Origin of the sequence: Amycolatopsis sp. (genome assembly GCF_035546795.1) — a bacterium.
GTDB lineage: Bacteria > Actinomycetota > Actinomycetes > Mycobacteriales > Pseudonocardiaceae > Amycolatopsis_E.
Genome location: NZ_DASZWC010000012.1, coordinates 1 through 55,401 on the forward strand (window position 1 = coordinate 1; position 55,401 = coordinate 55,401).

Genomic DNA, 55,401 nt, shown 5'->3' on the forward strand with positions numbered 1-55,401 from the left:
CGGTCCCGGGGAAGCCGGGGGCGGCAGTGTCATGCAAGCCCACGAAGGGCGACCGCACAAGGCCGTCACCCCGGCTTCCGCCTAGTTCCTACCACAAGCCCCCTTGGCGGGCCTGCACGGAAGAGGGTGCACTAGTGACCGTAGACAGCCAGGAGGGGAAGCCAGGCCGACGCGAAACGCGTCGGCGACAGTTCGCTGCGGAGGACCCGCTCGGGTCTTTTTCGACATCCAGATCGCCGAAGGCGCCGACGCGCAGCTGGAGCAGACACGAGTAGCACGGGAGGTGATCGCGTGGGTAGGCCAGAGCCGATCCGAGAGTGGGCAGGACCACGCCGCGTAGATCGCACAGATCCACTGGCGGGGCCGGTCACCTGTGAAAAGTCGGCGATCATCCGAGTCGCCTTCGCAGGACGAGCCTCCACCTACGATCAACAAGACCCGACGCTGTCGCTGCCGCGGCAACTGCGCACCTGCCAGCTCGCGCTGCCTGAACAGGCGGTGATTGTGGCGCACTTCTACGACATCGAATCCGGGCGCATGGACTTGGCCAAGCGGGGCCGTGGCCATGCCCACGGGATGCTCGAGATTCCCATCCCGCGCGACGGCGGGATTCACGACCTGCTGGAGGAGGCCGAACGCCCGGGTCGCCGGTTCGACGTCGTCATCTGCGAGGACATCTCCGGCATCGGAGGCCGCAGCTACAATTCCGCTGAGGTGGAGCGCCGCTTCGAACGGGCTGGCGTGCTGCTCATCGCGCCACATGAGCCATTCCGGCTCGAACTGAGTGGGCGCCGCACGAAGACCGCCACCCAGGTGCTGAAGCTCCGACTTCCCCCAGGCGCCTACCGTCGCGTGATGGAGATCCTCTTCGAACCTCACGCTGATGACGAGGCAGCCTAAGATAGCCATCATATGGGTGACCCCGGTGGGTGCTACCACTCCGGGCCTGGCCAGTCTTGAGGTGACATGTCGAAGAATCTCATAAGCGCCAGCACAACCGCATGCCGAGCAACAACCACCACCAGGCTTCGTGCCGTCGATTACCTCCGCGTCAGCACCGAGGAGCAGGTCAAGGGCTACGGCATCTCCTACACCGGCAAGCGCACCAAGAAGCACATCGCCAACAAGCAGTGGGACCACGTCGGCACCTACGCCGACGAAGGCTTCAGCGGAAGCCTTGAAGCCCACGAGCGTCCCGACCTCAATCGCCTTATGGAGGACGCGCGCCAAAGGCCCCGCCCCTTCGATGTCGTCTGCGTCCCCGAAGAGCGCGCCATCGGCCGCGCCGGACGAGCATTCTGGCCTTGGGTCTGGGAACTCGAAGACCTCGGCGTCTTCGTGGCCATCGTCAAGGGCGACTACGACAACACAACCGCCGAAGGCCGCTCCCGGATGCGCAAAGAAGCTGACCGCGCCGAAGACGAGCGCGAGACCATCCGCGAGAGGACTCAAGGAGGTCTCCAGGAAAAGGCTGAGGACGGCGGCTACATCGGCGGCAAGATCCCCTACGGCTACCGAGTCGTCAACAAGGGGATCAAGGGCGAGTCACGCCTCGCCATCGACGACTCGAAAGATTGCCATTCAGACTGCACCATAAGGCACGAAGCGGACTGCCTCCGCCAAGGCCGCAAGCACTACGTCGAGCTGCGCGACTGGGAAGAAGTCGCCAAGGCGCTCAACGCCGACGGCTACCGAAAGCGCAACGGCGACCTCTGGAGCTACCACTCGGTGCGGCAGCAGATCCTGAGCGACATCGTCCTGGAAGCTCGCCAGATGTTCCGGGGCTCGCGCTACGTACAGCGCGACGCCGACGGTAACCCCGTTTACGGAGAACCCGTCGTCATCAAGCTCGATCCGATCTTCACCCCAGAAGAAGTCGCAGAACTCAAGAACGCCAACAAGAAGCCTCCCCGTAAGCCGCCGACATCTCGCATCTACACCCTCAGCGGCGCGATTGTCAGCCCGTGTGGAAAGCGCTATGTCGGAGGGGGAAAGGGGCGCCGCGAAAAGCAGTACCGCTGCCAAGGGCGTACCGCTGCATACCCAAGTGCTCCCACATGTGACTGCGCACACCTGCGAGCCGAGCCGATCGAGGACGAGGCGTGGAAGAAGGTTAAAGGCCTTCTCGGGAATCTGGACCAGCTCAAGGCAATGGCCGACGACTGGATCGGTGTTCGCTCAGAAAGCCGAATCAGCTTCGCCGAACGCATCGCGGAACTGGACAAGCAGATCGCCGTTCAGAAGAAGGCGGTCAACATCACCATCAGCATGACTGCCAAGCAGATCGCGCTGGAGGACGAGGAGCTTTCGGAAGAGGAAGCCGAGAAGCGGGTCGCTGCAGTGGTCGCGCCACTCCAGCAAGAGCTGACCAAGCTCCAGAAGGATCGCTCAGACATCGCCTCCTGGCGGGACGAGTCCGACGCTGCCGGGGAACGGATCACGCACCTCATCAACCTTGCCGAGATGGCGAACCGTCGGCTGCACAACATGCCTCTGGAGAAGCAGCGCGAGTTCATGGTCCTGCTCCAATCCGAGGTGACCATTATCGGCGACGCTCCTCAAGGCCGAAAGGGTCAGCCGTGTGCTCTCGCCGCTTGGTTTTCCGAGCGGGGGCTCGAAGTTCCCGTCTTGACTGATGACGGCTGGGAGAAGGTCGCCTCGCTCGTCGACTGGAAGTCGCGAAACCTTTCGCCTCGCACGGTGCTGGAGGGAATCCTCTACAAGGTGCGGACGGACACTCCGTGGCAGAACGTCCCCTCGGTGTTCGGCAGCCCGGCGACGCTCCAGACCTACTGGGCGCGGTGGAGGAAGTCAGGCTTCTTGGAGCGGGCGATGGAAGCCCTGGTTCATGAGCGCAGCACGCCCCTCCCGGCTCCACCGCCCGTGAAGATCAAGCTGCGGTGCCTGATCGAGCCCGAGACACTGCTGGAGTCCGAAAGCCGCTCAGGAGAGTCAGCCGTTCCGGGCTCACCAGCAGCACGTCGACCTCGCCGGCCGCGATGCGTGCCTGCACCTCGTCCCACTCCTGCGGGTTGGCCGAGTTCATGGTGGCCGCGTGGATCCCGGCACGGGCGGCCGCCGTGATCTGGTTGCGCATCAACGCCAGTAGCGGGGAAATGATCACCGTCGGCCCCGCGCCGCGGGCTCGTAACAGCGCGGTGGCGAGGAAGTACACCGCGGACTTGCCCCAGCCGGTGCGTTGCACGACCAGCGCACGCCGGTGCTCGGCGACCAGTGCGGCGATGGCCGCCCACTGGTCCTCGCGCAGCTCGGCGTCCGCACCGGCGAGTGCACGGAGCGACGTTTCGGCTTCTTCTCGTAACTGCTGGAGGTCCACGCGTCCACTTCTACGGCATCCGTCCGACAACCTCAGCCTGGAAAGTGCATGAACGGTCCATTCATGCGTAATGTGACGCGTAACACAGGTCGGAGTGCCGTGTCCGGGGTCGCCCGAAGGCGCCTCACTCAGTGCTCCGGCCCGTGTACGACGGGCCGGACGCCTCCGGAGGCTCCCCTCGGGCCACCGGCGGCAACGGTGCGTGGGCCCTTCGACCGGGGAGCGGGGAAGGGCCCGCGCACGCCCGGTATATACGCTCGAACCCATGTCACCACGGCGTATCGGGGTCATGGGCGGCACCTTCGACCCCATCCACCACGGCCACCTCGTGGCGGCCAGCGAGGTCCAGGCCCGCTTCGGCCTCGACGAGGTGATCTTCGTGCCCACCGGCCAGCCGTGGCAGAAGTCCAGCCGCACGGTGACCAGGGCCGAGGACCGCTACCTCATGACAGTCATCGCCACCGCGTCCAACCCGGTGTTCTCGGTCAGCCGCGTGGACATCGACCGCGGTGGCGAGACGTACACAGTGGACACCCTGCGCGACCTGCACCAGGAGTTCGGCGAGGACGAGCTGTTCTTCATCACCGGCGCCGACGCGCTGGAGCAGATCCTCACCTGGCACAACGCCGACGAGCTGTTCACCTACGCGCATTTCATCGGTGTCACCAGGCCCGGCTACCGGCTCAACGACCACCACCTGCCCAGCGGGAAGGTCAGCCTCGTCGAGGTCACCGCGATGGCGATCTCGTCCACGGCCTGCCGGGAACGCGTCGAGAGCGGCGAGCCGATCTGGTACCTGGTGCCCGACGGTGTCGTGCGGTACGTGGACAAGCGGAAGCTGTACCGCAAACCGGAATGACGGTCACAGTTTCGCCGAACGGCCCCAGCCGCGGCTGATCCGCCAGCCCGCGAGCAACGCCGCGGCGACGGCGAAGCCCAGCAGTACGCCGGATCCCCGCCACGCGGCCGCCGCGTCGCCCTGCACTGCGCCCCGCAATGCCGTGACAGCCCAGTAGCCGGGCGAAATGGGCGCGATGGTGGCGAGCCAGCTGGGCATGGCGGTGATCGGCACGAGCGCACCGCCGAGGCTGCTGAGCAACAGGCCGCCGATGTCGTAGTCGGCGGAGAGCGCGGAATAGCTGCTCGCGAACACGCCGAGCGTCGCGCCGAGCGCGAGCAGTAGCAGCGTCCAAGCCAGTAGCGAAATCACCAGCAAAGCCGGAGCGGCCACCGGCATGCCGAACACGAGAATCCCGAAGACGAGCACCACCGCCTGTTGCGCGAGCAACGCGCCCAGGACGGGGATCCCTTTCCCGGCAAGGAGTTCCGCGGGGCGCAGGGCGGTGGCGCGCAGCCGGTTCCAGGTGTGCCAGACACGTTCGTTGAGCACCGAGGCGCCGACGATGCTCATCGCCAGCAGGGAGAAGGTGATCAGCGCGCCGAGTACGGCCTGCGTCGTTCCGCCGGCCGTGCCCTGTGCCGCGGTGTAGAGCGGGCGCAGGGTCAGCAGGAATGCCAGCGGCAGGATCATCCGCGACAGCAACGGCCCCGGCTCGCGCAGCAGGAGCGTGGTGTTGTGCCGGATCAGGGCGGTCACTTCAGGCATCGACGGTCTCCAGGGAACGGTAGAGGTCATCCAGGTCGGGCCGTCGCACGTCGACCGCGACCGGCATCAGGCCGGCGGCAAGCAGCGCGCCGAGGTCGGACGGGGCGTCGGCGGTGGTGATCCGGATTTCGCCGTCCACCGTTCGCGCCCGCTCGCGCAGGGGCGCGGGCAGCTCCCGTGTCTCGTCGAAGGCGACGCGCAGTTCGCCGGGAAGGTCGCGGGTCAGCTCGTCGCGAGTGCCGCGGGCGACGATGCGACCTGCGCGGGCGACGGCGAGCGTGGCATCCAGATCGACCAGCTCCGGCAGGTAATGCGTTGTGTATACAACCGCGGCACCGGCGTCCGCGCGGGATCGGACGGCGTCGAGCAGCGCTGCGCGGGTCTGCGGATCCGCGCCCGCGGTCGGCTCGTCGAGCAGCAGCAGGGGAGGGGCGCCGATCATCGCTGTGGCGGCCTGCGCACGTCGCCGTTGTCCGCCCGAAAGCAGTCCGGTGGGCTTGTCGAGGCAGTCCGACAGATGTAGTTCCCTTGCCAGGCCTTCGATCCGGGCCTCCCGTGCCTTGCGCAATCCCGCGAGAGCGCCGAAAAGCCGCATGTTCTCGCGCACGGTCAAGCTCGGGTACAGCGCGGTTTCCTGCGGGGCGTAGCCGATCTTCCGGCGAACCGGCCGTGCGGCTGGCCGCCCGCCGACGAGCACCTGTCCGGCGTCGGGGCGGACCAGCCCGGTCACCACTTCGACGAAGGTGGTCTTGCCCGCGCCGTTGTGCCCGATGAGGCCGGCGATTTCACCCGGCTCGACGGTGAGGTCGAAACCGTCGAGCGCGTGCTGGGCGCCATAGCGTTTGCGGAGCCCTTCGACGCGAAGCATGACCGCCTCCCAAAGATGATCTACGCCGTATAGATCTACACTGTATACCCATGAGTGGCAGGCGGGAAGAGATCCTGGACGCGGCGGTGGCCATCGCCGACGATCGCGGGCTCGAAGCGGTGTCCATGCGCGCCGTGGCCGAGCGCGTCGGCGTCACGCCGATGGCGCTGTATCCGCACGTCGGCGGCAAGACCGGGCTGCTCGACGCGATGGTGGGCAGACTGCTCGCGGATCTCCCGGCCGGCAAGGCCCGTCGCTCCTTGCGCGACCTAGCCCACGCCGCGCGCAAGCTCGTGCACCGCCATCCCTGGGCCGCGACGCTGCTGTTCGCCCGCCCGGCCATCTCGTCCGACGCGGTCGGCAGCGTCGACCGGATCTATCTCGCACTGCTGGACTCCGGGGTGCCCGAGGCGGAGATCCCGCGGCTGGAACGCATGGTCAGCACGTTCGTCATCGGCTTCGCGGTCTCCGAGACCGCGGGGCGCTTCCAGGAGCTCAACCCGCGAGGCCGCCGCGACGAGGCGGCGGGCCGCGCGCTGCCCGGCCACGCCGCACTTGGGGAGTGGCTCGCGCGGCCGGTCGACTGGGACGCGGAATTCGAGGCCGACCTGGACGATCTCGAGGCGATGATCCAAGCCGTCGTGCGCCGGGCGCCGGGGGTGCCAGGTACCCTCGACGAACCGACAGACGCCGATCCGTGAGGGAGCAGGAGTGGCAGCGACGTCCCAGGCCCGTGAGATGGCCAGCGTGGCCGCGCACGCGGCGGCCGACAAGAAGGCCACTGACGTGGTGGTGCTGGACGTCTCCGATCAGCTCGTCATCACGGACGCGTTCGTGATCGCCTCCGCGCCGAACGAGCGCCAGGTGGGCGCCATCGTCGACAGCGTGGAGGAGAAGCTGCGCTTCGCCGGCCACAAACCGGTGCGCCGTGAAGGTGCCCGCGAGGGCCGCTGGGTGCTGCTGGACTACGTCGATGTCGTGGTGCACGTCCAGCACGACGAGGAGCGCTCCTTCTACGGGCTCGAACGGCTGTGGAAGGACTGCCCCCGGATCGACGTGCCAGGCCTCGCCGCCGCCGGCGAGGACGCCACGTGAGTCTGCAGCGCCTCGTGCTGTGGCGGCACGGGGAGACCGATTACAACGCCGCCGGACGGATGCAGGGGCACCTCGACTCGGCGCTGACCGAGGTCGGCTGGAACCAGGCGCGCTTCGCCGTGCCGGGGCTGGCCCGGTTCGAGCCCGACCTCGTGATCGCGTCCGACCTGCACCGCGCCACCGACACCGCGACGGTGCTGACCGAAGCGATCGGGGTCCCGCTGCGTATCGACAAACGCTTGCGGGAGACCCATCTCGGCGAGTGGCAGGGGATGACCGGCGCCGAAGTGGACGCCGAGTACCCCGGCGAGCGGGCTCGCTGGCGCGTGGACGCGACGTGGGCCCCGCCGGGCGGTGAATCGCGCGTCGAGGTGGCCGAACGGGCCGCCGAGGTGGTCAACGACCAGCTGGCTTCCACTGATGAGCTGGAGACGGTGCTCCTCGCCGCGCACGGCGGGCTCATCACGGCGCTCACGGCGCGGCTGCTGGACCTGCCGGTGGCGATCTGGCCGCAGCTGGGCGGCATCCGCAACTGTCACTGGGTGGAGCTGACGCGCCGCGACGGGAACTGGCGGCTCAGCGCCTACAACGCAGGTATGCCGGGGTGAAGCCGCGGCTGCTCGTCCTGGCCGATTCGCTGAGTTTCCACGGCCCGGACGGTCCGTGCGCCGCCGACGAGCCGCGGCTGTGGCCCAACATCGCGGCTGCCGCCCTCGGAGGACAGGCGGACCTGGTCGCGGGCATCGGCTGGACGGCACGCGACGCGTGGTGGTCCCTGATCGGCGACCCCCGGGTGTGGGCCGATCTCCACCACGTCGACGCGGTCGTGCTGGCCGTGGGAAGCATGGACACGCTGCCCTCGCCGCTGCCGACGTATCTGCGCACAGGGTTGCGGTATCTGCGTCCCGACGGGCTGCGCCGGGTGGTGCGCAACGCCTATCTGGCCGCGCAGCCCCGGCTGGCCGTGGCGCTGCGAGGCCGGCCGACGGTGCTACCGACGAAGCTGACAGTGCACTACCTGGACACGGCGGTGGGGGCGTTGCGCGTGTTGCGCCCGGAGCTGCCGATCATCGGGATCCTGCCGAGTGTGCACCGTGCCGCGTCCTACGGCGGCGTGCACACGGCACGCGCGGCCACCGCGGCCGCGCTCGCGTCATGGGCCGAGCGGGTGAACGTGCCGTTGCTCGACCTGGCCGCGGTGGTGGGTGAGCACGTCCTGAGCGGACGCGGCAATCCCGACGGTATTCACTGGGGCTGGGAGGGGCACGCGTCCGTCGGCAAGGCGATGGCCACCCTGATCGGGCCGCTGCTGACCCCCGACGATCCACCCGGCGCCCCGTAGGCTGGCGGTCGTGCCGGTCGCCGTCATCACCGACTCCACCGCCCATCTCCCGGAAGGCTTCGCCGAGCGGTTCGCCGTCCGGGTGGTTCCGCTGCATGTATTGATCGACGGCGCGGCCGCGCTGGACGGCATCGACGTCGGCCCGGTCGCGCTCGCCGAGGCGCTCGGCCGGCGGCGGATCGTCACGACATCCAGGCCGACGCCGGGGGCATTCGCCGCCGCGTACCGCGAGGCGCTGGCCGAGGGCGCGGATTCGGTCGTGTCGGTGCATCTTTCGAGCGAGATCTCGGGCACCTGGGAGTCCGCCGTGCTGGCCGCGCAGGAGGTCGGGCCGGACATCGTGCGCGTGGTCGATTCGCGGACAACGGCGATGGGGCTGGGCTTCGCGGTGCTGCACGCCGCGCAGGCCGCAGGCGCCGGAGCGGCGCCGGAGGACGTCGAGCGAGCGGCTGTCTCGGCCGCCGGGTCGTCCAGGACGTTGTTCGTGGTCGAGACCTTGGAGTACCTCCGGCGGGGCGGGCGGATCGGGGCTGCGGCCGCGCTGCTGGGTACGGCGCTGGCGGTGAAACCGTTGCTGCACATCGACGACGGGCGGATCGCGCCGTTGGAGAAGGTCAGGACCATGAACCGCGCGATAGCCCGGCTGGTCGAACTCGCGTGCCAGGCGGCCGAGGACGGGCCGGTGGAAGTCGCGGTGCACCACCTCTCCTCGCCGGACCGTGCGGCGTTGCTGGCGAATTCACTCGAAGAGCGGCTGACCGTTTCCGGTGGCTGCCTGGTTTCGGAACTCGGCGCGGTGATCGGCGCGCACACCGGCCCTGGCGTCGTCGGCGTCGTCGTGCAACGAAAGCCGGACTTCTCGGGTTGATCTCCTTGTGGGAAAAGGAATCGCGCTCATGGAAGCTGCTGAAACGCGGCGTGGCCACGTCGCCGTCCGCGGTTTATCCACATACCCCCACTTATCCACAGCGGCGCCGATTCCCCCTTTCCTCACCCGGGCCGTCCTCGTAGCGTCGAAAGCGTGTTCGAACAAACCATTCCCGAAACCCCAGCCCGTACCCGACTCGACCAGCTTGCCGACAAGGCGCGCGCCGGTCAGCGTGAGCCGCCCGTCGTGGGCAGGCTCGTCGAACGCTGGGTGCCTGCCGCGCTCTCCCGAAGTCCCGTACGCCGGAGATCCGCCGCGGTCGCCGCCGCCCTGATCGCGGTGGTGGCCGTCGTCGTCGGCTCGATCCTGCTCCTCGGCGGCAGCCCACAGCCGGAACGAGCCCCGGTGCTCCCAGCTGCGCAGAACACGCCTTCGGTGCTCGCCGCGACGCCGTCCAAGGCTGCGGACAGTTCGTTGGTCGTCAGCGTGGTCGGGAAAGTGCGGAACCCGGGGCTGGTCACAGTCCCCGGCGGCGCACGCGTCGCGGATGCCTTGCGCGCGGCCGGCGGCGCCGTCGACGGCACCGACGTCACCGCGTTGAACCTCGCCCGCAAACTCGCCGACGGCGAGCAGCTCTACGTCGGCATCCCAGCCCCGCCGGCGGCGGTTGCCGCGCAATCGGCCAATCCGGCGGATCCTGCCGCTCCTGGCGGAAAAATCGATCTGAACACGGCCTCGGCCGAGCAATTGGATTCCCTCCCCGGGATCGGTGAGGTAACCGCGAAACGCATCGTCGACTGGCGCACGCAACACGGGTCCTTCGCCAGCGTCGATCAGTTGCAGGAAGTCGACGGCATCGGTGCCACCAGGTTTTCCCGCCTCCGTGACCAAGTGACGGTCTCATGATCGCCTCCTTCGCACACCGCGATTTCCGTTCCGTACCGAGCAATGCCGGCCACTTGCCTCGGCTCGGTGCCGATGCTGCCGGGCACCTCATGGCGGCTTGCTCCGCCACATCGAACGGTTTCGCCGGGCAGCTGAGCCCGGTCCGGCTTACCGCTGCCAACCCGGTGGTGTCATGATCGACCAGCTCGAAACGGCGCCCCGGCAGGATTTCCGCCTCGTGCCCGCGGCGATCACGCTCTGGATCGGCGTCCTACTCGGGCTCCTCTGGGGCTGGTGGGCCGCGCTCGTCGGCGCGATAGCAGCAGTAGCGATCGCGTCAGGCCTGTTGTGGCGCTGGCGCAGAACCAGACCACGCTGGTTCGCCGGGGCCGCAGCGCTGTTCGTTGCCGGGCTGCTCCTCGCGGGCCCCTTGACGATCCGGCTTGTGCATGCCCAGCAAGACCCGCTACGTGCGCTCGCCGCTCGTGGAGCGCAGGTCACGTTGCGAGTCACCGTGGACGCACGGCCGAAGCCGGTGCATTCGGCCGGCTATGCCGGTCAGCAGGCAGGCACTCGGACGGTCGTCGTGGCAGCGACGGTCGTGCGTGGCGAGTCGGCTGGGCATCCGGTCGCTTCGGCGAGCAGGGTCGTGCTGCTCGCGCCCTACCCGCAGTGGGCGAAAGTGTTGCCAGGGCAGGAAGTCACGGCGAAGGGCTCGCTCGCGCCGGCGCGGGGTGCGGACCTGACAGTCAGTGCGGTGTACGTGCGAGGTCCGCCGCCCGACGCGGGGCAGGCGCCGTGGTGGCAGCGTGCGGCCGAGTCTGTCCGGATGGCTCTTCGCGAGGCGGCTTCGGTGTTGTCGCCGGACGCTGCGGCTCTCGTGCCGGGGTTGGTGGTCGGCGACACCAGCGGAGTTTCCGAGCAGGTCGAGCGCGAGTTCACCGATGCCGGCCTGTCGCACCTGATGGCCGTCAGCGGTAGCAATCTCGCGGTGATCGCGGGTGCGGTTCTCTTGCTCCTGCGAGCGTTCCGTGTCGGGCCGCGTGCGTCGGCCTCGGTCGCTGGTCTGGCGTTGATCGGGTTCGTCGTGCTCACCGGTGGAGAGCCGAGTGTGCTGCGGGCCGGGGTGATGGGCGCCGTCGGTCTGCTCGCGCTTGCCTTGGGGCGGCAGCGATCCGTCCTGCCGGCCTTGGCGGCGGCAGTGTGCGTGCTTGTCGTGTACGACCCCGCGATGGCGGTGAGTTTCGGTTTCGCGTTGTCAGTGCTGGCGACCGCCGGGCTGGTGTTGCTTGCCCCACGATGGGTCCAGGCGATGACACGTCGTGGTGTCCCGCCGGGGATCGCCGAAGGGATCGCAGTCCCGCTCGCGGCGTTCTTGGTGACGGCGCCGGTGATCGCGGGCATGGCGGGCACCGTCAGCGTCGTCTCCATCGCGGCCAACGTGCTCGCGGCGCCGGTGGTGGCGCCGGCGACCGTGATCGGAGTCGTGACCGCGGTGTTCGCGACGTTCTGGCCGGCGGCGGCCAGGGTGATCGCGCACGCGGCGGGGCCGGAGGCCGACTGGCTATTGCTCGTGGCGAAGCACGCCGCACGTATTCCGGGCGCGGTTCTGCCGTGGCCCGGCGGTTGGTCCGGCGGGGCGTTGGCGCTCGTCGCCCTCGTCGTGCTCGCGCTCGCCGTGCGAAGGCCGCGTCTGCGGATCGGGTTGGCGCTGATCCTGGTCTGCGTACTGCTGATTGTGGTGCCGGTGAGGGTGATCGCGCCGGGCTGGCCGCCGGCGAGCTGGTCCTTCGTGGCATGCGATGTCGGGCAGGGGGACGCCGAGGTGCTGTCCACGACCGAAGCTGGGCGGGCCATCCTCGTCGACACCGGGCCCGAGGCAGGGCCTGCCGACGAATGCCTTGGCAGGCTCGGCGTCGACCGGATACCGCTGGTGGTCCTCAGCCACCTGCACGCCGACCACATCGGCGGTCTGGACTCGGTCTTCGCCGGGCGCTCGATCGGCGCGATCGCGGTCGGGCCTGGCCGCACGCCGGCCTGGGCGTGGCGGCAGGTATCGGATGTGGCGGCGCGTCATGGCGTCCCGCTGGTGGAACTGGAACTCGGTACACGCCTGGATTTTCCGGGCCTGACCCTGGAGGTACTCGGACCGCGATACATCAACCCGAACCCGGACGACAGCGACTCCGACGGCACGAACATCAACAACACCTCGGTCGTGCTGCGGGCCACCACCCCGGCCGGCAAGGTACTGCTCACCGGTGATGTCGAACTGCTCGCACAAGGCGATTTGCTCGCCGACGGTGTCGATCTGCGTGCGGACGTGCTGAAAGTGCCGCACCACGGATCCCGCTATTCGCTTCCACCGTTCCTGGCGGCGGTGGCACCGCGACTAGCGCTGATCAGTGTCGGAGCGGGCAATCCCTACGGCCACCCGAGTAAGTCCACTGTGGACACATTGACCGCGGACGGGGCGCTCGTCACGCGGACGGACACCGATGGGGACACGGCCGTCATCCCCGACAACGGAGAACCGGCGGTGGTGCGACGGGGAAAATGAACCTCTCGCCACAGCGCACGGCGAACACGCTGCCGGCAAAGCACAACGGGGCCCGGCCGAAAACGCTGCGGCGCTCTCGGCCGGACCCGGTTGCGGAAACTGCGAAACAGAAAGGAGTGATACTCAGCCTTCGAGAACCTTGCGCACTGCCTCGGCCGACGGCGGGACGGTCGCCTTCGGGCCGACGCGGCCTTCGATAGCGTCCAGCGTCTTGAGCCCGTCGCCGGTGATGAGCAGGACGGTCTCGGCCTCGGGGTCGATCTTGCCGGCTTCGATCAGCTTCTTCGCCGTCGCGACGGTGACGCCACCGGCGGTCTCGGTGAAGATGCCTTCGGTGCGGGCCAGCAGCCGGATGCCTTCGACGATCTCCTCGTCGGTCACGTCCTCGATCGCGCCGCCGGTGCGGTTCACGGTGTCGAGCACGTACGGGCCGTCGGCCGGGTTCCCGATCGCCAGCGAGCGGGCGATGGTGTCCGGCTTGACCGGCTGCACCACGTCGTGGCCGTTGCGGAAGGCGGCGGACACCGGCGAGCAGCCGGTGGCCTGGGCGCCGAACACCTTGTACGGCGTCTCCTCGACGAGGCCGAGCTTGCCGAACTCGCGGAAACCCTTGTCCACCTTGGTCAGCTGCGAGCCCGAGGCGATCGGGATGACGATCTGTTCCGGCAGCCGCCAGCCGAGCTGCTCGGCGACCTCGAAGCCGAGGGTCTTCGAGCCCTCGGAGTAGTACGGCCGGACGTTGACGTTCACGAACGCCCAGGTCTCGTGCTCGGCGGCGAGCTGGGTGGCGAGCCGGTTGACGTCGTCGTAGTTGCCGTCGACGGCGATCAGGTTGCCGTCGTACACGGCGGTGGTCAGCACCTTGGCGCGTTCGAGATTGGAGGGGATCAGCACCACCGACTGCCAGCCGGCGCGGGCGGCCGCGGCGGCCACCGCGTTCGCCAGGTTCCCGGTGGAGGGGCAGGCCAGGGTGTCGAAACCGAATTCGCGGGCAGCGGCCAACGCGACGGCGACCACGCGGTCCTTGAACGAGTGCGTGGGGTTGCCGGTGTCGTCCTTGACCCACAGGCTCTTCAGTCCGAGCGCCTTGGCGAGCCGGTCGGCCTTCACCAGCCTGGTACAGCCGGGCTCGGTGTTGGGGATCTCCTCGACGTTCGACGGCACGGGGAGGAGCTTCTTGTAGCGCCAGATGTTCTTCGGGCCCGCCTCGATGTCCGCACGGCGGACGGTGCCGAAGTCGTAGGCGACCTCGAGCGGCGAGAAGTCCTCGGCGGAGACGAACTCCGGCGCCAGCGGCTGGCGGTGGCCCTCTTCCTTGGACACGAGCTCCACGGCCGGGCCCAGGTCCAGGGCGCGCTTGGTGGTGTTGAGGGCTGCAGTCATCGCGAGGTCCTTCCTCATCTGTCCCGCGTGCGCGGGCCGGAATTGGCACCGTGATCGTCAGCTACCTCGCGGAATCGAGATGACAGGCTGACGCCGGTTGCCGGGGCTTCATCGGGCCGTTCCCTCTGCCCCTCTGGATGAGCTGTATTCGGTTGTCCGCTTACACCGTGTGCAATGCGTCGGTAACAAAGGTACGTCACGGGGGTCGGCTCACGCCATGCCCCTGCGGCGTTTGTCACCGTGGCAGGATCGTGGGGTGACCGCCTCCACCACGATGTCGCCGCTGCAGCTCGTCCTCGGCGAGGAGGAACTGCTCATCGAGCGTGCCGTGCGCGCGGCGCTCGATTCCGCGCGCCAGCTGGACTCCACCGCCGAGCTCACGCGGACGAAGGTGTCCGAACTCACCGCACCGGCGCTGGCCGAACTCGTCAGCCCGTCGCTGTTCAGCGAGGGCCGCGTCATCGTGCTCGAAGCCGCGCAGGACATTTCGCAGGAGCTGGCCGACGCGGTGATGTCGTATCTCAAGCAGCCGGCCGACGGCGTCGTGCTGGTGGTCGTGCACACCGGCGGTGGCCGGAGCAAGGCCGCCAAGGCGCTGCCTGCCGCGCTCAAGAAGGCCGGGGCGCTGATCACCGAATGTCCCAAGATCACCAAGGCCACCGAGCGGGAAGCCTTCGTGCGCAACGAGGTGCGGCAGGCCGGCGGGCGGATCGAGCCGAGCGCGGTCGCCGCGCTGATCGACTCGGTCGGTTCGGATCTGCGTGAGCTGGCGTCGGCCTCGGCCCAGCTCGTCGCCGACGCCGGGGGGAAGGTCGACGAGCAGGCAGTTCGCCGCTACCACCGCGGCCGGGCCGACGTCACTGGGTTCGCGGTCGCCGAGCAGGCCGTCTCGGGTGACAGGGCGGCGGCGCTGGAGGCGATGCGCTGGGCGGAGCAAATCGGCGTCCCACATGTCCTGGTCGCCGACGCGCTCGCCGACGCGGTGCGCACCATCGCGCGGGTGTCCGCGGCGGGACGGGGCAACCCGAACCAGATGGCGGGGGAGCTGGGGATGCCGCCGTGGAAGATCCGCAAGGCACAGGGGCAGGCGCGCGGTTGGCACGCGGAGGGCCTGAACCGTGCGATGGCCGTCGTGGCCAGGGTGAACGCCGAGGTCAAGGGCGCCGCCGCGGATCCCTCTTATGCACTGGAGAAGGCGATCCTCGACCTGGCCAGCGCCCGCGACCTTCGCTGAGCTGCCCGCGCTTCGGCTGAGCTGCCCGCGCTTCGGCTGAGCTGCCCGCGCTTCGGCTGAGCTGCCCGCGCTTCGGCTGAGCTGCCCGCGCTTCGGCTGAGCTGCCCGCGCTTCGGCTGAGCCGCCCTCGACCTGGCCAGCGCCCGCGACCTTCGCTGAGCCGCCCGCGCTTCGGCTGAGCCGCCCGCGGAGCCGTCCGTGACCTCTGCTGAGCCGCCCGCGCCTCTGCCGAGCCGCCTGCGGAGCTGCCCGTGACCTCCACCGAGCCGCCCGCGGAGCCGCCCGCGACCTCTGCTGGGCGACCTGCGCTTCTGCCGAGTCGCCCTCGGCCTGGCCAGCGCCCGCGACCTCCGCGGAGCTGCCCCGCGCTTCAGCCGAGCCGCCCGCGCTTGCGCCGAGCCGCCTGCGGAGCCGCCCGCGACCTCCGCCCGAGCAGCCCACGGAGCGGCCTGCCGGAGAGCGTCGAAGGCCTCCGGCATCCTCCGCTGAGCATCGTCGCCGGAACGCACGAAGGCCCGCCGCGAAACGCGGCGGGCCTTCGGGGAAAAAGCGTCAGAGCGAGTTGGCGCGCTTGGCCATCGCCGACTTCTTGTTCGCGGCCTGGTTCGGGTGCAGCACACCCTTGCTGGCGGCCTTGTCCAGTTTCTTCGCGGCCTCCCGCTGCAGCTCGTCAGCCTTGGCCTTGTCACCGGCGTCGGCGGCCTCGCGGAACTTGCGGATCGCGGTCTTCACCGAGGACTTGATCGCCTGGTTGCGCTGGCGGGCCTTCTCGTTGGTGTTGATGCGCTTGATCTGGGACTTGATGTTGGCCACGCGGGCGCTCCTTCGATCTCTCCGGTTTGGTCGCTGCCGCGTCTCGGGTGGCCCCGGACGACCGGGTTTCCTCCTGGGCGGAATGCCACACGGCAACGATCGACAAGGTTACCAGCCAGGGTAGGGTGGGCCGCGTAGTGCCTAGGGTTCCGTCGCCACCCCGCCCGGTGCGCCCACAATCAGGGGCGGCGAGTCCGGTCCGAGCGGCACCCGCCGGGGGAGTGGGATCCCACCGGTACACCTGACAGGACAAAAGCCTAGAGGGCCTGGACCTTTCGCGCCCGCGAAAGGCCGGAAGGCTCGCAGATGAACGGCACCGCCCTGTCCTTCGTCCTCGTCGCCGCGTTCGTGCACGCGGGCTGGAACCTCGCCGCCAAGCGGGTGCACGGCGGCGGAAGTGGCTTCGTTTTCCTTTACTACACAGCGAGTGCGGTGCTGTGCGTGCCGGTGTCGGTCGGCTGTCTCCTGTTCGAACCCGTCCGTCCACAATGGACCTGGCTGCTCGCGGCGGTGCTCACCGCGGTGTTCCACATCCTGTACGGCCTTGTCCTGCAACGGGGTTACCAGGTGGGCGATCTGTCCGTCGTGTACCCGCTGGCCCGGGGCAGCGGCCCGCTGCTGTCGGTGTGCGTGGCCGTGCTCTTCCTGGGGGAGCGGCCCGGCGTGGCCGGGCTGATCGGGGCGGTGCTGGTGGTCGGCGGTGTGCTGGTCATCGGCAGCGGTTCCGGTGGGCACGACCGCGCGGCACGCCGCGCTGGAGTCGTGTACGGCCTGCTCACCGGCGCCACCATCGCGGCTTACACGATCTGGGACGACCACTCCGTCAACGCGCTGGCCGTGCCGCCGCTGATCTACTTCACCACCGGCGCGGTGCTGCAGAGCGCCTTCCTCGCACCTGTCGCGCTACGCAGGAGCGACCTCGGCGAACTCTGGCGGCGGTATTGGCGCGAGGTGCTCATCGTGGGGCTCTTCTCGCCGGTCGCCTACCTGCTGGTGCTCTACGCGATGCGGTTGGCGCCGGTCAGCCTCGTCGCCCCGGCCCGCGAGGTCAGCATCGTGCTCGGCGGCCTCGCGGCGTGGAAACTGCTGGGCGAGGCGAACCCCGGCCGGCGGCTCGCGGGCTCGCTGGTCGTGCTCGCCGGAATCGCCGCGATTGCCGCATCCTGAAGTGCGGGGTAGGCATGCAGGCATGCAGGTGTTGAGCAGCCGGCTCCTGGTGCGGCCCGGCGATGTGGAGAAGTCGACGGCGTTCTACCGCGATGTGCTGGGCCTGGCCATCTACCGGACCTACCCCGGCGGCACCGTCTTCTTCCTCGGGCAGGGTTTCCTCGAGGTGTCCGGGCACGGCGAGGGCGGCGGGCAGCCCGACGGGATGGCGATCTGGATGCAGGTGCGGGACCTCGCCGCGGCGGTCGCCGAACTGTCCGCGCACGGTGTTTCCCCGGACCGTGAGCCGCGGCTGGAACCGTGGGGGCTGCGGGAGGCCTGGATCTCCGATCCGGACGGCCTGCGCATCGTGCTCGTGGAGATTCCCGCCGACCATCCGCTGAGGACGGACGTGCGGTCGAACTGACCGTCGTTCAGGACCGGCCTGCGTCCGAGCGCCACGCGCGCAGCTGGGCGGCCGTGCCACTGAAGCGGGGCGGCTCCCAGGTCCAGCTCTGCAGATCGGTGAATCCGGCGGCCTCGGCTTCGGCGGCGAGCCGGTGGCGGGGCACGGGCAGCGCTTTCTCGTGCGTGGAAAGCACTATCCGCCCGCCGGGCCGCAGCACCCGGTACAGCTCGGCGAAGCCCGCGGCCCGGTCCTCCCACAGTTGCACGTTGTTCACGCTCAACACGACGTCCACGGATTCGGCTTCCTGCCCGGTGTCGGCGGCCGAGCCGTTCCGCAGCAACGCGTTCGCGGCCCGTTCCCGGCAGCGGGCCAGCATCTCCTCGGACGGGTCGACCCCGATCACCACTCCGGCGCGGCTCGCGGCCGCGGCCAGGCCGACGCCCGGTCCCGGCCCCACGACCAGCACGGTTTCCGTACGCGTGAGCCTGGCCACCGCCACCACGTGTTCCTCTTCCGGGCCGTTGGCGAAGGCCATCAGCGCGCCCCCGATCCGGCCCAGCAGACCGTGTGGATGCCCGAAGGCCCGGTCCAGCATCGTCGTACTCATACCTCCAGGTCAGCACGGAAGCCGTGATCCGGCATCGGGGATGACCCGGAAAACGGGCATGGGACACTGGGGGTGAACCGACGAAGAGCCGAAGGAACCGAGTGACGACGTTCGCTGACACCACGTTCACACCGCCGGAGCTGATCCGGAACTTCTGCATCATCGCGCACATCGACCACGGGAAGTCCACCCTGGCCGACCGGATGCTGCAGCTGACCGGTGTGGTCGAGGAGCGGGCCATGCGCGCCCAGTATCTCGACCGGATGGACATCGAGCGCGAGCGCGGGATCACCATCAAGGCACAGAACGTCCGGCTGCCGTGGCAGCACGAGGGCCAGGACCACGTCCTGCACCTGATCGACACCCCCGGCCACGTCGACTTCACCTACGAGGTCTCGCGTGCGCTGGAGGCCTGCGAGGGCGCGATCCTGCTGGTCGACGCCGCGCAGGGGATCGAGGCGCAGACGCTGGCGAACCTCTACCTGGCCCTGGACAAGGACCTGCACATCATCCCGGTGCTGAACAAGATCGACCTGCCGGCGGCGGACCCTGACAAGTACTCCGCCGAGCTGGCGCACATCATCGGCTGCGAGCCGACCGACGTGCTGCGCGTATCGGCGAAGACCGGCGAGGGCGTCCGCGAGCTGCTCGACGAGGTCGTGCGCCAGGTGCCCGCGCCGCAGGGCGAGGACGACGCCCCGGCCAGGGCGATGATCTTCGACTCGGTCTACGACACCTACCGCGGCGTGGTCACCTACATCCGGGTGGTGGACGGCAGGATCACCCCGCGCGAGCGGATCCGGATGATGTCCACCGGCGCCACGCACGAGCTGCTGGAGGTCGGCATCATCTCGCCGGAACCCAAGCCCAGCAAGGGGCTCGGGGTTGGCGAGGTCGGCTACCTCATCACCGGGGTGAAGGATGTCCGGCAGTCCCGCGTCGGTGACACCGTGACCAGTGAGAAGCGCGGCGCCGAGGTCCCGCTGACCGGCTACCGCGAGCCGAAGCCGATGGTCTATTCCGGGCTGTACCCGATGGACGGCTCGGACTACCCCGAGCTACGCGAGGCGCTGGAGAAGCTGCAGCTCAACGACGCCGCGCTGACGTTCGAGCCGGAGACCTCGGTCGCGCTGGGCTTCGGTTTCCGGTGCGGGTTCCTCGGGCTGCTGCACCTGGAGATCACCCGGGACAGGCTGGAGCGCGAGTTCGGCCTGGACCTGATCTCCACCGCGCCGAACGTGGTGTACCGGGTGGTGCTGGAGGACGGCAGCGAGCACACCGTCACCAACCCCTCGGACTGGCCGACCGGCTACAAGATCTCCGAGGTGCACGAGCCGCTGTCCAAGGTCACCGTGATCGCCCCGTCGGAGTTCATCGGCGCGATCATGGAGCTGTGCCAGAGCAAGCGCGGTCAGCTCTTGGGCATGGACTACCTGTCCGAGGAGCGCGTCGAGCTGCGCTACCACCTGCCGCTGGCGGAGATCATCTTCGATTTCTTCGACTCGCTGAAGTCGCGCACCCGCGGCTACGCCTCGCTCGACTACGAGGATGCGGGCGAGCAGAACGCGGACCTGGTGAAGGTCGACATCCTGTTGCAGGGCGAGCCGGTGGACGCGTTCTCCGCGATCGTGCACAAGGACGCGGCGTTCGGCTACGGCAACAAGATGGCCACCCGGTTGCGTGAGCTGATCCCGCGGCAGCAGTTCGAGGTGCCGATCCAGGCCGCGATCGGCTCGCGGATCATCGCCCGCGAGACGATCCGCGCGATCCGCAAGGACGTGCTGGCCAAGTGCTACGGCGGTGACATTTCGCGGAAGCGGAAGCTGCTGGAGAAGCAGAAGGAAGGCAAGAAGCGGATGAAGACCGTGGGGCGGGTCGAGGTCCCGCAGGAGGCCTTCGTCGCCGCGCTGTCCACCAGCGAGCCCGCCGAGAAGGGCAAAGGCAAGAAGTAGCGCTCAGCCCCGCGCGTTGCCGGTGAGCTTCGCCGCTTCGACGAACACGCAGCAGCGGCGCTCGGCGGCCATCACGCGGTCGTACTCCGCCCAGTCGTCGTGCGTGCCCGTCGCGGCGCGGAACACGGTCCGGAGCAGTTCGGGCAGCCCGGCGGGGTCGAAGGCCGCGTCGGGGTCGTCCGGCCCGATCAGCCGCACCGGCCCCTGCACGGCGGCCCATTCCCAGCCGCGGCGGAACACGACGGTCGCGTTGCCGCGCTCGCGGAACAGCTCCAGCTTCCGCGTGCCGCCGCGGGCGACGAAACCGATGCTCGTCCGCCCGCTCACCGGGTCGTCGAGCAGGCCGGCGTTGACGATCGACGCGTGCACCGTGCCGTCGGCCCTGGCCACGGCGATGGTGGCCAGGCCGTGTTCGGCGACGGCGAGTTTCCTCACCAGATCCAGATCAGCCATGGGCTCAACCCTAAGCTGGATTCCATGTTCGAGGAGCTGCGTTTCCCGGTGTTCGTCGCGCCGATGGCGGGCGGGCCGACCACGCCGGAGCTGGTGGCCGCGGTGGCCGAGGCCGGGGGCTCCGGTTTTCTCGCGGCGGGCTATCTCGACGCCGCTGCGCTCGCGGAGCGCATCGCCCGCACGCGTGAGCTGACGGCGAAGCCCTTCGGGGTGAACCTGTTCGTGCCCGGCGAGCGCTCCACCACCGATCTCGCCGGCTACGTCCGGCGTGTCGAGGCCGAAGCGCAGCGGTACGGGACCGAGCCTGGCGAGCCGCACTGGGATGACGATCGTTACCCGGAGAAGCTGGATCTCGTTGTCGCGCAACGGATTCCGCTCGTTTCCTTTACCTTCGGCCTGCCCTCGGCCGAGGACGTGCGGAGGCTGCACCGCGCGGGCAGCACGGTGATCGCCACGGTGACGGGCCCGGAAGAAGCGGTCCGTGCGGCGGAAGCCGGCGCCGATGCCTTGTGCGTGCAGGGTTTCGAGGCAGGTGGGCATCGGGGTCTGTTCGCCGATGACCCGGCGCTTCCCGCGGGCGGTGAGACGTACGGCCTACTGGCCGCGCTCCGGCTGATCGGCAGGCGGGTGGATCTGCCGCTGATCGCCGCAGGCGGGCTCACGCACGGCGCGGACATCGCCGCTGTGCTCACCGCGGGCGCCGTCGCGGCGCAATTGGGCACGGCCTTTCTGCGCGCCGACGAGGCGGGCACTCAGCAGCCGCAACGGCGTGCGCTGACCGAAAGCGCCCGCGGCACGGCATTCACGCGCGCGTTCAGCGGGCGCCCGGCCCGTGGCCTGGTCAACAGGTTCCTCACCGAGAACTCCGCTGCGCCCGCCGCCTATCCGCAGGTGCATCACCTGACCCGCCCGGTTCGGGCCGCGGCGGGCAGAGCCGGGGATCCCGAAGCGATGAGCCTGTGGGCGGGCCAGACCTACGAGCTGAGCACCGAAGGCCCGGCCGCGCGGATTTTCGCGCGCCTGCTGACCGAGGCCGAGGCCGCGATCGAGAAAGTCCACATCGGACGCTAACCGGCCGCGGCGTCCAGCGTGGTGGCGACCCGCACCCGCGACTTGCGCTTGTGTGTCACGCCCGCGGCGAAGTAGGCGAACAGTTCGGCCAGCCCGGCCGGGTCGTCGAGCTGCGGGCAGTGCCCCCAGTCGTCGCGCACGACGAGCCTGCTTTGGGGGACAAGGGAATGCAGCCGACGCCCCGACGCGGCGCTGACGAGCCGGTCCTTCCCGCAGGCGACGACGAGCAGCGGGATCTGGATCCTGTCGAGCCCTTCGTACGCTTCGGCCAGCTCCTCCACCAGATGCCGCGCTTGGTCCAGCCGGGTGGTGGCGGACCGGTAGTCGGGGAACAGGCTGGTGAACCGCCCGACGTGCTCGGCCTCGGCGATCGCCCGGTCGGCATAGAGCAGCCGTGGGACGACGTAACCGGCGATGGTCCGGACCAGGAAACCCGGTACCGGCAACGGAAGCGACGCGGCCAGCCGCAGCGGCAACGGGTACCGGCCGACCGCCCGCACCAGCCAGGTGTCGGCGAAACCCGGTGCCGCCACGGAAATCACGCCCGCGATGGGATGCCGCGAACTGTAGGCGGCGCGCAGGCTCATGGTGCCGCCCAGCGAGTTGCCGGCCAGGATCACCTTGCCGAATCTGGCCTGTTCGGCCAGCAGTGCGTCGACGAACCTGTCCAGCTGGGGCAGCATCGCGCCGGAATTCAGCGGCTCGGCCTCGCCGAAGCCGGGCAGGTCCACGGCGATCGCGGAGAAGCCCGCCTCGGCCAGTTCGGACAGCGCCGGCCGCCAGGTGTCGGCGCTGTCGCAATAGCCGTGCAGCAGGACGAGTCTGGTGACGCCGCGCTTGGACTTGCGAGGGCCGACTTCCAGGACACGAGTGCGGACGCCGGCGTAGCTCCGCTGGCCGACCCGGACGAGGTCCGGGTCGGCGGCTGGAGCGCCCGGGTCTGCCGCCTTCTCCCGCTGCATTGCGGTCATATACCCAGATTAGCGAGGAAATCTCGCTTTTTCCGGGCATTGGGTGGATCACAAACCTGTCTCGGACCGGTGTCAGGTCTGCGTCCCCGCAGGTAGGGGGCTGTTTCCGGCAGGTTAACGAGTGAAAACAATTTTTCCGGCGGTTTCTCCGTCCAGCATGGACTGGAACCCCTGTTCCGCCTCGGCCAACGGCAGTTCGGCCCCGATCTGCGGCCGGATCCCGGCCAGGTCGAGGTAGCTGAGCAGATCCGCCAGCTCGTCGCGGGTGCCCATGGTGGACCCGACCACGCGCAGCTGCAGGAAGAAGACCCGCTGCAGGTCGGCGCTGGGATCGGGGCCGCTCGTCGAGCCGGAGACAACGACCACCCCGCCCGGTTTGAGCGATTTGAGGGAATGTCCCCAGGTGGCCTTTCCGACGGTCTCGAAGACCCCGTCGACCCGTTCCGGCAGCCGTGCCCCGGACTCGAAGGTCTGGTGCGCACCCAGCTGCTCGGCGAGCGCCCGCTTCTCCTCGCTACGGCCGGTCACCCAGACCCGCAGCCCGGCCGCGCGGCCCAGCTGCACCAGCGCTGTCGACACACCGCCCGAGGCGCCCTGTACGAGCATCGTCTGGCCCGGCTTGAGCCCGGACTTGACGAACAGCATCCGGTACGCCGTCAGCCAGGCGGTACCCATCGTGGCGGCTTCGGCGAAGGACAGCCCCGCGGGCTTGGGCACGGCGTTGCGGGCGGGCACGATCACGTAGTCGGCGAAGCTGCCCTGGTGCTTCTCGGTGAGCAGGGTCCGCTTCGGGTCGAGCGTGTCGTCGCCCTGCCAGCCGGGCGCGTTGATCACCGAGTGCAGCACCACCTCGGTGCCGTCCTCGAGTACCCCGGCGCCGTCGCAGCCGAGGATCATCGGGAACTGGTCGGGCTTGATCCCGACGCCACGCAGGGTCCAGATGTCGTGCATGTTCAGGCTGGCGGCCTTGACGGCGACCTTCACCCAGCCCGCCGGCACGTCCGGGTCCGGGCGCTCGCCGACGACGAGCGAGTCCAGCGGCTTTTCCTGGTTGGGTTCTTTGGCGTAGACGGCGAACATGCCAGCAACGTACCTTCCGGCGGGCCCGCGTAGGCTGTGAGCTGTGTTCGATGGAGTGGCCGGCTGGTGGGACAACGCCGAGCTGTGGCTGGCACAGCTGTGGTTCCCGCTGCAGTTCGTGCTGGTCATCGCGGTGCTGGGGCCGCTGTGTCTCGGGGTGGCCTGGCTGATCGACCGGATCGTGGACAGGGTGGGCGCGTGGTTCGGCCCGTCCCGTGACGAGGACTGTCCGCCCCGGTCCTAAGGTTGCCTGGTGTCAAGCAGAAGGCGCATTACCGTCGCGCTGGTCGGGCTCATCGTGCTCGTCGTGGGCGGCTGGCTGGTCAAGGACCTCGGCGGTGGTGATTCCGGCAGCGGTACCGGGATGCGCACCGAGTCGCTGTCCCAGCTGCCGGCCGAGGCGGGGCAGACCTGGCGGCTGATCCAGCGCGGTGGGCCGTTCCCGTATCCCCGCAACGACGGGGTGGTGTTCGACAACCGCGAGAAACTGCTGCCGCAGCAGCGGAGCGGTTACTACCATGAGTACACCGTGCCCACCCCGGGCAGCGCGGACCGCGGTGCGCGCCGGCTCATCACCGGTGGGTCGAAGGAGCTGTACTACACCGGTGACCATTACGCGTCTTTCGTCGTCGTAGATCCCACGAAGTAGCAAGTTGAAGGCCATGACCACGAACTCGAAGACCATCGCGGACCAGGCGCGTGCGCGTGGCGCGCACTCGCACCTGATGGCGGGCCAGCCGGTCGACAAGCTGTCCACAATGGACGCCATCGCGGCGGCGCTGTCGTTCCCCGGCTACTTCGGCCGGAATCTGGACGCGCTCTACGACTGCCTGACCGATCTGTCCTGGTTGCCGACCGGGGAGCACGTGCTCATCTGGACCGGCTCGGATGCCTTGAAGGCGGCTGATCCCAAGGCGTACCTGGCGATCCGCAGCGTGCTGTCGGACGCCGAGCGCGCGCTGGCGCCGGGCGGCGACCGGGCGGACAGCCGCCGCCTGACGGTGGCGCTCAGCGACGAATAGCTAGCCGGCCGGGACCCAGTTCGGCTTGCGTTTCTCGGCGAACGCCGTGATGCCCTCTTGCCCTTCTTCGCCGGCGAAGAAACGCGCGGAAAGCGCATTCATCGCGGCGAATCCGGCCGATGGGGTGGGCTGGCGGGGGCTCGCGAGCAGTTCCTTCGTGGCGGCCAATGCCGCCGGGCCGCCGAGGGTGAGCGCATGCACGTAGCGCTGCACCTCGTCGTCGAGTTTCTCCGCCTCGACCGCCGCGGTGATCAGCCCGATTCCGGCCGCCCGGTCGGCGCCGAACACCTCGCCGGTGAGCAGCAGCTCCTGCGCGGCGCGCGGCGCGATGCGGGGGAGCACCACCAGCGAGATGATCGCGGGCACGACACCGATGCGGACCTCGCTGAACGCGAAGGTGGCTTCCTTGGCGGCGACCACGATGTCCGAGGCGGCGACCATGCCGACCCCGCCGGCGCGGGCGGGCCCGGTCAGCCGGGTGACCACCGGTTTCGGGCTGTTCCAGATCTGGTCGAGGATCTCGGGGAACTCGTTGACCCCCTGGTCCTCGGAGCCGGCGCCGCGGGCTTCCTTGAGGTCCATGCCCGCGCAGAACACCGGTCCGGTGTGGGTGAGCACGATGACGCGGACGGCTTCGTCGCCCTTGGCCTTGGCGAGCGCGGCGCGCAGCTCGCGGCGCAGCTGGGCGGACAGCGCGTTGCGGTTGTGCGGCGAGTCGAGCGTGATCGTCGCGGCGCCACTCGCCACTGAGTAGTGCACCAGTTCGTCGGTCATGGTCACCGACTTTGCCATATTCGCCGGGGAGCGCACGCGTGAGATTGGCTGCACCCCGGCTGGGGTGTCCGATGTGGACGGTTCAGGCGGTCAGCCGGGTGAGGTCGAGCTCGGCGGGGAAGGGTTCGCGGGTGGTGAATCTGCCGGTCGCCGCGGGGGCGTCCTGGTAGCCGAACTCGCCGGCGAGGTGACAGGCGACGAGCGAGACGGGCGCATCGAGGTCGACGATCCAGTAGCGCGGGATTCCGGCGTCGGCGTAGTCGTCGTGCTTGACGACGGTGTCCATCCTTTTCGAGCTCGGCGACACTACCTCGACGACGATCAGCACCTCGCTCGCCCGGAGCATGTCCCCGTCGCGCTGCACGCGTTCCAGATCGATATCGATGTCCTGAACGACGGCATGCTCACGTGACAGCTGGGCATCAAGCTGGAAGGCCAGCCGCATCGAGGCGATATTGTGCAGCGGTCGCGGGCTCGGCGACATCAACAGGCGGCCTTCCTGAAGCTCCGTGTAACCAGGCTCGGTTTCACCGAGCGCCGCATACTCTCCGCGACCGTCAGCAGACGGGGCTCGCCAGCTACCTGGGTTGTGGAGCGCGTCACAACGTCTCCTCACGTCGCCGCAACGTCTGGCAGGTCCGCGTTTATCCGCGTCACCAGGCCAAACGTTCACCTTCGTCATCGCGGAAGAGACCGGCACCTGCCAGGTCAGTTCTGCCTCGGGAGCAGTTCCGCCGCGAACCGGTCCGCGAACTGGTCGAAGGAACCGGGCCCGCGGTGGTACACGACGAACTTCGTCAGCCCCGCGTCGATGTACCCGTCCAGCAGGCGGTGCAGCTCCGCCCAGCTGCCGGCCACCAGCTCCGCCGGGTCGACGTCCGGGCGGCGTTCGCGCACCACCTCGGCCAGGCGCGGTGGGACACCGCCGTCGGTGAGCGTCAGGCTGACCCCGTAGTGGTCCGCCTCGATCTCGCGCCCCGCTTCGGCCGCGGCGGCTTCGATCGTCTCGCGGGCTTGGGCCGCTTCGCTTGCGGTCAGGAAACTGCCGAGCCACCCGTCGGCATACCGGCCGATCCGCCGTAACGCCGCCGGGGCCTGACCGCCGAGCCAGATGTCCAGCGGCGCGGCCGGACGCGGGCCGACGCGCACGCTGTCCAGTTTGTAGAACTCGCCCGCGAACTCCGCACCCTCCTGCGTGAGCGCCGAACGCAGCAGCCGCAGGGACTCGTCGAACACATCCGCGCGGCGGCCGTCCGGCACCTCGAACAGATCCCGCTCCGGGCGTTGCGCGGGCCGCAGGCCGAAAACCGGCAGCACCCGCTTCGGCGACAGCGCGGCCAGTGACGCCAGCTGTTTCGCCACCAGTACCGGATGCCTGCCCGGCAGCACAGCCACCGAGGTGCCCACCTTGAGCCGCTTCGTCCGGGAGAGCGCGTGCGCCATCCCGATGAACGGGTCCACCGCGCCCGAGTACACGTGCTCGGAAAGCCACAGCGAATCGATCCCGGAGGCTTCGAGCCGGTCGGCGATCGCCGACAGTGCCGAAGGTCTGGTCTCCGCCCCGAGACCCACGCCGATGCGGATTTTCATACTGTGCCTTTCGTGACCAATCCGACCACAATCACGGCTGGCCGGCTTGTGTAGCAAGGGTTACGGGTTGCTCGGGGTCTGCCTACTTCTGGTCGGATTGCTAACACCAAGCTACGCCGCCGCGGCCGGCGCGGAAGCGTATCGGCACAAAATCAGTTCTCCCACACGGGAATCCGGCGCGAGCGGGTCCGCGAGCAGCACGCCGGGCGCGGCTTCTCGTGCCAGCGAAGCGATCCTGTCCGGCAATAGGCCCGGTGCGAGGAACCAGGACGCCACCGCGAAGCGCCGCGCGCCGCGTGCGCGCAGCTTCGCGATCGCGGCCGGCACATCGGGTTTCGTGGCGCTCGCGAACGCCGGTGCGACCGACATCGGGAACCGTTTGTCCCACCGCCGCGCAAGCTCCTTCACCGCTTCGTTGGCGGGCTCCCGTGACGAACCCACCGCCGCGAGCACCACGCCCAGCTCGGGATCCGCCGAATCCGCGCCTGTCTCGGCCAGCCTGTCCAGTGCCACCTCTTCCAGCACCGGATCGACGCCGAGCACATCCGCGACGGATACGCGAAGTCCTGGCACCGCACGCACCACCGCGGGCAGGTCGACGCGAGCGTGATAGGCGCGGCCCAGCAACAACGGGACCACGACAGCTTCGGGATGACCCTGCTCCCGGAGCCCGCGCAGCACGTCGGTCAGCAGTGGCTCCGAAAGGTCCAAAAAGGAGGGTAACGCGCCGATTTCCGCCACCTGGGCCCGAATCGTCGCGGCAGACCGGGGATCCCGGCTGCCGTGTGCGACGACGACGAGTGGCGCGGTCAACCTACAGTGCCCCGGTCAGCCCACGTGTCCGCAGTACGGATCGTTCCAGCGGCCGGAAGACCAGCAGCTCGATTCCGACGCCCACGAGCAGGATCAGCACGATCGCCGAGATCACCGTCGGCATGTCCGACAGGGTGCGCCCATCGTCGAGGTACGCGCCGAGTCCCTTGCCCAGCAAGGGAGAAGTCGCGATGATCTCCGCCGCCATCAGCGACCGCCACGAGAACGCCCAGCCCTGCTTCAGGCCGGCGAGATAACCGGGCAGCGCGGCGGGCAGCAGGATGTGCCACGACGCCTTCAACCGCCCCGCGCCGAGCACCTTGCCCACCCGCGGCAGGATCGGCGGGATCTGGTCGATCCCCGCCACCAGGCCGTTGGCGATCGACGGCACACTGCCCAGCAGCAGCACCGCGTACATCGTCGTGGGGGTGACGCCGAACCACAGCACCGCGGCCGGCACCCAGGCCACCGAGGGCAGGCTCTGCAGCCCGGACAGGAACGGCCCGATCGCCGAGCGCACCACCCGGACCTTGGCCACCAGCAACCCCAGCGGCGTGGCGATCACGATCGCGATCAGGAAACCCAGCACCGCCCGGTGCACCGACGTCCAGATGAACCCGAACGCCTGCCCGTGGCTGATCTGGCCCCACAGCTCGTCCCACACCGCCAGCGGCGCCGGCAGCTGGTACTCCGGCCAGAACGCGGCCGCCCACAGGCACTGCCAGACGACGATCGCGACCACGAGGAACAGCACCGGCGGCATGACGGCCCACAGCACCCGGCGCGTCCTGCTCCGGCCCTGGTCGAGATCCGGCGGGGTGTCCAGCGCGTCGAGACCCGCCTCGACCTTCGCGTCGAGGTCGTCAAGCTGCGGCATGGCTGGAAATCACCTCGCGCAGCCGTTGGTTGATCACGTCCACCGTGGTCACCTCGTCCGCGCCGGACAGGCCGTCCACATCCCATTCCTGCACGACCCGCCCCGGCCGCGAGGACAGCAGCACCACGCGCTGGCCCAGCCGGACTGCTTCGCGCACATCGTGTGTCACGAACACGACGGCGGCCCCGGTCGACTCCCACACCCGCAGCAGCTCGCCCTGCAGCACGTCACGGGTGATCGCGTCGAGCGCGGAGAACGGCTCGTCCATCAGCAGCAGCGGCGGAAGGTCGCCGTCGGAGGTGTGCAGCGCCGAGGCCAGCGCGCGAGCCAGCGCGACGCGCTGCCGCATCCCGCCGGAAAGCTCGTGCGGGCGTTTGCCGCCGACTCCGTTGAGCCGCACCAGTTCCAGAAGTTCGCCGGTGTGCTGCTTGCGCGCCGACCGGGACACCCCGGCCAGCCGCAGCGGCAGTTCCACGTTCGCCGCCGCGGTCAGCCACGGCATCAGCGCGGCCTCCTGGAACATCACCGCCGGGCGCGAGCTGCGCAGCTCGATCTCGCCCGCCGACGGCCTGTCCAGGCCGGCGACCAGGTTCAGCAGCGTGGTCTTGCCGCACCCGGACGCACCGAGCAGGCAGACGAACTCGCCGGGCGCCACGTCGAGGTCGACGCCGCCGAGCGCGACGACGCCACGCCCGCCCTGGCCGAAGCTCTTGTGCACCCCGGTCAGCCGGACAGCGTGCTCGATCGCGGGCTGCACCGTCGGATCCTCCAGCGTGGCGGTCATCGCGCTCGCCTGCCTTTCTCGGTCGTCGGGGTGGTTACTTCTTGTCCAGGCCGTCGGCGCTCACCGTCGGCTTGCCGGCCTGGGTGAGTACCGCGTTGAGCGCGGTGAGATCGAAGAACCCGTTCACCTTGGCCGCGCTCTTGGCTATCCCGGCCGTCACCTGGTCCTGCGCCAGCTGCGGGAAGCGCGAGGCCAGCGGGTCGGTGGTCAGCTCGATGTTCTTGAACGAGCTGTCCAGCACCGGCTGGGACAACGCCGAACCGGTCAGGGACTTGAGCTGCCGGTTGATCGCGGCCTTGGCCTCGGCCGGGTCGCCGGCGGCGAGGTTGTTCGCGTCCAGCACGGCCTTGAGCACGGCCTGCACGGTCTGCGGGTGCTCGTCGAGGAACTGCTTGCGCACCACGATCACCGTGGTCGGGAACTGACCGTTGGGCCACAACGTCTTCTCGTCCACCAGCACCTTCGCGCCGGCCTCGTTGACCAGCCGCGAGGACCACGGCTCGGGCAGCCAGGCACCCGCGATCGCGCCCTTCTTGAACTGGTCGAGGGTGACCGAGTTGTCCTCGCTCTGCACGTTGACCCCGGTCAGCTTCTGGTCGGAGATCCACTTCTTGAGCGAGACGTCCTGGGTGTTGCCCGCCTGCGGGTCGGCGACGATCTTGCCCTGCAGGTCCTGCGGGGTGTTGATCTCAGGCTTCACCACCAGCTGCGCGCCGCCCGAGGTGGCGCCCGCGATCAGCCGCACCGCGTCGCCGTCGGACTTGGCGAAGGCGTTGATCGCCGGGCCGGAGCCGATGAACCCGATGTCGACGGAACCGCCCAGCAGCGCCGAAACCTCGTCCGGGCCGGCGTTGAACTTGGTCGGCGTGAGCTTGGTGCCGCTGCCCAGCTCCTGGGTGAAGTAGCCCTTGTCCAGCCCGATCAGCGCCGACGCGTGCGTGACGTTCGGGAAGTACGCCAGCCGCACCTCGGTGGCCGGGGTGCCGGCGCCGGTCGTGGCTGCCGAGGAGGAGTTGCTGCCGCTGTCCGCCCGGGAACATCCGGTGACCACAGCCAATAACGACAGAGTTACAGCCACGACACGGGTGCTGCGTCGCACAGTTCTCACGGGCGGGACCTTTCGGGGGAGGGGTTTTCTGTCAGGGGCCGGGGGAAACGACGTCACGGTCGGAGCGGAGCACCGGCAGGGGTGCGCCGACCAGACCGGCCGCCAGGGTGGTGCCATCGGACGGGTCGATCACCAGGAACGCGCCGCTGCGGCGGGAAACGGTGTAGTCGTCGACCGGGAGCTGCTCCGCGGTACGGATCTTCGCCAGGCCAATCTCGTTGAGCTGCAACGTTTCCGGTGCATCCACAGTGGACAGTTTCTGCTCGTCGAAGCGTGCGGTGATCTCCTCGACGAGCGCCTGCACGGTGCGCGCGCCATGCTTGACCAGCACCCGGGCACCGGGCTTGAGCGGCTTTTCCGACAGCCAGGCCAGCGTCGCGGCCAGCTCGTCGGTGGCCACCGGAGGCTCGGCCGCGGCGGCGATCACGTCGCCGCGGGAGATGTCGAGGTCGTCGGCCAGCACCAGGGTGATCGAACGGCCGGCCGCCGCCTCCGTCAGCTCGCCGTCGGCGGTGTCGATCCGCTCGACCGTGGTGCGCAACCCGGCGGGCAGCACCACCACCTCGTCGCCCTGGCGGACGGTGCCCGCCGCGACCTGGCCCGCGTAGCCGCGGTAATCCGGGTACTCCGGCGTGCGCGGGCGGATCACGTACTGCACCGGGAACCGGAACGGCGCGTCGTGCGGATCCGGCGCCGCCGGCACCGTCTCCAGGTGGTCCAGCAGCGTCGGACCGGTGTACCACGGGGTCTTGGCCGAGCGGTCCACCACGTTGTCGCCGACGAGCGCCGACACCGGGATGGTGAGCACCGAACCGGCCGGGTAGCCCAGCGACGCGGCGTGGTCGCTGAACTCCTTGGCGATGACGGTGAACGTCTCCTCGTCGTAGTCGACCAGGTCGATCTTGTTCACCGCCAGCACCAGCCGCGGCACGCCCAGCAACGCCAGCACAGCCGCGTGGCGGCGGGTCTGCTCGATCACGCCCTTGCGCGCGTCCACCAGCAGGATGGCCAGCTGCGCGGTGGACGCGCCGGTGACCGTGTTGCGGGTGTACTGCACGTGCCCCGGGGTGTCGGCCAGCACGAAGGACCGCTTGGGGGTGGCGAAGTAGCGGTACGCGACGTCGATCGTGATGCCCTGCTCACGCTCCGAGCGCAGCCCGTCCACGAGCAGCGAAAGGTCCGGAGTGGACAGTCCGCGGTCGACGCTGGCGCGGGTGACCGCGTCCAGCTGGTCGGCCAGCACGGACTTGGTGTCGTAGAGCAGCCTGCCGACGAGCGTGGACTTGCCGTCGTCCACGCTGCCCGCGGTGGCCAGCCTCAGCAAACTCGACATCAGAAGTAGCCTTCCCGCTTGCGGTCTTCCATCGCGGCCTCCGAGAGCCGGTCGTCGGCGCGGGTCGCGCCGCGCTCGGTGAGCCTGCTCGCCAGCACTTCCGCGATGACCTCGTCCACCGTGGTGGCGGTGGATTCGACGGCGCCGGTGCAGGATCCGTCGCCGACGGTGCGATAGCGCACCGACAGCTCCTGCACCTGTTCGCCCTCACGCGGGCCGCCCCACGGACCTTCGGTGAGCCACATCCCGTCGCGGCGGTAGACCGCGCGCCGGTGCGCGTAGTAGATCGAGGGCAGCTCGACCTGTTCGCGCGCGATGTAGTTCCACACGTCGGCTTCGGTCCAGTTGGACAGCGGGAACACGCGCACATGCTCTCCCGGACGGTGCCTTCCGTTGTACAAGTTCCACAATTCGGGACGCTGCCGCCGTGGGTCCCACTGCCCGAACGCGTTGCGGAGGCTGAAAATCCGCTCCTTCGCGCGGGCGCGCTCCTCGTCGCGGCGGCCGCCGCCGAACACGGCGTCGAACTTGTGCTCGGTGATGCTGTCCAGCAGCGGCTGGGTCTGCAGCGGGTTGCGGGTGCCGTCGGGACGCTCGGTCAGCCGCCCGTCGTCGATCCAGTCCTGCACGTTCGCCACGATCAGCCGCAGGCCGTACTTCTCGACGACGTGGTCGCGGAAGGAGATGACCTCGTCGAAGTTGTGCCCGGTGTCCACGTGCAGCAGCGGGAACGGCACCGGCGCGGGCCAGAACGCCTTGATCGCCAGGTGCAGCAGCAGGGTGGAGTCCTTGCCGCCGGAGAACAGGATCACCGGCCGGTCGAACTCGCCCGCCACCTCCCGGAAGATGTGGATGGCCTCGGATTCCAGAGCCGCCAGGTTGTCGGTGGCCGCGTCGGTCGCGGGGGCTTCCAGAGTGGTCATCCCTGCCTCCATGCTCGTGTGGCCAGCAGCTTGCGCCGCTGCGGGTTCTGAGGTGGCCTCTCGCGAGGACAGCGCCGACGTGGTGACGGCGCTGTCGCGCGGAGCGCGTCCGTCAGGGGTGGTGGTTGGGCTGGCGGGCGGGAATTCATGAGGAGGCGATCCCACAGTGAGAGATCGCCTCAGGTTCCGCTACACGCACTGCTTCGCAGGCCACGATTCGAATCTCCTTCTCAGCCGTGCAGGCCGCACTCGGTCTTGTTCTGTCCGGCCCAGCGGCCGCTGCGCGGGTCTGCGCCCGGCGCGACCTTCGCCGTGCACGGGGCGCAGCCGATCGACAGGTAGCCCTCGGACACCAGCGGGTTCTCCAGTACGCCGTGCTCGGCGATGTAGCTGTGGAACTCCTCGTCGGTCCACGGTGCGATCGGGTTGATCTTCACCAGGCCGTTGCGGTCGTCCCAGGTGACGATCGGGGTGTTCGCCCTGGTCGGCGCGTCCACCCGGCGCACGCCGGTGACCCACGCCGAGTAGCCCGACAGCGTCTTGCGCAGCGGGATCACCTTGCGCAGGTGACAGCACTGGTTGGGGTCGCGGTCGTGCAGCTTCGGGCCGTACTCCGCGTCCTGCTGGGCCACTGTCTGCTCGGCCTGGGCGTTGACCACGCGGATGTCCGGGTACACCGTCGCCACCGCGTCACGGGTGCCGATCGTCTCGGCGAAGTGGTAACCGGTCTCCAGGAACAGAACGTCCACATCGGACTTCACCTGGGTCGCCAGGTCGATCAGCACCGCGTCCTGCATGTTCGAGGCAACGATGAAGTCGTCACCGAAAGTTCCCACGGTCCAGTTCAGCGCCTCGAGCGCGGTTGCGTCGGCGAGTTCCTCGGATGCCTTGTCCGCCAACGCTTTCAGGTCTTCTTTGGTGGTGGCCGTGGTCATTTCGCTCCCTCGGGTAACCGGATTCCCAGGAAATTCACAGTGAAGACTCGTCTACAGGCGCAACAAAGCCACGAGTCGTTCTCTTCCGGCCGCAGGTCTTCGTCACCGCAGAACGGGCAGTAGAACGGCGTGGTGCGTCCGCTCATCGGAGGTCGGCCTCCTCGGCCCGCGCCACCCACTGCGCGAACCGCTCGCCGTTCTCCCGTTGCGTGTGGTAGTTGCGCACGATGCGCTCGACGTAGCCGACGAGCTCGTCACCGGTCACCTTGTGGCCGCGCAGTTTCCGGCCGAACCCGGCGTCCAGGCCGAGCCCGCCGCCGAGGTGCACCTGGAAGCCCTCGACCTGCTCGCCGGCGTCGTTGGTGACGATCTGGCCCTTGAGCCCGATGTCGGCGGTCTGGATACGGGCGCAGGAGTTCGGGCAGCCGTTGAGGTGCACCGAAACGGGATTGTCCACATCGGACTGGATGTCGGCGAGCCGCTTGTCCAGCTCGGCCACCAGGTCCTTGGCGCGGGCCTTGGTCTCCACGATGGCGAGCTTGCAGAACTCGATCCCGGTGCAGGCCATCACGCCGCGGCGCCACGGGGTGGGCTGCGTCGGCAGGCCCAGCTCGGCCAGTTCCGCCTGCAGACCGGGAAGTTCGGCCTCGGGCACGTCCAGCACGACCAGCTTCTGCTGCGGGGTCAGCCGGACCCGGCCGGAACCCGCGCGCTCGGCGGCCTTCGCCACCGCGATCAGCGTGGAGCCGGACACCCGGCCCGCGATCGGCGCCGCGCCGACGTAGAACTTGCCGTCCTTCTGCTTGTGCACGCCGACGTGGTCGCGCTGCACCTCGGGCGCCTCCGGCGCGGGGCCGTCGATGAGCTTCCGGTCGAGGTACTTGGTCTCCAGGATCTCCCGGAACTTCTGCGCGCCCCAGTCCTTGACCAGGAACTTGATCCGGGCGCGGGAGCGCAGCCGGCGGTAGCCGTAGTCGCGGAAGACGGAGATGACGCCTTCCCATACCTCGGGCACCTCGTCGCGCGGGACCCAGGCGCCGAGGCGCTGGCCGATCATCGGGTTGGTGGAGAGCCCGCCGCCGACCCAGACGTCGAAACCGGGGCCGTGCTCGGGATGTTCGACGCCGACGAAGGCGACGTCGTGGATCTCGTGCGCCACGTCCTGCAGGCCGGACACCGCGGTCTTGAACTTGCGCGGCAGGTTGGCGTACTCGGGCTTGCCGAGGTAGCGGCGCTTGATCTCGTCGATCGCCGGGGTGCCGTCGATCACCTCGTCCTCGGCGATCCCGGCCAGCGGCGAGCCGAGGATGACGCGCGGGCTGTCCCCGCAGGCGGTCATCGTGGTGAGGCCGGCGCCTTCCAGCTTCTCCCAGATCGTGGGCATGTCCTCGACCCGGATCCAGTGGTACTGCACGTTCTGGCGGTCGGTGATGTCCGCGGTATCGCGAGCGTAGGTCTGGGAGACCTCGCCGATCACGGCCAGCTGCTCGGTGGTCAGGTCGCCGCCGTCGATCCGGACGCGCAGCATGAAGTACTCGTCGTCCAGCTCTTCGGGCTCGAGCGTGGCGGTGCGGCCGCCGTCGATCCCCGGCTTGCGCTGGGTGTACAGGCCGTACCAGCGGAACCGGCCGCGCAGGTCACCAGGGTCGATGGAGTCGAAACCGCCGTGCGCGTAGATGTTCTCGATCCGCTCACGCACGTTGAGCGGGTGGTCGTCCTTCTTCGAGCGTTCGTTGGGGTTGAGCGGTTCGCGATAGCCGAGAGCCCACTGGCCCTCGCCACGGCGCTGCTTGACGCGCGGGGCGCGGGGTGTGGAGCTGTCGCGCGTCGGCGGTGCCATGTGGTGTCCTCCGGAGTTTCGCGAGGACGTCGGCGCGCATCGGTGCCCGGGTCACAACTGTGGTGGGGAGGCAGTCCGCGGCGTCCGGCGCCCGCTGTCGGCAATTCGTGGTGGCGGGGTGGCGGCGTCAGTGGGACGTGCGGCACAGTGCGCTGGCGACACGACGGAGGTCGACGTGGCGTCGGGCCACGAGGAGCACTCCGGCATAAGTCACGTTCCCAGCGTGCCACGTGCCCACAATGTGGTCCAGCAATGCCCAGGTGCTGGGACGAGCATCACCCTCTTTGGGACGCCGGGCGGTAGTGGACAATCGAAGACGTGTTCGGTGTGTACGTGCATGTGCCGTTTTGTGCCACTCGCTGTGGGTATTGCGATTTCAACACCTACACGGCGGGTGAGCTCGGCAGTGCCGCGTCACCCGCGTCATGGCAGGAGGGGTTGCGCCGCGAGCTGGAACTGGGTGTCCGCCAAGTGGGTCAGCGACCCGCCGAGACGGTGTTCGTCGGCGGCGGGACGCCTTCGCTGCTCGGCGCGAAGGGGCTCGCGGAGGTGCTCGACGCCGTGCGCGGCACCTTCGGGCTGGCCGAGGGGGCCGAGGTCACCACGGAATCCAACCCCGAGTCCACGTCGCCGGAGTTCTTCGCGGGCATCAGGGAAGCCGGGTTCACCCGGATCTCGCTGGGCATGCAGTCCGTGGCGACGCATGTACTGAAAGTGCTGGACCGGGTGCACACGCCGGGGCGGCCGGTGGACGCGGCGCGGGAAGCGCGCGCGGCCGGCTTCGAGCACGTGAATCTCGACCTCATCTACGGCACCCCGGGCGAGCGGGTGGACGACCTGCGCGCCTCGCTCGAGGCGGTGCTGTCGGCGGGCGTCGACCACGTGTCCGCGTACTCGCTGATCGTCGAGGACGGCACGGCGATGGCGCGGCGGGTGCGCCGCGGTGAGCTGCCGATGCCGGACGAGGACGTGCTCGCCGCGTACTACGAGCTGATCGACTCGACGCTGTCGGCGGCGGGGCTGACCTGGTACGAGGTGTCGAACTGGGCCTCGTCGGACGAGGCGCGCTGCCGGCACAACCTCGGCTACTGGCGCGGCGGCGATTGGTGGGGAGCCGGGCCGGGGGCGCACAGCCACGTCGACGGTGTGCGCTGGTGGAACGTCAAGCACCCGGCTCGCTACGCGGCGCTGCTCGCCGAGGGCAAGTCCCCGGAGGCGGGGCGCGAGGTGCTCACCGACGACGACCGGCACCTGGAACGGATCATGCTCGAACTCCGCCTCGCCGAAGGGCTTCCGCTGGAGGCGCTGGACAGTGCGGGTGCGGGGGAGGCCCGCACGGCGGCCAGCGAGGGTTTGCTCGAACCGGTCGCGCTGGGGTCCGGCCGCGCCGTACTCACCGATCGCGGGCGGCTGCTCGCGGACGCGGTGGTGCGGAGGCTGGCCGCCTGAGGATTTCCCGCCGGCGCGGTGGTCGCGCCGACCGCCCGGAAATTTCTGCCGGGTTACTGCAACCGGGTGGCGACGAGCGGCATTTGAAGTATGTGCACTTCGACGAGTTCGCCCGGGAACAGCTGCCCGGGCTCGTTCGGTTCGCGGCCGTCCTGACCGGAGACCGCGAGCTGGCGCAGGACATCGTCCAGGATGCGCTGGTCCGCGCCCACCTGCGCTGGGCCAGGGTGGCCGGGACGGAGCGTCCTGATCTGTACCTGCGGCGGATGGTGGTGAACGGCTACCTGTCCTGGCGGCGGCGCTGGTACCAGCGCACGGTCCAGGCGGTGGCCGACATCGGCCGGTTCGGCGAGCAGCACACGCCGGATCCGGCGAAGCGGCTGGCCGACAGCGACCAGCTGGCCGGCCTGCTCACCAGGCTGAGCCGTCCGCAGCAGGCCGCGATCGTGCTCCGGTTCTACGAGGACCGGGCCGACGAGGAGATCGCCGAGGTACTCGGTTGTGCGGTCGGCACCGTGCGCAGCCATATTTCCCGTGGGCTGGCCGTCCTGCGGGCTCGTATGCGCAATGAGGAACTGGAGGTGGCGTGAGATGGACGAACTGCGTGAAGCCCTGCTGGCCCGTGAACCGCTCGCGCCGGACCCGGACGAGATGCTCGCCGCGGCCGGGCGGCGGGTCGAACGTCATCGCGCCCGGCGGCGGGTGGCCGGTGCGGTGGCGGCCGTCGCGGTCGTCGTCGCCGGGGTCACCACCGGGATGAGCCTGTTGCGTTCTCCGGCACCGGAAGCGCCGGGGCTCACGGTGGCGGCGCCGGGCGCGGTTTCGGCACCGGAGCTGCCCTTCACGCTCTCCGGTGAGCTGACGGGGTACCAGGTGACGAACTGGACGCAGAGCGGCACCGGGTTCTCCGCGGAGCTGACCGGGATTTCGGTACTGGGAAGTGTGGAGATCTGGCTGGGCACCGAAGATCCCGAGATCGGGCAGACCAGCCCGGTGACGGCGGTCGAGGTCAACGGCGGGCCTGCCACCGTGCGCACGGTCGGTTCGCATGGGCAGCTCCGGATCTCGTGGCAGCCTGCGCCGGGCAGGTGGGCCACGATCCTGGCCGGCGTCAGTGGTGCCACGGCCGAGGCGCTGGAGCTCGCGGCGGAAGGGCTGAGTATCAAGCCGGTGCCGGCAGAGGCGCTGCTGCAGTCGTTGACGGTGCCGGGTTCGCTGAGTGTGGCGTCGTGGACCGGGTACAGCGGGGCTCTCGACACCGTGGTGCTGTGTCCCGTTGACGTCCCGTCGAAGAATCCGCCGACGTTTCCGGGAGGTCTGAGCAACACGTCGTGCGTGACGGTCCAGGCCGGGAAGGGCGATGCGCCCTACGCGCCGTTGCCTGCCGGGAACACCTCTTTCAAGGAGGTGGAACGCACTCGCAACGGGGATGTGTACCTCTCCGACGACCACCGGATGGCGCTGCGGCGGGTCGGTGCGGACGGATGGGTGCTGGCCCAGACGGAACACGGGGATGCCTCGGTGCTGCCGGAGCTGGTCATTTCGGCGAAAGTGGGGTGAGGCCAAGCCTTGGGCGTGTCACGATGAACTGGCCAGCGCTGTCGCGGGGAGGGGACGAAGATGTCCGAGCGAGCAGAGAGCATCGCGAACGATCCGTTCGGTGGCCGGCGCCCGACGAGTCATGAACGGATGACCGGACGTCCCTGGGACGCGTCCTACCACGACGGACCCGCGCCGTGGGATGTCGGACCGCAGCCGGCGATCGTGCGCGTGGCGGCCGCGGGCGGGTTCACCGGCACGGTGCTCGACGCGGGTTGCGGAACGGGGGAGAACGCGCTGCACGTCGCCTCGCTGGGGTTGCCGGTGCTGGGAGTCGACGTGGCGGAGACGGCGATCGGGCTCGCCCGGGAGAAGGCCGCCGAGCGTGGGATCGAGGCCGAGTTCACGGTGGCCGACGTGTTCGGCCTCGATCGGCTGGGCCGGACGTTCGACAGGGTGCTGGACTCCGGGATGTTCCACACCTGCGATGCCGACGAACGCGGGACATACGTGGCAAGCCTGGCGTCGGTGACCAAGCCCGGCAGCATCGCGTATGTGTTGTGTTTCAGCGATATCGGCACCGGCACCGGCCCGCATCCGGTCAGCGAGGCAGACCTGCGGTCGGCGTTCAACCCCGGCGCGGGCTGGAAGGTCGCCGCGATCGAGCCGGAACGCGTGCACACCACGTTCCATGGCGCGAACGGCGCTCCGGGCTGGCTCGCGACTCTGCACCGGGTCTGACCGGAGTCAGCTCCAGATCGTCACGTAGACCGGCGGCCGGAAGCGGGACGGTGGTACGCCGGCGCCGGGCGAGCGCATCACCTGCATTGCCGCCGGAGTGCTGACGAAATGCCGCAACGACGCGGCAGCGGTGGAGAGCCGGTCGCGCGGCAGGGTCGTCAGATGCCAGCACACCGTGGCGGGTGTGGCCGGGGTCGGCACCACCACTAGTTCCCGTCGGCGCAGCTGGGGTGCCGCCAGATGCTCGAAGGCGAACGAAACCCCGTGCCCGCTCGCGGCTGCCGACCAGGCCGCGGTCTGGTTGGGGAACACCTGGATGTCGTCCTCGCGAATTCCCATGCTTCGCAACAGTTTCGCGGTTTCGCTGTCCGGGTCCGCGCCCGTCGGGTCCACCAGCCACGGCCATTTCGCCGGGTTCCCGCGGGGCCGGAAACCGGGCGCTGCCAAGGCGATCAGCGCGCACCGGAAGACCGGGGTGCTGTCCAGCCCGCCGTCCAGCTGGGGCCCGAGCGCCGCGTCGGCGAGGCGGTTGCCCAGCAGCACCGGCATTTCCGCGGTTCTGGCCAGGCCGGCGGTGGCGTCGATCGGCAGTCCGGATTTCGCGGTGAAGGCTTCCAGTAAGGGATTCGCCACGAATTCCGCCAGTGTGCTGGTCACCGCCACCTGCAGTCGTTCGGCCATGCCGTTCGCCTCGCGTACCGCGGCGTCGGCGTCCGCGCCGAGCGCCACCATCTGCGAAGCGATGGGCAAGAGCCTGCTACCACCGGGCGTCAGCGTCATCCCGCCGGTACCGCGCACGATGAGTTTGTCCCCGTGATGCTGGCGCAGCGCCGCGAGCGCCTGCGAGACGGCGGGTTCGCTCACCCCCAGCGCCCTGGCCGCGTCCGTCACCGAACCGAGCCGTGCGACGAGTACGAAAGCACTCAGCTGACCTAGGGTCACGAACGGGAAGTCTAGGCCGGACGACGTCGATGGACAGCTCCCATAACGGAACCCTTATCCAGCTGTTGTCAGCCCGGCGGACGCGGACCACGCTCCCCGTATGCAGGTACCCGCACAGTTCCAGTACGAGAAGGCGACCAGCGTGGCGCATGCCCTGAGCCTGCTCGGCAAATACGGTCCCGAAAGCAGGGTGGTCGCCGGTGGGCACAGCCTGATCCCGATGATGAAACTGCGGCTGGCGCAGCCGCAGGCGCTGATCGACATCAACGATCTCACCGAACTCGCCCGAATCAGCGTCGAGAACGGCGCGCTGTGCATCGGCGCCATGGTGCGGCATGCCGAGCTGCTCGCCTCCGCGGTGGCCGGCGAGCATTTCCCGATCTTCCACGACGCCGAGCACCTCATCGCCGATCCGGTGGTGCGCAACCGTGGCACCATCGGCGGATCGCTGTGCCAGGCTGATCCTTCCGAAGACCTCTCGGCCGTTTTCGCCGCCGTGCGAGCGGAAGCGGTGATCGAGGGCCGGGACGGGCAGCGCGTGGTCCCGGTGCGGGAACTGTTCGTCGGGCCCTACGAAACCGTGGTCGGCGACGACGAAATGCTCATCCAAATCCGGGTGCCGATCCGTTCCTCGGCTTCGGCGTATCAGAAGGTCGAGCGGCGCGCGGGGGACTGGGCGGTCGCCGCGGCGGGTGCGGAACTGCGGTTGGACGGGGAGAACGTGGCCGAAGTCGGCATCGGGATCACCGCCGTGGGCGCGCCCAGGTTCCACGCTCCGGAGGCCGAGGAGTTCCTCACCGGTGGCCCGGCCACCGACGAACGTTTCGCCCACGCCGGCCGGATCGCCGCCGAACACTGCAACCCGGTGCCGGACCAGCGCGGCCCGGCCGGCTACAAGCGCCATCTCGCCGCGGCGCTCACCACCCGCGCACTGCGGAAGGCTCGCGCCCGCTGGAACACGGAGGCCTGACATGGAGATCAACGTGACCGTCAACGGCACGGCCTACCAGCGGGATGTCGAACCCCGGCTGCTGCTCGTGCATTTCCTCCGTGACGAACTCGGCCTGACCGGGACGCACTGGGGTTGCGACACCTCCAACTGCGGCACCTGCGTCGTCTGGCTGGACGAGGTGCCGGTGAAATCCTGCACGGTGCTCGCCGTGATGGCCGACGGGCACCGGGTGCGCACGGTCGAAGGGCTCGCCAACGGGGTCGGGCTGGACACCGTGCAGCAGGGGTTCACCGAATGCCACGGGCTGCAGTGCGGGTTCTGCACGCCGGGGATGATGATGACCGCCCGCTGGCTCATCGACAACAACCCGCGACCGTCCGAAGAGGACATTCGCGAGGCGATTTCCGGGCAGCTGTGCCGGTGCACCGGTTACGAGAACATCGTGCGCTCGATCCGCTGGGCCGCCGACGCCGAGGCCGGGGTGGCCGGGGCCGAACCCGCGCCTGCCGAGGCCGCCACCACCGCGAAGGAGGTGCAGGCATGACGACCACCCCGATGGGCTATGGCTCGATGCATCGCAAGGAGGACGCGCGGTTCATCCGCGGCCACGGCAACTACGTCGACGACATTTCCCTGCCCGGGATGTTGCACGGCGCGGTGCTGCGCAGCCCGCTCGCCCACGCGAAGATCGTCTCGGTGGACACCAGCGCCGCCGAAGCGCATCCGAAGGTGCGCGCGGTCATCACCGGCGAGACGCTCGCCGGGCTCGATCTCGCGTGGATGCCGACCCTCTCCCACGACGTGCAGGCGGTCCTGGCCACCGACAAGGTCCGCTTCCAGGGCCAGGAAGTCGCCTTCGTCGTCGCCGAGGACAGGTACTCCGCCCGTGACGCGCTGGAACTGATCGACGTCGAATACGAGGCCCTGCCGCCGGTGGTCGACGCCCGCCGGGCGCTCGAGCCGGATGCGCCGGTGATCCGTGACGACGTGGAAGGCCGCACGGACAACCACATCTTCGACTGGGAGACCGGCGACAAACAGGCCACCGACGACGTGTTCGCCCGCGCCGACGTGGTGGCGGTGCAGGACATGCTCTACCCCCGCGTGCATCCGGCGCCGATGGAGACCTGCGGGGCCGTCGCCGACCTGGATCCGGTGACCGGCAAGCTCACCATGTACACCACCACCCAGGCGCCGCACGCGCACCGCACCATCTACGCCCTGGTCGCGGGCCTGCCCGAGCACAAGATCCGCGTGGTGTCCCCGGATATCGGCGGCGGGTTCGGCAACAAGGTGGGCATCTACCCCGGGTACGTGTGCGCGGTGGTCGGCTCGATCGTCACCGGTAAACCGGTGAAGTGGATGGAGGACCGCTCGGAGAACCTGATGAGCACGTCCTTCGCCCGGGACTACCATATGCACGGCGAGGTGGCGTCCACAAAGGACGGTAAGCTGCTGGGTATCCGGGTCAAGGTGCTGGCCGACCACGGCGCGTTCAACGGCACCGCGCAGCCGACGAAGTTCCCCGCCGGGTTCTTCGGGGTGTTCACCGGCTCCTACGACATCGAGGCCGCGCACTGCGAGGTCACCGGCGTCTACACGAACAAGGCGCCCGGCGGCGTCGCCTACGCCTGTTCGTTCCGCATCACCGAGGCCGTGTACCTGGTGGAGCGGATGATCGACGTGCTCGCGTTCGACCTCGGCCTGGACCCCGCCGAGCTGCGGATGAAGAACCTGCTGCGGCCCGAGCAGTTCCCGTACGAGAGCAAGACCGGCTGGGAGTACGACTCCGGCGACTATCCGCGTGCGCTGCGCAAGGCGCTCGAACTGGTGCGGTACGACGAACTTCGCGCGGAGCAGGCGAAGCGGCGTGAATCCGGCGGTGACAACCTGATGGGCATCGGCGTCTCGTTCTTCACCGAGGCGGTCGGTGCCGGGCCGCGCAAGCACATGGACATCCTCGGCCTCGGCATGGCCGACGGCGCCGAACTTCGGGTGCATCCGACGGGCAAGGCGGTGCTGCGGCTGTCCTGCCAGAGCCAGGGGCAGGGCCACGAGACGACGTTCGCCCAGATCGTGGCCGAGGAGCTGGGCATCTCCCCGGACGACATCGACGTGGTGCACGGCGACACCGACCAGACCCCGTTCGGGCTCGGCACCTACGGTTCGCGCTCCACCCCGGTGTCCGGCGCGGCGACGGCGGTGGTGGCGCGCCGGGTGCGGGACCGGGCGAAGATCGTCGCCTCCGCGATGCTGGAGGTGAGCCCGGACGACCTGGAATGGGAGAAGGGCCGCTGGTTCGTCAAGGGCGACCCGGAGGCCGGGAAGTCCATTCAGGACATCGCGATGGCCGCGCACTCCAGTCTCGAACTGCCCGACGGCGTCGAGGGGCACCTGGACGCGAGCTGCGTGTACAACCCGCCCAACCTGACCTATCCCTTCGGCGCCTACGTCTGCGTGGCCGACGTGGACGCCGGGACCGGGCAGGTGAAGGTGCGCGAGTTCGTCGCGGTGGACGACTGCGGGGTGCGGATCAACCCGATGATCGTCGAGGGCCAGGTGCACGGTGGCCTCGCCGACGGGGTCGGGATGGCGCTGATGCAGGTGATGGCGTTCGACGAGGACGGCAACCACCTCGGCGGCTCGTTCATGGACTACCTGCTGCCCACGTCGATGGAATGCCCGTCGTGGCGGCTCGGCGAGACGGTCACCCCCTCGCCGCACCACCCGATCGGCGCGAAGGGCGTCGGCGAGTCGGCGACCGTTGGCTCGCCGGCCGCGGTCGTCAACGCCGTGCTGGACGCGCTGAAGCCGTACGGTGTGCGGCACGCGGACATGCCGCTCACCCCGGCCGCGGTGTGGTGCGCGCTGCAGGGGAGTCCACTTCGGACAGATCTGGCGATAACCTGATGCCCAGCCACGAACTGCTCGCGCAGGCGGATTCGTTACGGGCCAGGAGAAGCCCGTTCGTGCTCGCGACGGTGGTCCGCGTGCAGCGGCCGACCAGCGCCAAGCCGGGGGACTGCGCGCTGGTGCTGCCCGACGGGACCATCGAGGGTTTCGTCGGTGGCAGCTGCGCGGAGTCCACGGTCCGCACCGAGGGCATCCGGTTGCTGGGCACCGGCGAGGCCACTCTGCTGCGGATCACGCCGGACGTCGCAGGCACGGGCACGATCGAGGAGGGCGTGGTCACGGTGGGCAATCCGTGTCTGTCCGGCGGAACGCTGGAAATCTTCCTGGAGGCGCAGCTGCCGCCGACGCTCGTGGTGGTGTTCGGGGACGCGCCGGTCGCCCGCGCGCTGATCTCGGTCGGCCGGGCGATCGGCTATGACGTGCGGGTCCTGGACAGTCCGGCCGCGCTCCCGGCGGACGCGGACGCGGTGCTCGTCGCCTCGCACGGGCGGGACGAGGAGGACGTACTGCAGGAGGCGATCGCCGCGGACGTCGGCTACATCGGGCTGATCGCGAGCAGCAGGCGCGGAAGCGCGGTGGTGAGGACGCTCGGGGAGCGATCGGAACTCGTGCACACCCCGGCGGGACTGGACATCGGCGCCCGCACCCCGGCGGAGATCGCGGTGTCGGTGTACGCGGAGCTGATCACCTGCCGTCCCCGGGCCCGGCTGCGCGATCAGCCCGCGCCGGCGGAGGCGCCCGATCCGGTGTGCGGGATGACGGTGACCGTGGTGGGTGATTCGCTGCAGTTGCCCTACGAAGGCAAGCGGTACTACTTCTGTGGTCCCGGCTGCCGTCAGGCGTTCGCGGACGAGCCGTCCCGGTACGTGGCCGATGCCTGAAAACGTGGCCGAACTCTCGGAAAGCCTTGCCACGGCGGGTTATCTGACCGACGAGCAGCTGGCGACCGCGCTGTTCCTCGCGGTACGGATGGCCCAGCCGATCCTGCTCGAAGGCGAGCCCGGCGTGGGCAAGACCGAGGCCGCGAAAGCGCTTTCCCGTGCGCTGGACACCCCGCTGATCCGGCTGCAATGCTACGAAGGGCTCTCGCTGGCGGACGCGCTGTACGAGTGGAACTACCCGCGGCAGCTGCTCGGTATCCGGCTCGCCGAAGCGCGCGGCGAGCAACTGTCCGAAACGGACCTGTTCAGCGAGGACTACCTGCTGGCGCGGCCGTTGCTGGCGGCGATCGAGCATCCGGGCCCGCGCCCGGCGGTGCTGCTGATCGACGAGGTGGACCGCGCCGACGACGAGTTCGAGGCCTTCCTGCTGGAACTGCTCGCCGAGTCCACGGTGACCATTCCGGAGCTGGGCACCCGGCGCGCGGTGCTGCCGCCGATCGCGGTGCTGACCTCCAACCGCACTCGTGAGCTGCACGACGCGCTCAAACGTCGTTGCCTGTACCAGTGGATCGCGCATCCGGACTCCGAGCGGGTCGCGGCGATCATCCGGTTGCGGGTGCCCGGGATCGAGGGCTGGCTGGCCGAGCGGGTGGCCGCCGCGGTGCGCCGGTTCCGGTCGCTGGAGCTGTACAAACCACCCGGGGTGGCGGAGGCGATCAACTGGGCTTCGGCGCTGCACGTGCTGGGCGTCGAGGTGCTGGACGAAACCGCGCTGCGGCGGACGATGAGCGCGGTGCTCAAATACGAAGAGGACCGGGCGGCGGTGGAGGCCGCGGGGCTCGCGTACGTGGCAGGCGATGGCTGATCTCGCCGACTTCGCCGCCCGGTTTTGTGCTTTGCTGCGGGCACAAGGGGTTTCGGTCGGCGCGGACCGTGCGGCACGGTTCGCCGACGCGCTCGTGCAGGTTTCGCCGCGAAGGCCGGAGGAGCTGTACTGGTGTGCGGTCGCGACGCTGGCGGCGGCTCCTGGTGACGTGGACTTGCTCGGCCAGGTGTTTGAAGAGGTGTTCGGCGACGCCGTGCATGCGGCTTTCCGGGATGAGCGAACCGCTCCGGGTGCCGGTGCGCCGTCGATCTCGCCGGGCGCGGGAACGGGGCAGGTGCGCGAGGTGCCGACGGCGGGCAGTGCGCTGGAAGTGCTCGCCTCACGGGATTTCGGCGAACTGGAACCCGGCGAACTGGCGCTGCTGCGGGAAATGATGCGCCGCTTCCGGTTCGCCCCGCCCGTGCGGAAGTCCCGGCGCAGGCGTCCCGCGTCGGGAGGTCGACGTGTCGACATGCGCGAGACCTTGCGCGGGGCGCGGCGCAGCGGGGGAGAAGCAGTGACGCTGCATCGGTGGGCGCCACGGGAGAAACCTCGGAAACTCGTTGTGCTGTGCGATATCTCGGGCTCCATGCAGGCATATGCGCGGGCCATGCTGCAGCTGCTGATGTGCGCGCACGGCGGTGCGCGAGCGGAGGTGTTCACCTTCGCGACGAGGCTGACCAGGCTCAGCAAAACGCTGGCCGCAGACTCGGTGGCGGCGATGCGGCGAGCGGGGGAGGTGGTGCCGGACTGGTCGGGCGGCACTCGGATCGGCGCCGCGCTGCGGGAGTTCCTCGACAGTCACGGGGCACGCGGAATGGCGCGCGGCGCGGTGGTGGTGATCATTTCCGACGGCTGGGAGACCGGCGAGCCCGGTGAGCTCGGCGCGCAGATGGCGCGGCTTTCCCGGCTGGCGCACCGGATCGTATGGGCGAACCCGCGTACCGCGCGGCCCGGTTACCGGCCACTGGCCGGCGGGATGGCCGCCGCCTGGCCGTATTGCGACGCGGTCGTCAGCGCACACCGGCTGGACGCGATCGGAGAGCTGCTGGCCGCGATCGGGGGTGAGGACAGCCCTACCCCGGATCCGGGGGCGCGCGCGGGTGTGCCGGGAGCTTCGCGCTGGTGAGCTTGAGCCATGACGACAGCGATCGACACCGGCCGCGCCACCGCGGTGGATCTTCGTGCGGTGACCAGGGAGTATGGCGGGAAACAGGCGCGGGTGCGGGCGCTGGACGGCGTGAGCCTGAGCTTCCCCGCCGGCTCGTGGACGGCCGTGATGGGGCCGTCCGGTTCGGGCAAGTCCACCCTGCTGCACTGCGCGGCCGGGCTGGAAAGGTGCACCAGCGGGCAGGTCGTGCTGGCGGGCACGGACATCACGGCCGCGTCGGACAGCACGCTCACCGCCTTGCGCCGCCGGGAGATCGGTTTCGTCTTCCAGAGCTTCAACCTGATCGGCTCGCTGACCGCCGAGCAGAACGTGGCGCTGCCGCTGCGGCTGGCCGGGCAGCGGGTGTCCAAAAAGGACGTCCACGCGGTGCTGGCGAGCGTCGGCCTGCAGAACCGGCTCAAGCACCGGCCGCGGGAGCTTTCCGGCGGCCAGCAGCAACGGGTGGCGATCGCGCGGGCGATGGTGACCCGGCCCGCGGTGCTGTTCGCCGACGAGCCGACCGGCGCGCTGGACTCGAAGTCCGCCCGCTCGGTGCTGGCCCTGCTGCGGCAGATGGTCGACCGGTCGGGGCAGACCATCGTGATGGTCACCCACGATCCGGGCGCCGCCGCGAGCGCCGACTCCGTGGTCTTCCTCTCCGACGGCCGGATCGTCGACCGGCTGCGGCGCCCGGACGCGCGGCAGGTGGCCGACCGCCTGGCCGGGCTGGAGGGCTGAGCGATGTTCGGGCTTTCCCTGTCGACCTTCCGTGAGCGCTGGCAGCTGTTCCTCGGGGCGATCCTGACCGTCCTGATCGGCGTCGCGCTCGTGCAGTCTTCCTTGCTCATCCTGATTTCCGCTGCCGCTCCCGACATTCCCGCCGGGCTTTCCGAGGCCGCGGCCGACGAGCTGCGCGACAGCTACGTCGGCGCGATCACGTTGCTCGCGATGACGTTGGGCATCGCGACCTTCCTGGCGGTGTTCATCGTCAGCTCGACGTTCGCCTTCACCATCGCGCAGCGGCGCCGGGATCTGGCGCTGCTGCGGCTTTCCGGTGGCAGCCGCGGCCAGTTGCGGCGGCTCCTGCTCTCCGAAGCGTTGCTGCTCGGGGTGCTCGGCACCGGGCTCGGGGTGCCGCTCGGGCTGTGGGTGATGAAGCTGCAATCCCGGCTGTTGATCGAACTCGGGTTCGTGCCGGATGGGTTCGTTCCGCGGTGGCAGGGCTGGATTCTCGGTGTCTCGGCCGGTGTCGGGATCGGTGTGGCGCTGCTCGGCGTGCTGTCGGCCTCGCGCCGCGCGTCGAAGGTGCGGCCGCTGGAGGCGCTGCGCGAAAGCGGCGAAGCCGCCCGGGTGATGACGTTTTCCCGTTGGTTCTTCGGCATCCTGTTCGTCTCCGGTGCCGTGGCGCTGGCGATCGTTTCCCGGTTCGCCGGGCCGAGCGGCGCGGTGCCGCTGTCCATCAACGTGGCCATCACCGGCGCCATCGGCCTGAGCGCGCTGAGCCCGCTGGTCGTGCCGCTGACGGGGCGCGTGTTCGGCTTCGTCCTGCGGTTCACCACGCTCGGCTCGCTGGCACAGGCGAACCTGCGTGACGGAGTCCGCCGCAGCGCTTCGACGGCCGCGCCGCTGCTGGTGCTGGTCGCTCTGATACTCGGGCTGTCGAGCACGCTGGCCACGCTTTCGGTCGCGGACAAGGAAGACCAGCTGCGCACGATCTCCGCGGACGTCGTCGTCCCCTCGGCCGACGTGCCCCGCTCGGCGGACATCGCGGTCGCCGACACCGAGGTCTCCACCCGGGTCGACGTCACGTTCGACAAGCACGACAAGGACAAGAACGACACCGCGGACGCGTTGATCGTGGACGCCGACGCCTACCGGCAGACCCATGCCCGCGGCCCGCTCAGCGGCAGCCTGGCCGATCTGCACGGGCCGACGGTCGCGGCCACGGATTTCGCGGTGGGGGACACGATCGTGGTCCGGATCGGCGGCCAGGAGGAGCAGCGCCGGGTGGTCGCCGTGCTGCCGCAGGCGGTCAACGGCGGGGTGGACTACCTGCTGCCCCGTGACTCGGTGCCGGCGGCCGCGCTCGCCGGGGCACCGGCGCAGACGCTGGTCAAGGCCGCGACCGGGGTGGATCCGGCGGCGCTGCTCGCGGCCGCGCCGGGTGCCGTGACCTTGCCCGACTGGGTGGATTCCCGTTCGACGAAACAGGATTCGATGAACTCCGGGATCATGACCGTGCTCATGGGACTGGCCGGGCTGTACGCGCTGATGGCCGTGGTCAACGCCGTGGTGATCGCGGCGGCTGCGCGGAAGGCGGAGTTCGCCGTGGCACGGGTGACCGGGCTGACCCGGCGCCAGGTGGTGGGCGCGGCGCTCGTCGAGTCCTGGGCCGTGGCCGCCATCGGCGTGCTGCTCGGTCTGCTCGCCGCCGCCGGCACCCTGGCCGGGATCGGTTCGGCGCTCGGCGAGCTCACCGGGGTGGCGACCTACGTGGTGCCGTGGTCCGTGCTCGGCCTGGTGGTGCTCGGCGCGTTCGTGGTGGTCGGGGTGGCGAGCGTGGGCACGAGCCTGGCCGCCACCAGGACCGCTCCGGTGTCTCTGGTCGGTGCGCGGGAGTAACGCTCAGCTTGCCCACAAGCTCACCCGGCCGTCTTAGGGTAGCCTAAGTACAACTACCCGGGACTGAATGAGGAGTTTCCTATGGCGGAAAGGCCCGAACGGAAGGCCCGGCCGGCGGTCAGGCTGCGGGTGTTGCGGACCCAGCAGCTCACCCCGCACATGATCAGGATCGTGGCCGGGGGCGAAGGGCTCGCCCTGTTCCAGCCGAACGAGTTCACCGACGCCTACGTCAAGGTACTCTTCCCGGTCCCTGGCGTGAGCTATCCCGAGCCGTTCGACATGGGCGTCATCCGTGCCGAGCTGCCGCGGGAACACTGGCCGGTGATGCGCAGCTACACGGTGCGTCACTACGACGCCGACGCGGGTGAGCTGACGATCGACTTCGTGCACCACGGTGACGAGGGCGTGGCCGGGCCGTGGGCCCGGCGTGTCCAGCCGGGCGACGACCTGCTGCTCAACGGGCCGGGCGGGGCGTACGCGCCGGGCGCGGAGGCGGACTGGCACTTGCTGGTGGGCGACGAGAGCGCACTGCCCGCGATCGCGCTTTCGCTCGAGCACATGCCCGAAGGGGCGCCGGTGCGGGTGTTCGTCGAGATCGAGGGCCCCGGCGAGCGGCAGCCGCTGACGACCAAGGGTGACGCGCAGGTCCACTGGGTGCATCGGTCGGCGGGGGAGAGTCTGGTCGACGCCGTGCGCGGACTGGAGTTTCCCGCGGGCACGGTGCAGGCGTTCGTACACGGCGAAGCGGGTTTCGTGCGTGAGCTCCGGCGGTATCTGCTCGACGAGCGCGGGGTGCGCAAGGACCTGCTGTCGATCTCCGGTTACTGGCGCCGCGGCGCCACGGACGAGCAGTGGCGGGCGGAGAAAGCCGCGGAGCGCGCCGCGCAGAAGTAGCACGGACCTTGACGTTCCCGGCCGGCGGCGTGAAGGTACCGAACATGGTTCCTCTGCGTTGTTCATCATCGATCCGGTTCCGGTTGTGCGGTTTGCCTGCTTGTGGCCGGATCGATGAAAACTGAGCTGGAGCCCGCCGAGGTCGGGCTGGACGCGGGCAGGCTGGCGCGGATCGACCGGCACTTCGCCCCCTATGTGGACGACGGCAGGCTGCCCGGCTGGCTGATCGCGGTGAGCCGGCGCGGCAAGCTGGCCTACGTCTCGGCCTATGGCCGGCGGGATATCGAGGCCGGGCTGCCGGTCGAGACGGACACCCACTGGCGGATCTTCTCGATGAGCAAACCGGTCACCTCGGTCGCGGCGATGATGCTCTACGAGGAAGGCGCCTTCGACCTCACGGACCCGATTTCCCGCTGGCTGCCCGAATTCGCCAACCCGCGGGTCTACGTCAAGGGCTCCGCGCTCAAACCGCTCACCGAACCGGCCACCGAGCCGATCCGGGTGTGGCATCTGCTCACGCACACCTCGGGCCTGACCTACGGCTTCCACCACGCGCATCCGGTGGACGCGATGTACCGCAGCGCCGGGTTCGAATGGGGCGCGCCCCCGGGGCTGGATCTGGCCGCCTGCACCGAAAAATGGGCCGAGCTGCCACTGGTGTTCCAGCCCGGCAGCGAGTGGAACTACTCGGTCTCCACCGACGTGCTCGGCCGGTTCGTCGAGGCGGTCTCCGGGCAGCCGCTGGACGAGTTCTTCGAGCAGCGGATCTTCACCCCGCTCGGGATGGAGCACACCTCGTTCGGCACGGAGAAGGAAAACCTCGCCGCGCTGTACGTGCCGGACCCGGCCACCGGCAAGGCGCTGCGCAACGACGGCTTCGGGCAGGTCGGCGTCGGGCGGCCGGACTACTTCTCGGGCGGCGGCGGGCTGGTTTCGACCGCGGGCGACTACCACCGGTTCACCCAGTTCCTGCTCCGCGGCGGGGAGCTCGACGGCACTCGGTTGCTCAGTCCGCGCACGGTCGGGCTGATGGCGAGCAACCACCTGCCCGGTGACGTGGACCTGGAGGCGTACGGGCGGCCGCTGTTCGCCGAAATGCCCTTCGACGGACACGGTTTCGGGCTCGGCTTTTCGGTGCTGCGCGACCCGGTGAAGGCGAAAACGCTGGGCAGCCGCGGCGAATACGCCTGGGGCGGCGCGGCGAGCACCGCGTTCTGGGTCGACCCCGCCGAGGAGCTGACGGTGCTGTTCTTCACGCAGCTGCTGCCGTCGAGCACGTATCCGATCCGGCAGTACCTGCGCACGCTGGTGTACCAGTCACTGGTGGACTAGGGACTGTTTTGGAAGTGGTTTGCGTGGCGGTGCGGTAGCGGGCCCTCCCGTCGCCCACCACCACCCTCAACGGACACGCTGCGCGCGACCCCGCCGATTCACCACGTCGGCGCTGTCCTCGCCAGGAACCACCTCAGAACCCGCAGCGGTGCCGGTTGACGGCCCACCGCAAGCGGCTCCGCCACTTATAAAACACAACCTAGGCCGCCAGCTTCCCGATGATTTTCTCGTACGCGGCAAGGGTGCGTTCGCGCTCGTCGTGCATCAGGTACAGCGAGAACTGGTGCACGCCGAGCTCCGCGAACTCCTGCAGGCGTGCCACGTGCGCCGCGGCCGGGCCGGTGAGACAGAACCGGTCGACGATCGCGTCCGGGACGAAATCCGTCGACGGGTTCCCGGCGCGGCCGTGGTGCGCGTAGTCGTACCCCTGGCGAGCCCGGATGTAGTCGGTCAGCTCATGCGGCACCGGGCCCGAATCCCCGTACCGCGCAACGAGATCCGCCACGTGATTGCCCACCATCCCGCCGAACCAGCGCAGCTGCTCCCGCTGGTGCGCGAGATCGTCCCCGACGTAGGCCGGTGCCGCGACGCAGATGGTGATGCCCGCCGGATCCCGCCCCGCCGCACCCGCGGCCTCGTGCACCGCGCCGATGGTCCACCGGGCGATGGCCGGGTCGGCGCACTGCAGGATGAACCCGTCGGCCTGCTCGCCAACCAGCTTCAGCGCCCTCGGGCCGTAGCCCGCCATCCACATCTCCAACCGTCCATTGCGGACCCACGGGATGCGCACCGGCGTGTCCCGCAACAGGACTTCGCGGCCCTCGGCCAGTTCCTTGATCACGTGCATCGACTCGGCGAGAGTGGCCAAAGTGGACGGTGGCTTGCCGACCACGCGGTGCGCCGAGTCCCCGCGCCCGATCCCGCACACCGTGCGGTTGCCGAACATGTCGTTGAGCGTGGCGAACAACGACGCGAGCACCGACCAGTCCCGGGTGCCCGGGCTGGTCACCATCGGCCCCACCGTCATCGACGACGTGGCCGCGAGGATCTGTGAATAGATGACGAACGGCTCCTGCCACAGCACGCACGAGTCGAAGGTCCAGCCATAGCGGAACCCGCGCTCCTCGGCCGCCTTCATCAGCCGGACCACTTCCCGCGCCGGCGGATCGGTCTGCAGCACCACCCCGAAGTCCATGCCCGCTCCTTCAGCCGAGGTACTGGCACAGATCGCGGGACAGGAACCGGCCGTCACCCGGCTTCGCGCCGAACCCGGCGGGCGACACGACGACCTTTCCCCGCGACAGCACCGTTTCCACCTTGCCGGTGAGCTCGAACCCTTCGTAGGCCGAGTAGTCCACAGCCATGTGGTGGGTCTCCGCCGACAGCGTCTGCTTCGCCGCCGGGTCGTAGATCACGACATCGGCGTCCGAGCCCGGGGCGAGCACGCCCTTGCGCGGGTAGAGCCCGAACATCCGCGCCGGGGTGGTCGAGCACGCCTCCACCCAGCGTCCGAGCGAGATCTCGCCGGCGACGACACCCTGGTGCAGCAGGTCCATCCGGTGCTCCACGCCGGGGATTCCGTTGGGGATCTTGGAGAAATCGCCTCGGCCGAGTTCCTTCTGGTCCTTGAAGCAGAACGGGCAGTGGTCGGTGGAGACCACCGACAGGTCGTTCGTCCGCAGCCCGCGCCACAGGTCGGCCTGGTGCTTCTTCTCCCGCAGCGGGGGAGAGGCGACGTACTTGGCGCCTTCGAAATCCGGCCTCGCCAAGTCCTCGATGGACAGATAGAGATACTGCGGACAGGTCTCGGCGAACACGTTCTGGCCCGCGTCGCGTGCCTCCGCCACCGCGGAAAGCGCTTCCGCGGCGGACAGGTGCACGATGTACAACGGCGAACCGGTCACGCGTGCCAGTGTGATCGCACGTGAGGTGGCCTCACCCTCCAAAGCGGACGGACGGGTGTAACCGTGCTGTACCGGTTCGCCCTTGCCTTCCGCGAGGGCCCGCGCCGCCAGCTCGTCGATCGCGATGCCGTTCTCGGCGTGCATCATGATCGTCGCGCCGATCTCCCGCGCCTGCTGCATGGCGCGCAGGATTTCCCCGTCGGTGGAGTAGAAGACCCCGGGGTAGGCCATGAACATCTTGAAACTCGACACCCCGGCGTCGAGGCAGCCGCGCATCTCCTTGAGTGTCGAGTCGTTCACGTCGGACACGATCATGTGGAACCCGTAGTCGATCGCGCAGTTCCCGTCGGCCTTCTCGTGCCATTTGTCCAGAGTGGACCCGAGCGAGGTGCCCTTGGCCTGCACCGCGAAATCGATGATCGTGGTCGTGCCGCCCCACGCCGCGGCCGTGGTCCCGGTTTCGAAGGTGTCCGAGGAGAACGTGCCGCCGAAGGGCATTTCCATGTGGGTGTGCGCGTCGATCCCGCCCGGCAGCACGTATTTGCCGGTGGCGTCGAGCACTGTGTCCGCGGTGTCGAACACGCCGGGCGCGGCGACGGCCGCCACCTGCTCCCCGGCGATGAGCACGTCGGCGGGCACGCCACCGGCGGGGGACAGCACTGTCCCGCCCTTGATGAGAGTGCGCATCACGGCTTCACAATCGAGTCGTAGGAATCCGGCCTGCGGTCGCGGTAGAACGCCCACAGATCCCGGACCGCGGCGAGTTCGTCCATGTCGAGATCGCGTACCACGACCTCGTCCTTGTCGTCGGCCGCGGCTTCGCCGACCAGTTCGCCGCGTGGGTCGACGAAATAGGTCTGCCCGTAGAAGTCGTTGTCGCCCAAGGGTTCCACGCCGACACGGTTGATCGCGCCGACGTAGTACTCGTTGGCGACGGCCGCCGCGGGCTGCTCCAGCCGCCACAGGTACTGCGAAAGGCCACGGCTGGTCGCGGACGGGTTGAACACGATCTTCGCCCCGGCCAGGCCCAGCGCCCGCCAGCCCTCCGGGAAATGCCGGTCGTAGCAGATGTAGACACCGATCCGGCCGACCGCGGTGTCGAACACCGGGTAGCCGGTGTTGCCCGGCCGGAAGTAGAACTTCTCCCAGAAGCCTTTCACCTGCGGGATGTGGTTCTTCCGGTACTTGCCCAGATACGTGCCGTCGGCATCGATCACGGCCGCGGTGTTGTAGTACACCCCGGGCTGCTCCTGCTCGTACATCGGCGCGACGATCACGATCCCGTGCCGTTCCGCGACCTCCTGCATGAGCTTAGTGGTCGGCCCGTCCGGGATGCCCTCGGTGTAGGAGTAGTAGTCGGCGTCCTGCACCTGGCAGAAATACGGCCCGTAGAACAGCTCCTGCAGGCAGACCACCTGCGCGCCCTGGGAGGCGGCGCTGCCGATCGCCTCGACGGCGCCGGCGATCATCGAATCCTTGTCACCCGTCCACCGCTGCTGCACCAAGGCGGCCCTGACCAGGTTGCTCACTGGCTTCCT

57 protein-coding genes, 2 pseudogenes and 1 riboswitch (1 of these 60 only partly in view) are annotated in these 55,401 nt (G+C 69.4%); of the genes and pseudogenes, 32 read left to right on the forward strand and 27 right to left on the reverse strand.

The features are described from left to right. Positions 1–291: 291 nt before the first annotated feature. Both VHD82_RS08670 and VHD82_RS08675 read left to right on the forward strand, forming a co-directional pair. On the forward strand, positions 292–900 hold the full coding sequence (locus VHD82_RS08670; RefSeq protein WP_325699255.1) for a hypothetical protein: 609 nt from the start codon (positions 292–294) through the stop codon (positions 898–900). A gap of 66 nt (positions 901–966) precedes the next feature. Beyond that, a pseudogene (locus VHD82_RS08675) lies at positions 967–2,820 on the forward strand (recombinase family protein); the annotation flags it as partial. Positions 2,821–2,953: 133 nt separating this feature from the next. On the opposite strand, the pseudogene VHD82_RS08680 reads toward VHD82_RS08675, so the two are convergent. Then, a pseudogene (locus tag VHD82_RS08680) lies at positions 2,954–3,337 on the reverse strand (DEAD/DEAH box helicase); the annotation flags it as partial. A gap of 265 nt (positions 3,338–3,602) precedes the next feature. Here VHD82_RS08680 and nadD point away from each other — a divergent pair. Beyond that, a complete protein-coding gene (gene nadD, locus VHD82_RS08685; protein WP_325699258.1) occupies positions 3,603–4,196 on the forward strand; it encodes a nicotinate-nucleotide adenylyltransferase in 594 nt (197 codons plus the stop codon). A gap of 3 nt (positions 4,197–4,199) precedes the next feature. On the opposite strand, the gene VHD82_RS08690 is transcribed toward nadD, so the two are convergent. Both VHD82_RS08690 and VHD82_RS08695 read right to left on the reverse strand, forming a co-directional pair. Continuing rightward, positions 4,200–4,943, reverse strand: a complete 744-nt coding sequence (locus tag VHD82_RS08690; RefSeq protein WP_325699262.1) for an ABC transporter permease — start codon at positions 4,941–4,943, stop codon at positions 4,200–4,202. After that, positions 4,936–5,811: an ABC transporter ATP-binding protein gene (locus VHD82_RS08695; protein ID WP_325699265.1), complete on the reverse strand. Its 876-nt coding sequence runs from the start codon at positions 5,809–5,811 to the stop codon at positions 4,936–4,938. The genes VHD82_RS08690 and VHD82_RS08695 overlap by 8 nt, the downstream gene beginning before the upstream one ends. A 50-nt stretch (positions 5,812–5,861) precedes the next feature. Between VHD82_RS08695 and VHD82_RS08700 the strand changes: the two genes are divergently transcribed. The 7 genes from VHD82_RS08700 to VHD82_RS08730 all read left to right on the forward strand — a co-directional run bounded on the left by VHD82_RS08700 (position 5,862) and on the right by VHD82_RS08730 (position 12,561). Continuing rightward, on the forward strand, positions 5,862–6,512 hold the full coding sequence (locus VHD82_RS08700) for a TetR/AcrR family transcriptional regulator (protein ID WP_325699268.1): 651 nt from the start codon (positions 5,862–5,864) through the stop codon (positions 6,510–6,512). Positions 6,513–6,522: 10 nt separating this feature from the next. Continuing rightward, positions 6,523–6,906 (forward strand): ribosome silencing factor, encoded by a 384-nt coding sequence (gene rsfS, locus VHD82_RS08705; protein ID WP_325699271.1) that lies wholly within the window; start codon positions 6,523–6,525, stop codon positions 6,904–6,906. Then, complete coding sequence (locus VHD82_RS08710; protein WP_325699274.1) at positions 6,903–7,514, forward strand: histidine phosphatase family protein; 612 nt, start codon at positions 6,903–6,905, stop codon at positions 7,512–7,514. The genes rsfS and VHD82_RS08710 overlap by 4 nt, the downstream gene beginning before the upstream one ends. Further along, positions 7,511–8,248, forward strand: a complete 738-nt coding sequence (gene octT, locus VHD82_RS08715) for a diglucosylglycerate octanoyltransferase (protein WP_325699277.1) — start codon at positions 7,511–7,513, stop codon at positions 8,246–8,248. The genes VHD82_RS08710 and octT overlap by 4 nt, the downstream gene beginning before the upstream one ends. A 10-nt stretch (positions 8,249–8,258) precedes the next feature. Then, positions 8,259–9,116, forward strand: a complete 858-nt coding sequence (locus VHD82_RS08720) for a DegV family protein (protein WP_325699280.1) — start codon at positions 8,259–8,261, stop codon at positions 9,114–9,116. 153 nt (positions 9,117–9,269) lie between these two features. Continuing rightward, entirely contained in the window at positions 9,270–10,022 is a 753-nt protein-coding gene (locus tag VHD82_RS08725) for a ComEA family DNA-binding protein (RefSeq protein WP_325699283.1), read from the forward strand. A gap of 172 nt (positions 10,023–10,194) precedes the next feature. After that, entirely contained in the window at positions 10,195–12,561 is a 2,367-nt protein-coding gene (locus tag VHD82_RS08730) for a ComEC/Rec2 family competence protein (RefSeq protein ID WP_325699286.1), read from the forward strand. A 123-nt stretch (positions 12,562–12,684) separates the two neighbouring features. Here VHD82_RS08730 and thrC read toward each other — a convergent pair whose 3' ends face one another. Then, positions 12,685–13,944, reverse strand: coding sequence for a threonine synthase (gene thrC, locus VHD82_RS08735; protein WP_325699289.1), 1,260 nt, complete (start codon positions 13,942–13,944; stop codon positions 12,685–12,687). A gap of 11 nt (positions 13,945–13,955) precedes the next feature. After that, a riboswitch (SAM riboswitch) is annotated at positions 13,956–14,088 on the reverse strand. Positions 14,089–14,161: 73 nt separating this feature from the next. Here thrC and holA point away from each other — a divergent pair. Next, positions 14,162–15,178, forward strand: coding sequence for a DNA polymerase III subunit delta (holA, locus tag VHD82_RS08740; RefSeq protein WP_414637475.1), 1,017 nt, complete (start codon positions 14,162–14,164; stop codon positions 15,176–15,178). Between the two features lie 552 nt (positions 15,179–15,730). Here the strand turns inward: holA and rpsT are convergent. After that, positions 15,731–15,991: a 30S ribosomal protein S20 gene (gene rpsT / locus VHD82_RS08745; protein ID WP_325699295.1), complete on the reverse strand. Its 261-nt coding sequence runs from the start codon at positions 15,989–15,991 to the stop codon at positions 15,731–15,733. A gap of 306 nt (positions 15,992–16,297) precedes the next feature. Between rpsT and VHD82_RS08750 the strand changes: the two genes are divergently transcribed. Together VHD82_RS08750 and VHD82_RS08755 are read left to right on the forward strand one after the other, a co-directional pair. After that, positions 16,298–17,158 carry an EamA family transporter gene (locus VHD82_RS08750; RefSeq protein ID WP_325699298.1) on the forward strand — a complete coding sequence of 287 codons (861 nt, stop codon included), beginning with the start codon at positions 16,298–16,300 and terminating at the stop codon, positions 17,156–17,158. Between the two features lie 22 nt (positions 17,159–17,180). After that, entirely contained in the window at positions 17,181–17,564 is a 384-nt protein-coding gene (locus tag VHD82_RS08755; protein WP_325699305.1) for a VOC family protein, read from the forward strand. Positions 17,565–17,571: 7 nt separating this feature from the next. On the opposite strand, the gene VHD82_RS08760 is transcribed toward VHD82_RS08755, so the two are convergent. Further along, complete coding sequence (locus VHD82_RS08760; protein ID WP_325699308.1) at positions 17,572–18,153, reverse strand: class I SAM-dependent methyltransferase; 582 nt, start codon at positions 18,151–18,153, stop codon at positions 17,572–17,574. A gap of 101 nt (positions 18,154–18,254) precedes the next feature. Between VHD82_RS08760 and lepA the strand changes: the two genes are divergently transcribed. Then, positions 18,255–20,105: a translation elongation factor 4 gene (lepA, locus tag VHD82_RS08765; RefSeq protein ID WP_325699311.1), complete on the forward strand. Its 1,851-nt coding sequence runs from the start codon at positions 18,255–18,257 to the stop codon at positions 20,103–20,105. Between the two features lie 3 nt (positions 20,106–20,108). On the opposite strand, the gene VHD82_RS08770 is transcribed toward lepA, so the two are convergent. Continuing rightward, positions 20,109–20,558 (reverse strand): pyridoxamine 5'-phosphate oxidase family protein, encoded by a 450-nt coding sequence (locus VHD82_RS08770; RefSeq protein WP_325699314.1) that lies wholly within the window; start codon positions 20,556–20,558, stop codon positions 20,109–20,111. Between the two features lie 24 nt (positions 20,559–20,582). On the opposite strand from VHD82_RS08770, the gene VHD82_RS08775 reads away from it, so the two are divergent. After that, positions 20,583–21,629 (forward strand): NAD(P)H-dependent flavin oxidoreductase, encoded by a 1,047-nt coding sequence (locus tag VHD82_RS08775; protein WP_325699317.1) that lies wholly within the window; start codon positions 20,583–20,585, stop codon positions 21,627–21,629. On the opposite strand, the gene VHD82_RS08780 is transcribed toward VHD82_RS08775, so the two are convergent. Next, on the reverse strand, positions 21,626–22,600 hold the full coding sequence (locus VHD82_RS08780; protein WP_325699320.1) for an alpha/beta hydrolase: 975 nt from the start codon (positions 22,598–22,600) through the stop codon (positions 21,626–21,628). The genes VHD82_RS08775 and VHD82_RS08780 overlap by 4 nt on opposite strands. A 114-nt stretch (positions 22,601–22,714) precedes the next feature. Then, positions 22,715–23,680, reverse strand: coding sequence for a quinone oxidoreductase family protein (locus tag VHD82_RS08785; protein WP_325699324.1), 966 nt, complete (start codon positions 23,678–23,680; stop codon positions 22,715–22,717). Between the two features lie 43 nt (positions 23,681–23,723). Here VHD82_RS08785 and VHD82_RS08790 point away from each other — a divergent pair, with 43 nt between their 5' ends. The 3 genes from VHD82_RS08790 to VHD82_RS08800 are packed head-to-tail and all read left to right on the forward strand — an operon-like array spanning position 23,724 to position 24,702. Then, positions 23,724–23,924 (forward strand): hypothetical protein, encoded by a 201-nt coding sequence (locus VHD82_RS08790; RefSeq protein WP_325699327.1) that lies wholly within the window; start codon positions 23,724–23,726, stop codon positions 23,922–23,924. Between the two features lie 9 nt (positions 23,925–23,933). Beyond that, complete coding sequence (locus VHD82_RS08795) at positions 23,934–24,329, forward strand: ribonuclease domain-containing protein (RefSeq protein WP_325699329.1); 396 nt, start codon at positions 23,934–23,936, stop codon at positions 24,327–24,329. Between the two features lie 13 nt (positions 24,330–24,342). Further along, on the forward strand, positions 24,343–24,702 hold the full coding sequence (locus VHD82_RS08800) for a barstar family protein (protein ID WP_325699331.1): 360 nt from the start codon (positions 24,343–24,345) through the stop codon (positions 24,700–24,702). Here VHD82_RS08800 and VHD82_RS08805 read toward each other — a convergent pair whose 3' ends face one another. The 13 genes from VHD82_RS08805 to VHD82_RS36755 all read right to left on the reverse strand — a co-directional run bounded on the left by VHD82_RS08805 (position 24,703) and on the right by VHD82_RS36755 (position 35,917). Beyond that, positions 24,703–25,476, reverse strand: a complete 774-nt coding sequence (locus VHD82_RS08805; RefSeq protein WP_325699334.1) for an enoyl-CoA hydratase-related protein — start codon at positions 25,474–25,476, stop codon at positions 24,703–24,705. An 82-nt stretch (positions 25,477–25,558) separates the two neighbouring features. Next, complete coding sequence (locus VHD82_RS08810; protein WP_325699337.1) at positions 25,559–26,158, reverse strand: Uma2 family endonuclease; 600 nt, start codon at positions 26,156–26,158, stop codon at positions 25,559–25,561. Between the two features lie 26 nt (positions 26,159–26,184). Continuing rightward, entirely contained in the window at positions 26,185–27,066 is an 882-nt protein-coding gene (locus VHD82_RS08815; protein ID WP_325699340.1) for a TIGR03854 family LLM class F420-dependent oxidoreductase, read from the reverse strand. 111 nt (positions 27,067–27,177) lie between these two features. Further along, on the reverse strand, positions 27,178–27,879 hold the full coding sequence (locus tag VHD82_RS08820; protein ID WP_325699343.1) for a sirohydrochlorin chelatase: 702 nt from the start codon (positions 27,877–27,879) through the stop codon (positions 27,178–27,180). A gap of 1 nt (position 27,880) precedes the next feature. After that, the gene (locus tag VHD82_RS08825) at positions 27,881–28,756 is read right to left on the reverse strand and encodes an ABC transporter permease (protein ID WP_325699346.1); all 876 of its coding nucleotides are present in this window, start codon (positions 28,754–28,756) and stop codon (positions 27,881–27,883) included. Continuing rightward, positions 28,743–29,540 carry an ABC transporter ATP-binding protein gene (locus VHD82_RS08830; protein ID WP_325699349.1) on the reverse strand — a complete coding sequence of 266 codons (798 nt, stop codon included), beginning with the start codon at positions 29,538–29,540 and terminating at the stop codon, positions 28,743–28,745. Before VHD82_RS08830 ends, VHD82_RS08825 begins: the two co-directional genes overlap by 14 nt. A gap of 34 nt (positions 29,541–29,574) precedes the next feature. After that, a complete protein-coding gene (locus VHD82_RS08835; RefSeq protein WP_414637481.1) occupies positions 29,575–30,591 on the reverse strand; it encodes an ABC transporter substrate-binding protein in 1,017 nt (338 codons plus the stop codon). Between the two features lie 88 nt (positions 30,592–30,679). Then, positions 30,680–31,981 (reverse strand): sulfate adenylyltransferase subunit 1, encoded by a 1,302-nt coding sequence (locus VHD82_RS08840; protein WP_325699355.1) that lies wholly within the window; start codon positions 31,979–31,981, stop codon positions 30,680–30,682. Continuing rightward, positions 31,981–32,904: a sulfate adenylyltransferase subunit CysD gene (cysD, locus tag VHD82_RS08845; protein WP_325699357.1), complete on the reverse strand. Its 924-nt coding sequence runs from the start codon at positions 32,902–32,904 to the stop codon at positions 31,981–31,983. Before cysD ends, VHD82_RS08840 begins: the two co-directional genes overlap by 1 nt. 230 nt (positions 32,905–33,134) lie before the next feature. Then, positions 33,135–33,839 carry a phosphoadenylyl-sulfate reductase gene (locus VHD82_RS08850; protein ID WP_325699360.1) on the reverse strand — a complete coding sequence of 235 codons (705 nt, stop codon included), beginning with the start codon at positions 33,837–33,839 and terminating at the stop codon, positions 33,135–33,137. Next, positions 33,836–33,985: an Insertion element protein gene (locus VHD82_RS08855; protein ID WP_325699363.1), complete on the reverse strand. Its 150-nt coding sequence runs from the start codon at positions 33,983–33,985 to the stop codon at positions 33,836–33,838. Before VHD82_RS08855 ends, VHD82_RS08850 begins: the two co-directional genes overlap by 4 nt. Continuing rightward, complete coding sequence (locus tag VHD82_RS08860) at positions 33,982–35,679, reverse strand: nitrite/sulfite reductase (protein WP_325699366.1); 1,698 nt, start codon at positions 35,677–35,679, stop codon at positions 33,982–33,984. Before VHD82_RS08860 ends, VHD82_RS08855 begins: the two co-directional genes overlap by 4 nt. Positions 35,680–35,806: 127 nt before the next feature. After that, positions 35,807–35,917, reverse strand: coding sequence for a putative leader peptide (locus VHD82_RS36755; protein WP_414637476.1), 111 nt, complete (start codon positions 35,915–35,917; stop codon positions 35,807–35,809). 80 nt (positions 35,918–35,997) lie between these two features. Here VHD82_RS36755 and hemW point away from each other — a divergent pair, with 80 nt between their 5' ends. The 4 genes from hemW to VHD82_RS08880 all read left to right on the forward strand — a co-directional run bounded on the left by hemW (position 35,998) and on the right by VHD82_RS08880 (position 39,408). Next, positions 35,998–37,128, forward strand: a complete 1,131-nt coding sequence (hemW, locus tag VHD82_RS08865) for a radical SAM family heme chaperone HemW (RefSeq protein WP_325699369.1) — start codon at positions 35,998–36,000, stop codon at positions 37,126–37,128. A 92-nt stretch (positions 37,129–37,220) separates the two neighbouring features. After that, on the forward strand, positions 37,221–37,718 hold the full coding sequence (locus tag VHD82_RS08870; protein WP_325699999.1) for a SigE family RNA polymerase sigma factor: 498 nt from the start codon (positions 37,221–37,223) through the stop codon (positions 37,716–37,718). 1 nt (position 37,719) lies between these two features. After that, entirely contained in the window at positions 37,720–38,688 is a 969-nt protein-coding gene (locus VHD82_RS08875) for a hypothetical protein (protein ID WP_325699371.1), read from the forward strand. Between the two features lie 60 nt (positions 38,689–38,748). Continuing rightward, positions 38,749–39,408, forward strand: coding sequence for a class I SAM-dependent methyltransferase (locus VHD82_RS08880; RefSeq protein ID WP_325699374.1), 660 nt, complete (start codon positions 38,749–38,751; stop codon positions 39,406–39,408). 6 nt (positions 39,409–39,414) lie between these two features. Here VHD82_RS08880 and VHD82_RS08885 read toward each other — a convergent pair whose 3' ends face one another. After that, complete coding sequence (locus VHD82_RS08885; protein WP_325699376.1) at positions 39,415–40,350, reverse strand: LysR family transcriptional regulator; 936 nt, start codon at positions 40,348–40,350, stop codon at positions 39,415–39,417. Positions 40,351–40,450: 100 nt separating this feature from the next. Here VHD82_RS08885 and VHD82_RS08890 point away from each other — a divergent pair, with 100 nt between their 5' ends. The 10 genes from VHD82_RS08890 (at position 40,451) to VHD82_RS08935 (ending at position 51,959) form a co-directional block, all read left to right on the forward strand. Beyond that, the gene (locus VHD82_RS08890) at positions 40,451–41,320 is read left to right on the forward strand and encodes a xanthine dehydrogenase family protein subunit M (protein ID WP_325699379.1); all 870 of its coding nucleotides are present in this window, start codon (positions 40,451–40,453) and stop codon (positions 41,318–41,320) included. A gap of 1 nt (position 41,321) precedes the next feature. Further along, on the forward strand, positions 41,322–41,846 hold the full coding sequence (locus tag VHD82_RS08895; RefSeq protein WP_325699382.1) for a (2Fe-2S)-binding protein: 525 nt from the start codon (positions 41,322–41,324) through the stop codon (positions 41,844–41,846). Beyond that, the gene (locus VHD82_RS08900) at positions 41,843–44,212 is read left to right on the forward strand and encodes an aerobic carbon-monoxide dehydrogenase large subunit (RefSeq protein WP_325699385.1); all 2,370 of its coding nucleotides are present in this window, start codon (positions 41,843–41,845) and stop codon (positions 44,210–44,212) included. Before VHD82_RS08895 ends, VHD82_RS08900 begins: the two co-directional genes overlap by 4 nt. Then, positions 44,212–45,096, forward strand: coding sequence for an XdhC family protein (locus tag VHD82_RS08905; protein WP_325699388.1), 885 nt, complete (start codon positions 44,212–44,214; stop codon positions 45,094–45,096). The genes VHD82_RS08900 and VHD82_RS08905 overlap by 1 nt, the downstream gene beginning before the upstream one ends. After that, a complete protein-coding gene (locus VHD82_RS08910; RefSeq protein ID WP_325699391.1) occupies positions 45,089–45,961 on the forward strand; it encodes a MoxR family ATPase in 873 nt (290 codons plus the stop codon). The genes VHD82_RS08905 and VHD82_RS08910 overlap by 8 nt, the downstream gene beginning before the upstream one ends. Beyond that, positions 45,954–47,090 (forward strand): vWA domain-containing protein, encoded by a 1,137-nt coding sequence (locus VHD82_RS08915; RefSeq protein WP_325699394.1) that lies wholly within the window; start codon positions 45,954–45,956, stop codon positions 47,088–47,090. Before VHD82_RS08910 ends, VHD82_RS08915 begins: the two co-directional genes overlap by 8 nt. 9 nt (positions 47,091–47,099) lie before the next feature. Beyond that, a complete protein-coding gene (locus VHD82_RS08920) occupies positions 47,100–47,849 on the forward strand; it encodes an ABC transporter ATP-binding protein (RefSeq protein ID WP_325699397.1) in 750 nt (249 codons plus the stop codon). Between the two features lie 3 nt (positions 47,850–47,852). Then, on the forward strand, positions 47,853–49,733 hold the full coding sequence (locus VHD82_RS08925; RefSeq protein ID WP_325699401.1) for an FtsX-like permease family protein: 1,881 nt from the start codon (positions 47,853–47,855) through the stop codon (positions 49,731–49,733). An 81-nt stretch (positions 49,734–49,814) separates the two neighbouring features. Continuing rightward, the gene (locus VHD82_RS08930) at positions 49,815–50,627 is read left to right on the forward strand and encodes a siderophore-interacting protein (protein WP_325699404.1); all 813 of its coding nucleotides are present in this window, start codon (positions 49,815–49,817) and stop codon (positions 50,625–50,627) included. A gap of 114 nt (positions 50,628–50,741) precedes the next feature. Continuing rightward, positions 50,742–51,959, forward strand: coding sequence for a serine hydrolase domain-containing protein (locus VHD82_RS08935; RefSeq protein WP_325699407.1), 1,218 nt, complete (start codon positions 50,742–50,744; stop codon positions 51,957–51,959). Positions 51,960–52,158: 199 nt separating this feature from the next. Here VHD82_RS08935 and VHD82_RS08940 read toward each other — a convergent pair whose 3' ends face one another. The 4 genes in view from VHD82_RS08940 to VHD82_RS08955 are tightly spaced (at most 10 nt apart) and all read right to left on the reverse strand, a layout consistent with a single transcriptional unit that may run on beyond the window. After that, positions 52,159–53,154 (reverse strand): TIGR03842 family LLM class F420-dependent oxidoreductase, encoded by a 996-nt coding sequence (locus VHD82_RS08940; RefSeq protein WP_325699410.1) that lies wholly within the window; start codon positions 53,152–53,154, stop codon positions 52,159–52,161. Positions 53,155–53,164: 10 nt separating this feature from the next. Beyond that, positions 53,165–54,550, reverse strand: a complete 1,386-nt coding sequence (hydA, locus tag VHD82_RS08945) for a dihydropyrimidinase (RefSeq protein ID WP_325700002.1) — start codon at positions 54,548–54,550, stop codon at positions 53,165–53,167. Further along, entirely contained in the window at positions 54,550–55,392 is an 843-nt protein-coding gene (locus VHD82_RS08950) for a nitrilase-related carbon-nitrogen hydrolase (RefSeq protein WP_325699413.1), read from the reverse strand. The genes hydA and VHD82_RS08950 overlap by 1 nt, the downstream gene beginning before the upstream one ends. Continuing rightward, positions 55,343–55,401, reverse strand: partial view of an NCS1 family nucleobase:cation symporter-1 gene (locus VHD82_RS08955; protein ID WP_325699416.1) — the 3' end only. 1,510 nt of this gene lie beyond the right edge of the window; the window shows 59 of its 1,569 coding nt (coding positions 1,511–1,569); its start codon lies beyond the right edge, outside the window; the stop codon is at positions 55,343–55,345. The genes VHD82_RS08950 and VHD82_RS08955 overlap by 50 nt, the downstream gene beginning before the upstream one ends.

Coding starts and splice junctions, on each gene's coding strand:
- VHD82_RS08850 (WP_325699360.1), bottom strand. CDS start 33,839: ATGACCACGGCCACCACCAAAGAAGACCTGAAAGCGTTGGCGGACAAG.
- nadD (WP_325699258.1), top strand. CDS start 3,603: ATGTCACCACGGCGTATCGGGGTCATGGGCGGCACCTTCGACCCCATC.
- VHD82_RS08825 (WP_325699346.1), bottom strand. CDS start 28,756: ATGCCGCAGCTTGACGACCTCGACGCGAAGGTCGAGGCGGGTCTCGAC.
- VHD82_RS08810 (WP_325699337.1), bottom strand. CDS start 26,158: ATGACGAAGGTGAACGTTTGGCCTGGTGACGCGGATAAACGCGGACCT.
- VHD82_RS08875 (WP_325699371.1), top strand. CDS start 37,720: ATGGACGAACTGCGTGAAGCCCTGCTGGCCCGTGAACCGCTCGCGCCG.
- VHD82_RS08775 (WP_325699317.1), top strand. CDS start 20,583: ATGTTCGAGGAGCTGCGTTTCCCGGTGTTCGTCGCGCCGATGGCGGGC.
- VHD82_RS08920 (WP_325699397.1), top strand. CDS start 47,100: ATGACGACAGCGATCGACACCGGCCGCGCCACCGCGGTGGATCTTCGT.
- holA (WP_414637475.1), top strand. CDS start 14,162: ATGCCCCTGCGGCGTTTGTCACCGTGGCAGGATCGTGGGGTGACCGCC.
- VHD82_RS08840 (WP_325699355.1), bottom strand. CDS start 31,981: ATGTCGAGTTTGCTGAGGCTGGCCACCGCGGGCAGCGTGGACGACGGC.
- VHD82_RS08730 (WP_325699286.1), top strand. CDS start 10,195: ATGATCGACCAGCTCGAAACGGCGCCCCGGCAGGATTTCCGCCTCGTG.
- VHD82_RS08910 (WP_325699391.1), top strand. CDS start 45,089: ATGCCTGAAAACGTGGCCGAACTCTCGGAAAGCCTTGCCACGGCGGGT.
- VHD82_RS08785 (WP_325699324.1), bottom strand. CDS start 23,680: ATGTTCGCCGTCTACGCCAAAGAACCCAACCAGGAAAAGCCGCTGGAC.
- VHD82_RS08935 (WP_325699407.1), top strand. CDS start 50,742: ATGAAAACTGAGCTGGAGCCCGCCGAGGTCGGGCTGGACGCGGGCAGG.
- VHD82_RS08940 (WP_325699410.1), bottom strand. CDS start 53,154: ATGGACTTCGGGGTGGTGCTGCAGACCGATCCGCCGGCGCGGGAAGTG.
- thrC (WP_325699289.1), bottom strand. CDS start 13,944: ATGACTGCAGCCCTCAACACCACCAAGCGCGCCCTGGACCTGGGCCCG.
- VHD82_RS08815 (WP_325699340.1), bottom strand. CDS start 27,066: ATGAAAATCCGCATCGGCGTGGGTCTCGGGGCGGAGACCAGACCTTCG.
- VHD82_RS08930 (WP_325699404.1), top strand. CDS start 49,815: ATGGCGGAAAGGCCCGAACGGAAGGCCCGGCCGGCGGTCAGGCTGCGG.
- VHD82_RS08805 (WP_325699334.1), bottom strand. CDS start 25,476: ATGACCGACGAACTGGTGCACTACTCAGTGGCGAGTGGCGCCGCGACG.
- VHD82_RS08895 (WP_325699382.1), top strand. CDS start 41,322: ATGGAGATCAACGTGACCGTCAACGGCACGGCCTACCAGCGGGATGTC.
- VHD82_RS08915 (WP_325699394.1), top strand. CDS start 45,954: ATGGCTGATCTCGCCGACTTCGCCGCCCGGTTTTGTGCTTTGCTGCGG.
- VHD82_RS08890 (WP_325699379.1), top strand. CDS start 40,451: ATGCAGGTACCCGCACAGTTCCAGTACGAGAAGGCGACCAGCGTGGCG.
- VHD82_RS08880 (WP_325699374.1), top strand. CDS start 38,749: ATGTCCGAGCGAGCAGAGAGCATCGCGAACGATCCGTTCGGTGGCCGG.
- VHD82_RS08800 (WP_325699331.1), top strand. CDS start 24,343: ATGACCACGAACTCGAAGACCATCGCGGACCAGGCGCGTGCGCGTGGC.
- VHD82_RS08830 (WP_325699349.1), bottom strand. CDS start 29,540: ATGACCGCCACGCTGGAGGATCCGACGGTGCAGCCCGCGATCGAGCAC.
- VHD82_RS08750 (WP_325699298.1), top strand. CDS start 16,298: ATGAACGGCACCGCCCTGTCCTTCGTCCTCGTCGCCGCGTTCGTGCAC.
- VHD82_RS08700 (WP_325699268.1), top strand. CDS start 5,862: ATGAGTGGCAGGCGGGAAGAGATCCTGGACGCGGCGGTGGCCATCGCC.
- cysD (WP_325699357.1), bottom strand. CDS start 32,904: ATGACCACTCTGGAAGCCCCCGCGACCGACGCGGCCACCGACAACCTG.
- VHD82_RS08900 (WP_325699385.1), top strand. CDS start 41,843: ATGACGACCACCCCGATGGGCTATGGCTCGATGCATCGCAAGGAGGAC.
- VHD82_RS08855 (WP_325699363.1), bottom strand. CDS start 33,985: ATGAGCGGACGCACCACGCCGTTCTACTGCCCGTTCTGCGGTGACGAA.
- VHD82_RS08925 (WP_325699401.1), top strand. CDS start 47,853: ATGTTCGGGCTTTCCCTGTCGACCTTCCGTGAGCGCTGGCAGCTGTTC.
- VHD82_RS08695 (WP_325699265.1), bottom strand. CDS start 5,811: ATGCTTCGCGTCGAAGGGCTCCGCAAACGCTATGGCGCCCAGCACGCG.
- VHD82_RS08690 (WP_325699262.1), bottom strand. CDS start 4,943: ATGCCTGAAGTGACCGCCCTGATCCGGCACAACACCACGCTCCTGCTG.
- VHD82_RS08770 (WP_325699314.1), bottom strand. CDS start 20,558: ATGGCTGATCTGGATCTGGTGAGGAAACTCGCCGTCGCCGAACACGGC.
- hydA (WP_325700002.1), bottom strand. CDS start 54,550: ATGCGCACTCTCATCAAGGGCGGGACAGTGCTGTCCCCCGCCGGTGGC.
- VHD82_RS08860 (WP_325699366.1), bottom strand. CDS start 35,679: ATGGCACCGCCGACGCGCGACAGCTCCACACCCCGCGCCCCGCGCGTC.
- VHD82_RS08780 (WP_325699320.1), bottom strand. CDS start 22,600: ATGACCGCAATGCAGCGGGAGAAGGCGGCAGACCCGGGCGCTCCAGCC.
- VHD82_RS08755 (WP_325699305.1), top strand. CDS start 17,181: ATGCAGGTGTTGAGCAGCCGGCTCCTGGTGCGGCCCGGCGATGTGGAG.
- VHD82_RS08905 (WP_325699388.1), top strand. CDS start 44,212: ATGCCCAGCCACGAACTGCTCGCGCAGGCGGATTCGTTACGGGCCAGG.
- VHD82_RS08760 (WP_325699308.1), bottom strand. CDS start 18,153: ATGAGTACGACGATGCTGGACCGGGCCTTCGGGCATCCACACGGTCTG.